The following is a 57503-nucleotide window of genomic DNA, read 5'->3' on the forward strand; positions in this document are numbered from 1 at the left end:
CGACCAGGATCACTGATCCAAGCAGGCGGCTAAGCGATTCGCTTCATGGCGCAAGCGCGGGAAGCATCAAAGTGATTAAACCGCCAAGCAGTACCGATTCCTTCGGGTACGATAACGCAGACCAACCCATAGTCGTTAAGCTAAAGCCTGATGTGTACGTATTTGGGTATGAGTTCTGCCACGTTCTGCAAACGCTGATCAAACACGGCTGCGTGCCCGCCGAGCTCATCTATGAGGACGGAGGGGCGCTCATCCTTATTTTTGATCCCAACGAGAAGAAAGCGGAACTATGGTCAGGATGGTGGAGGTGCGACAAACCCGACATTTACTCCATCATTGAACCAGAGCATCGCGGGCTCGTGAATCAAATATTCGAAACCTCAGACGCCTTCATGGAGTTTTCCAATGCTCGATCTCCTCAGATTGAGCTGATCCCAGGCCAGATCCAAAAGATTCAAAGATCGGGGGCTGCGGTTTTCCGCGGAGACGCTCCCCTTCGTCCTCGACCTCTATAAAGAGCTGCTTCCGCACAGCGCGCATTGGAGGCGTTTTTCTGAGTGTTGGGAATGGCGGCAGCGCTCCCCCGCTACAACGGGCTACGAATTTCGCCACGCCAAGCGTCGATCCTCCACCATTGCACAATCCGGACAGCAGCGGCGGCTCAGAAATTTGAGGTTGAAGCAAGCCGAGGCGGAGCACCGCTGTCGGTCAATTTCGAACAGCCTGTTGTGACCCTCGCTACGGCTCAGCCGGATAAGCCGGCTTTGCGCAAGCCGTCGAGGAAGTGCTCGCGTTCGGCAGAAATTCTGTACCTTTTTGCCCGTGCTCGAACGAGATCGAGGGTGTTCGCTGGCGGCGTTGCGCCGTTCGCGCTCATTTCTCGACAACGTTCCGTGACGAACGCTTCGGCTTCGGATCGCGCTTCGCTGTGCCGACCCATCTGCGCATAACAGGCGGCAAGCAGACTGTGCGACCAGCGGTCGGGGGATCGCGCCTCCATCAGCGTCTTGACTGCTTCATCGTACTGGCGCCCCGAATAGAGGGCGAGCGCGTGGTACCAGTGGTACAGATTGGGCGCGAAGGGATTCAGTCGTTTGGCCGCACCGATCCATGTGAGGGCCTCTCGCCACCGTCCCCAGTAGACCAGAATGTTCGCGAAAACGGCGGCGACGTCGGCGTCGTTTGGATTGAGCGCGAGAGCCCGGCTGAAATGGATTTCGGCCTTGGCGTCCTCGCGACGCAGGAACAGCAATTGCGCGAAGACGCCATGGGCCCAGGCGTCGCCGCCGTCGATGTCGAGCGCGGTCTCGATCTCGCTCAGCGCGTCGTCGAGCTTCGCCATGCCGGGCGATTCGAGAAACACGTCGCAGACGATAGTCCAGGCAATGTTGATGTGAGCGCGGGCATATTGCGGATCGAGCGCGACGGCGTCCCGGAAAAACTGCCTGGCTTCCGCCATGCCCTTCACCGTCAATTGACGCCACCGCTCGTTGCCCAGCAGAACCAGGTCATAGGCGGTGATGCTCGGGGTCGGCTTGCGTCTGGCGATCTCGCGGCCGGCGTCCTCGAGCCGGCCCGGAAGGGCTGCGACGATTGCGCGGACGATCTCGTCCTGCAGGGCGAAGATGTCCTCGAGTTCGCGGTCGTAGCGCTCGGTCCAGAGATTGTAACCGCTGGCGCCATCGAGAAGCTGGACGGTCACCCGCATCCGGCTGCCGATCTTGCGCACGCTTCCTTCGGCCACGTACCTGACGCCGAGTTCGCGGCCGACTCGCTTGATCTCGGGCGTCTTGCCCTTGTAGGCGAAGCTGGAGTGGCGGGCGACAACGAACAGCGAGCGGAAGCGCGACAGTTCGGCGATGATGTCTGCCGTGATTCCGTCGGAAAAATATTCCTGCGCGGCATCGCCGCTGAGATTCGAGAACGGTAGCACCGCAAGCGACGGCCCATCCGGCACCGTCGGTGCCGGCGAGGTGGGCAGGCCGGCGCCGGATTCGGCAGCGACCAGTGGCCCGACGTAACGGTAGCCGCGGCGCGGCAGGGTCTCGATCCAGGTCGCGCCGCCCTCTACGTCGGCAAATACCCGCCGCAGAGCGGCGATCTGCACAGTCAGGTTGCTCTCCTCGATCGCAAGCCCCGGCCACGCCGCCTGCATCAATGCGTCCTTGGAAACCGGCGTTCCGGCCTGCTCGACAAGCAGGCGCAGCAGCGTCACCGCGCGCCGCCCGAGCGCGACCGGTTCGGACTCTCGAAACAGCATCACGGCTTCCGCGTCGAGGCGGTAGGGGCCGAATTCGTGGATCGTCGCCATGGTTCGGGAGACTACATTTTTTGCATCTTTTTCGGAACAGATTCAGGGCCTCCGGGAATTCGGCGACCCGCCCCGCTGCCGCTGACGCGCAGCTTTGCGCGGCCGATTTCCGCTTCGCCTTGATCCACCTCGCGCGGCACCTCCGCCAGCCCTTCGCGCAGCCGCGGCGAGGCGACGGCTGCTTGACAATGTAAGTAAGAATATTATTACAAGCTGCTGCTTTCGGAGAACGCGTTGATGCTGCAGACCAAGCGAAGCTATAGCGGAATGGTGACCGCGCCGCATCACCTTGCGGCGCAGGCCGGGCTCGCTGTCCTCTCCGAAGGCGGCAATGCGGTCGAGGCGATGATTGCGTCCGCCGCCACGATCGCGGTGGTCTATCCCCATATGAACGGCCTCGGCGGCGACAGCTTCTGGCTGGTCGGCCGGGCGGGCTCCGCACCGGTCGGAATCCAGGCGTGCGGACGGTCGGCGAAGGCCGCCAGCCGCGCCTGGTATCGCGAGCATGGCTGCAGCACCATCCCAAGCCGCGGACCGCTCGCGGCACTCACCGCCGCCGGGACCGTCGATGGCTGGCAGAAGGCCTATGAGCTCAGCCGCGATCGCCATGGGGGGCGCATGCCGCTGTCGCGGCTGCTCGAACCTGCGATCGGCTACGCCGCCGATGGCGTCGCCGTGACCCAGACCCTGCACGACAACACCTCGAAGAAGCGCGCTGAGCTGCAGGATGTGCCGGGCTTTGCCGATGTCTATCTGCCGCAGGGCGTTCCGCTTGCAGTCGGCGCGCGGTTGCGGCAGCCGCGCGTGGCAGACACGTTGCGGCAGCTGGCGCAAGCCGGCCTTTCCGATTTCTATCGCGGCGACCTGGCGCGTTCGATGGCCGCTGATCTCGAACGGCTCGGCAGCCCGCTCCGCCTATTCGATCTGGAGCAGCATCAAGCCACGCTGGTGACACCGCTGTCGGTCGATGTGGCCGGGCACAAGGTGTTCAACATGCCGCCGCCGACGCAGGGCCTGGCCTCGCTGTTGATTCTTGCGCTCTATGCCCGGCGCATGGCGAAGGAGGCGGACGGGGTCGATCATCTGCACCGGCTGGTCGAGAGCACGAAGGCGTCGTTCCGCATCCGCAATCGCTACGTGACCGATCCCGACTACATGGCACGGTCGGCGGCCGAGTTTCTCACCGACGAGTCCATTGCGACGCTCGAAAAGACGGTCGCCGTCGATCATGCAGCGCGCTGGCCTGACCCGCCGGCCCAGGGCGATACGGTCTGGCTCGCTGCGACCGACCGGAACGGCCTTAGCGTCAGCTTCATTCAGAGCATCTATTGGGAGTTCGGCTCGGGCGTCATCCTGCCCCAAAGCGGGGTCACCTGGCAGAACCGTGGGACGAGCTTCGGTCTCGCCGAGACCGATATCAACCGCCTGGAACCTGGGCGGCTGCCGTTCCACACCATTCAGCCCGCAATGGCTGAACTCAGCGACGGCCGGCTGTTGTCCTACGGCACGATGGGCGGCGAAGGGCAGCCGCAAACCCAGGCGGCGATCTTCACCCGCTACGCGTTGCACGGTCAGGACCTTCAGTCGACAGTGACCGCGCCGCGCTGGCTGCTCGGTCGCACATGGGGCGAGGAGAACAACAATCTCAAGATCGAATCGCGTTTCGATCCTGCCGTCGTCGACGCGCTGCGGGCGCTCGGCCACGACATCCAGGTGGTCGGTGCGTTCGAGGAATTCATGGGCCACGCCGGCGCAATCGTCTGGCACCCGGATGGACTGCTCGAGGGCGCCAGCGATCCCCGCAGCGACGGCGTCGTCGCTGCCCGGTGAAGCGAGCACCCTTAGCGCTCACCCGCCGACTGTTCGGAATTTGCCGCGCGCGAGCTAGCGTGCGGCGCCGGCCGGTGTTCTGGCTGCGGACGGTTTCCGTTTTCCCTCGCTTGCGGCCGCCGTCGCCGTCAACCAGGTCATGATCACGTCCAGCGCGTGGTGGCGACGTTTCTCCAGCCAGTCCGGCTCTCCCAGATCCTTGTCGAACATCGCCGACAGCGTGTAGCGGTTGGAGACATGAAAATAGCTCATGGCCGTGATCGTGACGTAGAGCTGAACCGGATCGACGTCGCTGCGGAACGGCCCGACCGCAAGGCCCCGGCGAAGGATATTTTCGATGCTCGCGACCAAGGGTAGCGTGAGGTCGGCGATCTTGCGCGATTTGCGCAGGTTACGCCCACGCTGCAGGTTCTCATTGTTGATCAGGGCGATATAGTTCTGGTGCGCTCCGAAAAAGGTGAACGTGAAGTTGATCAGCTCGCGCATGGCGGCGACCGGATCGAGGTCGTCGAGCTTGAGTTGCTGTTCGGCCGCGCGGATCTCGGTGTAGACGTGCTCGAGCACGGCGAGATAAAGGCCGTTCTTGTCGCCGAAATAGGCGTACAGCAACCGCATGTTGGCTTTGGCGCGTTTCGCGATGGCTTCAACCCGAGCTCCGCCAATGCCGTTGCGGCAGAATTCGAACGTCGCCGCGTGCAGGATCGCTTCCTTGGTCAACGCGGAATCGCGTGCCCGTCTGCCGCGTGTGGCGCTGCGGGCCGGGCTGGTCGATGCTGTCGTTTCAGTCACGGGACAAGCTTTTCTCAGGTTGTACGAGCCCAGCGCGGACAATATGCCCCCGCCCATCATGTTCAACGGGATGCGGGGCCCTGCCGTGCAGGCTCGCGGGATTGAGATCGCTATTGCGGTGGCTCGTCAAGGGGTAACCTTCCCGATGTTCCGGTCTCCACATCCACATCAACGCGCCAACGTCACGACCGTGCCGCCATGCGCGACGAGGCGCCCATTCTTGTAGACGTCGCGCGGCCTGGGCCGGGCCACCACGGCCTCTTGCACGTGCTGCGCGTCGATCACGACGAAGTCCGCCGCCGCGCCCTCGGCCACCCCATAGTCCGGGAGGCCGAGTGCCTGCGCGGCGTTGGTGGTCACCATGTCGAAGGCCGCCGCCAGGTCGGCATCGGTGCTGAAGCCGGAGCGGTAGCCGACGATCATGGCGCGCTCCAGGAGGTCGCCGTCGCCGTAGGGCCACCAGGAATCGCGGATGTTGTCATTGCCGGCGAATATATTGACGCCGGCATCGCGCAGCAGCAACACCGGCGGAAACGCATGCGCTCCGGGCGCGTTGGTCAAAATCGCGACCCCGGCCTCGGCGAGCAGCTGCGCGGTGCGCTGAACCACGTCTCGCGGCACCTCGCCGAGAGCATAGGCATGGCTCATCGTGACCTTGCCGCCGAGCCCGAGGGCCTTGGTCCGACGTGCAATGTTCTCGATCTCGAAAATACCGAGCAAGCCGCCGTCATGCAGGTGAATGTCGATGCCGACCCCGCGCCGATCGGCAATGCCGAAGATGACGTCGAGATGCCCGTCGATGTCGGCATCGTAACCCGCCGGATCGAGGCCGCCGACCAGGTCCGCGCCGGCGCGAACCGCCTCGTCGAGCAATCCGGCCACGCCCGGCGACGTCACGATGCCGCTTTGCGGAAAGGCGACGATCTGGACCGACACCTTGTCGCGGTGCGCGTCACGCGCCGCCATGACCTGCTCGAGATTGCGCAACCCGACCTGAAGGTCGATATCGACGTGGCTGCGCATCCAGGTCGTGCCCTGCGCGACGCAGAGGTCGATCAGCGCGGCCGCCCGCACCGCAATCGGCCTCGCGCCGGCAAGCGCCTCCTTCTCGAACTTGACGCGCTCGCGCACGCTGAAACCGGCGGTGCAGGGGCGGTGGGACTTCCAATCGTCGCCGACGAAGCCCTTGTCGAGGTGGATATGACCATCGACCAGCCCCGGCAACACCAGGCGTCCGGCCAGATCAAGGGTTTCGCCGGCCGCGACCGGCGATTGCGACGCGATCGAGGTGATGCGGCCATCGCGCACGGCGATATCGACGGTGCGCCCATCGACCAATCGGGCGTTTCGAAACAGCGTGTCGGCAGTGCTCACTGGTCGTCTCCGGTTCGTCGCAATGGCGAGGCGATCGGGGCCCGATTCGTTTTCATCATGTTGGGACGATGCCATCGGGCAGCGCGCGCGAGAATGCGGCTATACCTCCGGCGGTGGTGATCCAGATCTCGTCACGCCGCGCCAGGATTGTCTGCAGGGCGCGCCGCAGCGGACGCAGGCGGTGCGGCTGGCCGACCAGATAGGGGTGCAACGCAATTCCCATGACGAGCGATTGCCTTTTCGACTGTGCCAGCATCTCCTCGAACGTCTCGGTGATCATGGCGGCGAACTGCTCGCCGGAGTCCTTGCGACCGACGATCGAAGGGATATCGTTCAACTCCTGCGGATAAGGCACTGAAAGGATGCGGCCGCCGTTCCGCGTCGAGAACCACACCGGCTGATCGTCCATGCACCAGTCGAGCAGGTACTCGTAGCCTGCTTCGGCCAGCAGATCGGGCGTGACCTGTGATTGCGAAATCCAGGGCCCCAGCCAGCCGCGCGGCGGCCGCCCTTCGGCTCGCGCGATGACATCGGTCGCTTCCGCGATCAATTGCCGCTCCTCGTCGGGCGCAAGCACACCCTGGCGCTCGGAATTGGTGCGGCCGTGACCGACAATTTCGTCGCCGCGGGCGCGAAATGCCTCCATGACTTCAGGGCAGTAGTGATAGATGCTGCTGTTTGCGAGCACCGACAGCGGCAGCTTCAGCTCGTCGAACAGCTCGATCAGGCGCCACACGCCGACACGGTTGCCATAGTCGCGCCAGGCATAGTTGAGGACGTCCGGATGCGGACCGCCGGGGCAGAGCTCGGCACCGAGCCCGTCGCCGAATGCGAAATGCTCGAGGTTGAGACCGACGTAGACGGCAAGCCGCCGCCCTTGCGGCCAATTGAAATCCGGGCGTTGCCCGATCGCGCTGTAGCGATAGCGTCCGTGAGCGGCGAGGACCGGTCCGACAGAATCCGAGCGCAGCACGGCTTCCCTGCGCGACAGGCGGTCGCCATCTTCCGCGATCGAGATCAACACGTCGCCGGCCTCGACATTCCTTGGGTCCATCGGAATTTTCCCCGCGCGGTTGATCGCTCGCTTGACATCGGAATATTTTTGAAGAAAGTTTTTACTTCCGTCAAGTCCGCGCATAAGCGGCAGCGGAGGAACTGGCGGCTTCGATGCCGAGGCCGCCATCAGCGGAGGAACACCGAACATGAACTTCAGGAGCATAGTTTCGTCCGGACCTGCGCGTCGTTGGCCGGCTTGGCACGCCGCTGCGACGATCCTGCTGGCCGCGTTGCCGTTCGCGTTCGGCGCGCGCGCGGCCGAACCGATCAAGATCGGCCTGGTGACCGCCCTGTCGGGACAGTCGGCGCGCGCCGGCGAGGCGCTCACCCGCGGAGCGACGATCGCCATCGAGGAAATCAATGCGAAGGGCGGCGTGCTCGGACGTCCGCTCGACCTCGTCCGCCGCGACGACGAGAGTAATCCGGCCAAAGGGCTGATCGCGGCGCGCGAGTTGATTCAGCGCGAGAAGGTCGCGGTCCTGGTCGGCGGCCTCGACACGCCGGTCGAGCTCGCCATCGTGCCGTTCGTCAACAACGTCAAGGTGCCGTTCGTGGTGCCATGGGCCGCCGGGACCAACATCACGCGGAACGGCGCCCCGTCCAACTACGTGTTCCGCGTCTCGGCCATGGACGATGAGGTCGATAAGGCGATCGTCCAGTTCTCGCGCAAGACGTACAATGCGAAGAAGCCCGGGCTCATCCTGGTCAACAATCCTTGGGGCGAGTCGAACGAGCATGGCCTGAAGGCGGCATTGAAGGCCGCAGGAATCGAGCCTGCCGGCGTCGAGAAGTTTGAAGGCAACGACGTCGATGTCGTTTCCCAGCTGTCGCGGCTGAAGCAGGCGGGCGCCGATACGCTCTACCTGGTCGGCAACGTCGGACCGTCCTCCCAGGTGGTGAAATCGCTCGACCGTATGGGCTGGGCGCCGCCGATCGTCTCGCATTGGGGGCCGGCCGGCGGCCGCTTCACCGAGCTCGCCGGGCCGAGCGCGGAGAACGTGATCTTCGTCCAGACCTACAGCTTCTTCGGGAACTTGTCGCCGGTCGGCAAGCGGGTGATGTCGGCCCTTCAGGCGAAGTATTCGGACATCAAGGGGCCTGCGGACGTGACGCCGGCGGTTGGCGTGGCCAACGCCTACGACTCCATCCTGGTCATTGCGCGAGCGATCGAAAAGGCCGGTGGCACCGAACCGACCGCCGTCCGTGACGGCTTCTACGCCATCGATCGCGTGGATGGCTTGATCAAGACCTACGAGAAGCCGTTCGCGCAGGACAAGCACGATGCGCTGACGGCGGGCGACTACATCTGGGCGCGGTTCGAGGACAACCACATCATGCCATTCGCACGGAACTGACCGCGCGAGATCGTCCGACAAACAAGCAGGGTGGTCATCGATGTCATTTCTTCCCGCGGTGATAACAGGACTGGCGCTTGGGAGCATGTACGGGCTGCTTGCGCTTGGCTTCCACGTTACCTACGCCGTCTCCGGCACGGTCAATTTCTCCCAGGGCAGCTCGATGACCCTGGGAGCCGTTGCCGGCTACTTCTTCCTCGTGCTGTGGGGCTGGCCGGCGGCGGCCGGCATTCCCGCCGTTCTGCTCGTCTGCGCGGTCTATGGCCTGCTGATTGAGCGCTTTGCGGTTCGGCCATTCGTGCAGCGCGGCTCCGACAACTGGCTGATGGCGACCGTTGCGGTCGGCATCATCGTCGACAATGTGATGATGTTCGTCTTCGGCAAGGAGCCGCGCAGCTTTCCGTCCGTCCTGGCGGCCAAGCCGATCCAGATCGTCGAGGGCGCGGGCGTCTATCCGTTGCAACTCCTGATTCCCGTGGTCGGATTGCTGCTGGCGCTGGCACTTCATCTGCTCAGTCGCAGGACGCGTCACGGAGTCGCCATGCTCGCGGTGGTCCAGAACCCGAACGCCGCGCGTCTGATGGGCATCAACGTCAGCGGCGCCATCGCGGCAAGCTACGCGGTCTCGGCGATGCTGGCCGGGGTTGCGGCGCTGCTGATCGCGCCCCTGTTCAACGTGTCCTCGGAAATGGGCACGCTGTTCGGCATCAAGGCCTTCGCGGCGGCGATCATCGGCGGTCTCGGCAGCGCCTGGGGCGTGATGCTGGCCGGGCTCTGCCTCGGCCTGATCGAGGTGTTCGCGACCAACTATCTGGGGTCGGTCTACACCCAGATCATCACATTCGCCTCGGTGATCGCGATTCTTGTCGTCCTCCCCCACGGGCTGCTCGGCCGAGCCGGAGTGAAAAAGGTATGACCTCTCGCGTCTCCGTTCTCGCCGCCGTCGCGGCACTCGCGGCCGCCATCCTCTATGCCGCCGTTGCCGACAGCTACGGCGTATTCCTGGTCGCGACCATCTCGCTGACGGCGATCGCCTGCATCGGCCTTAACGTGCTGCTCGGTCTCGCAGGGCAGATCTCGCTCGGCCACATCGGTTTCATGGCGATCGGGGCCTATACGACCGTGCTCCTGATGGAGAAGGCAGGGTTGCCCTATCTTGCGGCGACGGCTGCAGCGATTGCTCTTGTCAGCGTCGTCGGTGGCCTGCTCGCCATGCCGGCCTTGCGTGTGCGAGGTCCATATCTCGCGATGGTGACAATCGCCTTCGGCTTCATCGTCGAGCACGGCACGATCGAGTGGCGCGACCTCACGGGCGGCGGCAACGGCCTGATCCTGACCGCGCCGCCGCAGGTGTTCGGCTTTCCGCTGTCGGAGCGGCATTTGGCGATCGCGGGCGTCGTGCTGGTGTTCGCCGGCCTCATCCTGTTCGAGCGCTTGAAGCGCAGCGGCTGGGGCTACGCCATGCGTGCCGCCCGCGACACCGAGGTTGCGACGCGCTCGATCGGCATTGATCTCGTGCGGGTCCGCACCGTGGCGTTCATCATCTCGGCGGCAGCGATGGCGTTGGCGGGGGCGCTATTTGCGCCCCTCCAGGGCTATATCAGTCCAAGTTCGTTCCCCTTTCTGCAATCGATCCTGCTGCTGTTCGGCGTCATGGTCGGCGGCGCCGGCTCGGCGCTGGGGCCGGTGATCGGGGCGGCGCTCGTCGTGCTGCTGCCGGAAATGCTGTCCGATCTCGCGGAGTATCGTCTGCTTGCCTTTGGCGTGTTGCTCTTCGCCGTGCTGCGGGTCGCGCCCTCGGGCATCATGGGGCTGATCGAGCAATTCGCTGCAAGGTTCCTGCCGGCGGGGTCGAAGGCCGATACGGGCGCGGGGGCCGTCGAGCCGGTCGCCGACCTCAGCATCGGAACCAGCAGCGCGTCGCGTCTTGACGTCGCAAACCTCTCGATCTCGTTCGGCGGTGTCCGCGCCGTGCAGGACGTCTCGTTTACCGCCGAACCCGGCACGGTAATCAGCGTCATCGGCCCCAATGGTGCGGGGAAAACCAGCGCGCTGAATCTGCTTTGCGGCTTCTACCGCCCGAAATCCGGCACCGTGAAGCTTGGCGACCGCGACGTCACCGGCTTGCCGTCGCACCAGCTTGCGCGTGTCGGAGTGGCGCGAACGTTCCAGACGACGCAGCTCTTCGGCTCGCTCTCGATCATCGAGAATGTCCTGCTGGCGGCGACGGCCGGCAAGCTCGGTAACATCGTGTCGGCGCTGCACAATGACGCGCAGGAGCGCCTTGCACGGTCGCTGTTGCGCTTTGCGGGTGTCGACGGCGATTTGAGCAGACGCGCGGACGCGCTGCCCCATGGTGAGAAGCGACTGGTCGAGATCGCGAGGGCGCTCGCCTTGCGTCCGAAGGTCCTGTTGCTCGACGAGCCGGCCGCGGGTCTTTCGAAGGGCGACAAGCAGCGGCTGACGGTTCTGCTCCGTCGCATCGCGGAGACCGGGATCGCGGTCATCATCGTCGAGCACGACATGCCGATGATCATGTCGCTAAGCGACCTCATCGTCGTTCTCGATGGCGGCAAGCGCATCGCGATCGGCGATGCGGCGGCGATCCGCAACGATCCGCTGGTCCGCAAGGCCTATCTCGGCGATGCGCCGTCGGGTGAGCGGCGCCGCGCGACGCGCCCGGCAAAACAAGGCACGGCGCTCGAAGTCCGCACGCTTGATGCCTTCTATGGCCTGTCGCGGGCGCTCGGTGGGATCGACCTTGCCGTCGCGCCCGGCGAGGCCATCGCCGTACTCGGCGCCAATGGAGCGGGCAAAACCACCCTGATGCGCTCGATTGCCGGTCTCGAACTACCGCGGTCGGTCGGCGAGATCCGGCTGTCCGGCGCCCGCGTCGACAAGATGCCGGCGCATATCCGCGCCAGGGCCGGCATCGTGCTGGTACCCGAAGGACGGCAGGTGTTTCCCGAGCTGACGGTGCGGCAGAACTTGCAGCTCGGCGCTTTCGCACGCAAGGGTCTCGAACTCGACGCGGAGATCGACGCGATGTTTGCCCGCTTTCCGCGCCTGAAGGAGCGTATCAACCATCGCGCGGGCCTTTTGTCGGGCGGCGAGCAGCAGATGCTCGCAGTCGCGCGTGGGCTCCTGACCGCGCCCAAGGTCTTCATGCTTGACGAGCCGTCGCTTGGACTGGCGCCGCTTGTCGTCGACGAGTTGTTCGCCTCGTTCGAGCAGCTTCGCGTGGAGGGGATGACCCTGATCGTGGTCGACCAGATGGCCGGGCAAGCCCTTGCGCTTGCCGACAGGGCCTATCTGCTTGAGACCGGCACCATCCTGAAGAGCGGTGCGGCCGAAATCATCGCGGAGGATCCCTCGCTTGAAGCCGCCTATCTCGGCGGAGAGGCCCACGGGAGTAGCGTGCCGCGAACCGCCGTGCTCACGTCCTGACGCCATGGTTGCGCAGCAGGAGATCGGTGTGATGCGGCCAGGCAATACGTTTCGCGACCTGCCCGGCGCGCCCGTGTCTGAACGATTCGACGGCGGTGCCGTAATCGAGGTCGGCGTGCTTGCGCGCCGCGCGCTGCGCAGCGGACGGCGCGGCCGTATTGCGGCGGTGTTCGAGCGCAGCCTTTATGCGGTGCTCGACGATTGCTGGATCTGCATCGGTGTCAAAGACCTCGGCTCCGGCCCGCTGCATCTTCGGTGCACCGGGATCGAGCCGCGGCTGCTCGTTCCCGGACAAGAGGTTGCGATCGTCGACACGATGCTGCTCCTCGACGGTATGCGGTTTGCCGGTTTCGAGACGGCCTCCGTATGGGCGCCGCCGCCTTCGCCGGAATGGACGCTCGACAGTTTGCGGGCAGGGCTTGCGATGGTCGATCAGGTCTGGCGTCGCTTGCCGGTCGAGCAGGGGCTGGCCGCCTCGGGTGGCGCGGAGCCGCCCACAAGGCCGTCGCGGGTGCTCGCTGCCGCGGCGCCGGCGCTCGCCGCGCTCAAGCAATTGATCGAGGCCGGGCTTCGCGGAGAGCGATGCGTACCGCGTGACTACCCGGAGATCGTCGAATTGATCGGACTTGGTCCCGGGCTCACGCCATCCGGCGACGACTTGATCGGCGGCGCGCTGGTCGCGCTCGCCAACCTCGGCCGTCTCGCGACGCGCGACGCGCTGTGGAAGACCTGTCGCGCGCATCTCGGCCGGACCAATCAGATCAGTGCCGCCCACCTGCACAGTGCCGTGCTCGGCTTCGCGGCGGCGGCGCTCCATGAAGCCATCGACGCGACGATTGGCGGACGGGTCGATCGTATCAAGTCCGCGGTCGCGGCGCTGTCGCGGATCGGGCAAAGCTCTGGACTGGATGCGTTTGCAGGTGCGCTGATGGTGTTGCGCGCGATCGAGTGCCGGCTGCTCAACGACAGCGCGCTGCATCATGCCGGCCTCACCGGCAACGGCCCGCCGACGCGATCAATCGCAGGGGCCTAGACGATCATGCGCCGCGACGGGAATTGGACGACTGGTCGCGCGTGTTTGACAAAGTAAAAATTTTCTTACTAAGATCGATGCATCGGATCTCGGGAGGCCGCAAGTGGTGACCAAGCAGGAAGGGACGCCGAGCGGGCGTTTGTTGATGAGCAAGCCAAGCGTGGTGAACGTCGGGCTGGCAGGCTTTGTGAAGGACTTGCGGGACTGCGATGTCGAGGTCGTGCAGGTCGACTGGACGCCGCCCGCCGACGGCGATCCCGAAATGGCGGCACTGCTCGCCAAGCTCGGTACGTGAGAGCGCGGCCATGAAGCTGATCGAAGACGCCAACAAGCAGGCGCTGGCCCGCATCCTCGAGGGTGAGCCCAGGCTGATCGATATCGTTCCGGCACGCGACGTGCTGGAAGGGTTGAAGGAACGCATGATCCTTCATGCCGGGCCGCCGATCACCTGGGACCGAATGTGCGGTCCGATGCGTGGCGCGGTGGCAGGCGCCATCGTGTTCGAAGGCTGGGCTCCGGATCTTGAAGCCGCCTTCGAACTCGCGGCCGGCGGCGGCGTCTCCTTCCACCCCAACCATCATTTCGGCGCGGTCGGTCCGATGACCGGCATGACCACGGTCTCCATGCCGGTGTTCGTCGTCGAGAACATCAAATATGGCAACCGCGCCTACTGCGCCATCAACGAGGGCCTTGGCAAGGTTATGCGCTTCGGCGGCAATGACGATAGCGTGCTGGCCCGCCTCGGCTGGCTGCGTGATGTATTCGGGCCGGTGCTGGCCAGGGCGATCCGCGCGCATGGCGGGATCGACCTGAAGGCGATCATCGCGCGCGGACTCTCGATGGGCGATGAAATGCACCAGCGCAACCTGGCCTGCTCCAGCGTGTTCCTGCGCGAGATCGGGTCGGCGCTGGCGCGCACCTCGACGGACAACGAGGTTCTCGCAAGCTGCATTGGCTTCATCGCGCAGAACGATCAGTTCTTTCTCAACATCGCGATGGCGATGGGCAAAGCGCTGACCGATCCCGCCAGCGGGATTCGCGGTTCGACGGTGGTGACCGCGATGTGCCGCAACGGAACCGACTTCGGGGTCCGCGTCAGCGGATTGGGCGATCGCTGGTTCACGGCGCCGGTGGAAATGCCGGAAGGGCTCTATTTCCCGGGCTATTCGCGCAAGGATGCCAATCCCGACATGGGCGACTCCGCGATCGTCGAGACGGTCGGGCTTGGTGGCTTCGCGATGGCAGCAGCTCCGGCAGTTGCCGGATTCATCGGCGCCGGGGCGCCGTCGTCGGCGGGCAATTTCACGCGGGCAATGAGTGAAATCACCGTCGGGCAGAATCCGGAATGGACGATCCCCGCGCTCGACTTTGCCGGCGTGCCGACCGGCATCGACGTTCGCCTGGTGGTGGAGACCGGCCTTGCACCGGTCATCAACACCGGCATCGCGCATCGCGAGCCCGGCATCGGCCAGGTCGGCGCCGGCGTGGTGCGGGCGCCGATGGCCTGCTTCCGGCAGGCCGTTCTCGCCATTGCGGAAGATCTGGGGGTGTCATGAGCGCGTTTGTCCTGAACGAAATTCGCAAGGGCTTCTATCTCGACTCGGTGGCGTTGATGCGGTTGTCGCGCGAGATCGCGTCGGCGGCGGGCGTCATCGAAGCCGCGCTGATGATGGGCACGCCGTCCAACCAGGCGATCTTGCGCAACGCCGGATTGCTCGATGGCGAGGTGATCGCGCAGGGCAATGATCTGATCCTCGCGATCAAGGCCGAGAGCGAAGCGGCGGCACGCGTCGCGCTTGCCGAAGCGCAAAAGGCGCTCGATCGCCCCAAGACGAGCAGCACGGGCGAAGCGGCGTGGCGGCCGCGCAGCATTGCCGCGGCCGTCAAGGCCGCACCCGCCGCCAACCTCGCCCTGATCTCCGTTCCCGGCGAGTTCGCCGCGGCAGAAGCGCGCAAGGCGCTGAACCGCGGACTTCATGTCCTGATGTTCAGCGACAATGTCTCGATTGCGGATGAATTGTCGCTGAAGCAGCAGGCGCGCGAAGCGGGCCTCTTGATGATGGGACCGGACTGCGGCACGGCGATCATCGGCGGCGCGCCGCTCGCCTTCGCCAACCGGCTGAAGCGTGGGAGGATCGGGATCATCGGCGCATCGGGGACCGGTACGCAGGAGGTGTCGTGCCTGCTGTCCGAGGCGGGCGAAGGAATTTCCCACGCCATCGGCGTCGGCGGACGGGATTTGAAGAAGGAGATTGGCGGCATCACGACATTGATGGCGATCGACGCCCTCGATGCCGATCCCGAGACCGATCGCGTCGTGCTCATCTCCAAGCCGCCGCATCCGGACGTCGCCAGGGCCGTGCTTGGCCGGATCGGCCGGAGCTCGAAGCTCTACACAGTGTGCTTCATCGGCGCCGCCGCGGCGGACCTGCCGCCAAATGCACGCTTTGCGACTACATTGAGGGAAGCGGCCGAAAAAGTCCTGGGCAACGGCCGGAGCATTGGCGGCAAGTTCGACGCTGCCGCCGTGGCTGCGCGTTTGCCGCCGCGACGCAAGGCGGCGCAGCGGATCGAAGGGCTGTTCGCCGGCGGCACGCTCTGCGCCGAGGCGCAGGTGATCCTTGCCGCGGGCGGTCGCAAGGTGGCATCAAACGCCGCTATTCCCGGCGTCCCGCATTTCGGTGAGCCGGAGGCGCAGGGGAGGGACCGCATCGTCGACCTCGGGGCCGACGAATATACCCAGGGCCGGCCGCATCCGATGATCGATCCCTCGGTGCGCGACGATGCGTTGCGGGCGGCGCTGGCCGATCCCGCGGTCGCCGTCATCCTGCTCGATCTCGTGATCGGATACGGCGCACATGACAATCCGGCAGCGCATCTTGCGGCTGTCGCGGCGGGCCGCGCGGATGACGCGCCGGTCCTGGTTGCGTCAGTGACGGGGACCGAGCTCGATCGCCAAGTGCGTTCGGCGCAGATCAGGCTGCTCGAGGACGCCGGCATCGTGGTGGCGCCGTCGAATGCCCAGGCCTGCGACCTTGCTCTCGCTTTTTCCGTCAACGACGTCAGGATGCCGCGCTATGCGAACACTCAATGAGGTCCCGCGCCGTCTCGTGATCGCGATCGGCGGCAATGCCGTCCACCCCGAAGACATCAGGGGCACCTCGGACGAGCAGAAGGCGGTCGCCCAGCATACGGCCGAGGCGCTGCTGCCGCTCGCCGAACTCGACAACGAACTGGTGATCACCCACGGCAACGGGCCGGTGGTGGGCAAGATCATGATGCGCCAGATGCTGACGATGAGCCGGATCCCGCCGATGTCGATGGACATCTGCGTCGCACACAGCCAAGGTGGCATCGGCTATCTTCTGATGCAGGCGATTGAGAACGTCTTGCGTGCGCATGGCAACGGCCGGCACGTCGCCAGCCTGCTGACCCAGGTCGAGGTCGACGCCAACGATCCCGCCTTCGCCAATCCGACCAAGTTCGTCGGACCGTTTTTCACCGAGCAGGAAGCCCAGCGCATCAGCGCCGAGTTGAACTGGAAAATGCGCGAGGACTCCGGGCGTGGCTGGCGCCATGTCGTGCCGTCTCCGAAACCCAAACATGTCTGCGACATTTCGCTGGTCGACGCGCTGGTCAAGCGCGGCACGATCGTTATCGCAGGCGGCGGCGGCGGTATGCCCGTGATCCGCGACGAACGGGGCGTGCGCACCGGCGTGCCGGCAGTGATCGACAAGGATCTGACCTCGGCCCATATCGCCAACGTGCTTGGCATCGAGGAACTGCTGATCCTGACCGCGGTGCCCCGCGTCGCGATCAATTTTGGCAAGCCCGACAAGAGGGAGCTGGATCAGGTCAGCCTGGCGCAGATCAAGGCCTATCATCGCGAGGGCCATTTTCCGCCGGGAAGCATGGGGCCCAAGGTCGATGCCGCCATCCGCTTTCTCGAAGGTGGTGGAAAGCGCGCGATCATCAGCCATCTTAATTGCGTAATGGGCGCGCTGACCGGCGAGACCGGGACCCACATAGTTCCCTAGCGTTCGTCAAATGCGATGGCGGCACCATTGATGATGGCCGCCGGGATCTGCCCAGCGGGATACCGATGTCGGTCGGCCGCGAGCACGGGCCCGGAACCATGCCGTTCCGCTCGGGCTGCCTGCGCGCCTATTTCTGCATCGCCGCGACGTTGTCCTTTGTCACAACGTCGAGACCGGTGTGGATGATCGGCGGCGCCTTCTGGCCTTTCTTGATGGCAAGCAGCGTGTCCATCGCTTTCTCGCCCATTTCGACGGGCGCTGGCCGATCAGCGCATTTGCGTAACCCTCATTCAAAAACTCAAGCTGCATCTTGAGGGTGTCGGCCACGACGAGCGTGAACTTGCCGGCGTCCATGTCCTTCTTGCTCTTGCTGGCGAACGCCTTGAAGCCTTCGGGCGCGAACATCGGCCAGCCACCGACCGGGATGATGGCTGCAAGGTCGGGAGCAGCGGTGCGCAGATCGTTCATCTGCTGAACGCCGAGCGCGGGATCGTCGTTGCAGAAGGTCGGCGAGCCCCCGACCTCGGTCCACTTCGAGCCCTTGAGTGCCTCACGCACGCCGTCGACCCGCTCGGCCAGGTTCTCCGCACCCGGCCCGCCGGAGATCATCGCGTATCTGCCGCCGTCGGGCCGCAGCTTCAGCAATTGATTGCCGAGCGCGAGGCCGAACTCCTTGTTGTCGGTGCCGATATAGGCAATCCGCTTCGAGCCCGGCGCGTCCGAGTCGAAGGTGATGACGGGAATGCCGGCTGCACTTGCCGCCTCGATCGACTTGGTCATTGCGGCAACGTCGGCAACCGAGATGGCCAGGCCATCCACCTTTTGAGTGACGAAATCCTGGATGATCTGCGCTTGCGTCGCCGGCTCGTGCTCGACAGGACCCTTGTAGATGCATTCGATGTTGCCGAGCTCCTTGGCGCGCGCGAAATCGAAGAACGGGTTGTTCATGGCCTTGGGCACGATCACGAATCTGTAGCTCTGGGCCAGGCCAGGCGTCGCCATCATGGCGAGGACCGCAGCGGCCAGAAGTGCCTCTCTCATTGTTTCCCTCCACATTTCTTATCGTGCCTATCCGTTCAAATCTGCGGCTCCGGGAGGCGGATAGGCGGACATCCATGATCCTCCAGGACGAACTCTTCAGGCCATGCGCGAGCGGAGACGATCGACCAGCACCGCGGCGATGATGATCACGCCCACCAGGGTCTGCTGCCAGTACGAGTTGACCTGCGCGAGCACGAGGCCGTTGCGGATCACCTCGAGCAGCACGCAGCCGACAATGGCTCCGAGCGGGCCGCCGGCGCCGCCCGCGAGATTGGCGCCGCCGATGACAGCTGCCGCAATCACGTTGAGCTCATAGGATGTCGCCATGTTCGCCGGCGCCGATCCCAGCCAGCCCGAGACGATGATGCCCTGCAGACCCGCCGCGAGCGCACAGATCACGTAGATCTCGATCTTCACCCGGACGACCGAGATGCCGGTCAGCGCGGCCGCCTTCTCGTTGCCGCCGACGGCAAAGACGTGGCGGCCGAAACCAGTGTGATGCAGCACGACCGCCATCGCCAGCGCGAGAACCACGAGATAGATGAACGGCGCCGGCATGCCGAACACAACGCCGGATGTCAGCGTGTAGAAATATTCGGCGTCGGGGCCGCCGGGAAAACTGCCGCGGCCGTTGGAGACGACGTAGCCGAGGCCGCGCACGATCGAGAGCATGCCGAGCGTCGTGACGAACGGCGACAGTCCAAGCACCGCGATGCAGAAGCCATTGACGAGGCCGACAATCAGCGCGACGCCGAGCCCCGCCAGAACCGAGACGAGCAGAATCAAACCGGGCATATTGGCAATCACGGTCTTGCCGTCATGGGCTAAATGCACGAACCACTCCGCGCCGGGCATGCCCGGTGTCGAGACGTGCGTCATCACCATTGAGGTGGTCATCGCTGAAAAGCACATCACGGAGCCGACCGAGAGATCGATGCCGCCCGTGATGATGACGAAGGTCATGCCGAGCGTGGCGATGGCGATGAAGGAAAAGTTCTTCGCCACATTCTGTATGTTGCCTGCGGTCAGGAAATAGGGGCTGGCGAAGTTCATCAGCACGAACAGCGCCGCCAGCGCCAGCAGGACGTAGCCGGTCTGCGAGGCGAACGGGCCGCTGCGCCACCATCATCTGGCCTTGCCGACATTGGTGAAGGTGAGGGGAGATTCCAGGGGCGTGGCCATCACGCAGCCTCCTTCGCTCCCGTGATGAGGGAGGTGACTTCCTCGGGGCTGGTGTCGCCGATCGCCTTGTCGGCGCGTTTCTCGCCGCGCCGCATGACGACGACGCGGTCGCAGACAGCGAACACGTCGGGCATGCGGTGCGAGATCAGCATGACCGCGACGCCCTGTTCCTTCAGGCGATGGATCAGGCCGAGGACCTGCTCGACCTGGCGAACCGAAATCGCGGCAGTCGGCTCGTCCATCATCACCAGCCTGGCGTTGGAGAGCCGCGTCCGCGCGATCGCGACCGCCTGGCGCTGGCCGCCCGACATCTGCTTGACGAGATCGTGCGGGCGGGTCTCCGAGCGCAGCTCGCCGAACAGCTGCAGCGCGCGCGCTGCCATCGCCTTGTGGTCGAGCAAGGCGAATGGACCAAGCTTGCGCTTGAGCTCGCGGCCGAGGAAGACATTGGCCGCCGCAGTGAGATTGTCGGCGAGTGCGAGGTCCTGGTAGACCACTTCTATGCCGACCGCACGGGCATCGATCGGACGGGCGAAATGAACCGCCTTGCCGTCAAAGCGGATCTCGCCGTGACTTGGCGGAAAGTTGCCGGCGATGATCTTGACGAGCGTCGACTTGCCGGCGCCGTTGTCGCCCATCAGGCCGACCACCTCGCCGGGCGACACGCGGAGGTCGACGCCATGCAACGCGCGAATGGCGCCGAACTCCTTGCCGATGCCCTTCAACTCCAGGACCGCTAGCCCGGCGTCGTGAGGGGTTACCATGGCTGGCTTTGCTCAAGCATGCTGGCCACCTCCGCTCAGAAGTGCACCAGCGTGCGCAGACCGAGAATCCAGGCGTTGTCGGTCTTCACGCCGGCGGCATTGTACCCGCGCCCGCCAGGATGCATCACATACTGGGCGTCGAACTTCAGGTTCATCCAGCCCGTCGCCTGCCACCCGTACCAGGCTTCGATCGGAACTTCGTTTCCTCCGGCGTGGGCGTGAGCGCAGCGGTATTCACATGGGTCGTACCGACCGCAAAGCCGACTTCGTCCTCCGGGCGCGAGGCGAACGTTCCGGTGTGCCTGAAGCCGAATGCAATCTGGTAATCCTGGTACGACGTGCGGTGGTCGGCGACGGTCGTATTGAGGAAGGTGTACCAGCCCTGTGCCTTGGGACCTTCAACCGTCAGCCGCTGCAGGATCGATTCATAGACGCCATAACGACCGCGCGAATCTCCGAGATTCTGGTCCGAGACGCCGCCGGTGCCCGGAGAGATCGCAATGATCCCCGGCAGGCCGCCATCAATTGTCGATGCGCTGTCATACCAGCCGCCAAATCTCCAGGTCCCGTTCAACGGACCGCTCGGCGCCCAGACCACCTCGACCGGCACCAGAACGCCCGAGGCGGGGCTAGAGCCGGGGACACCCGGCAGGAAGTAAGTCACGGAGTCCGACGTCGTCAGGTAGTTCGGGTTGGCGTCGTAGACGCCGACCGAGAGCTGCCATTCCTTGGCGAAGTTGTAGTGCACCACACCGGCCCATTGGCTCACCGGCCAATTGTAGATGTAGCCACCCTGGATGTTGCCGGGCTGGCCGCCGCAGAAGGTCAGGTTGATGAACTCGCAGAGACCAAAGAAGAAGTCGGAGCCGACCGGAAGACGGCCGCCCTTGAGCTCAAGGCGATCATCGAACAGCTTCTGCGAGTAGTAGAGTTCGGTCAGGCGAAGAATGCTGCCGCGGCCGAACACTTCGTTGGTCAGCTGCAGCGCCGGAATTCCCGCCTCGTCATTCAGGTTGCGGCCGAAGCGGTCGACCAGCGTGAGGCCAACCGTGCCGCCATGGATGCCGGCAAGTTTTGCCATGTCGAACTTGGCCTGAAAGAAAAGCTGTCCGGCTTGGGTCGCGGTGTTCCTGTTGCCGCCCGACAAATTGCCGACGGCTTCGTCGCCCAGTGTCAGGGCCAGCGAGATCCCTCGCTCCTTTAGTTGCGTCCTGCCGAGATCGCCGAACAGATATGGTCTTGTCCAGAAGTCATCGGTCTCGGTGTAAGGCACCGGCGGAGCCTTCGACATGAGATCGGCCGCATGCGCGCCGCCGCCGCTGAACAGAGATAACAACGCCAACGCCATCCCCACGCCGCACGCCCGCGCGGTGTTTACAGACCTAAGTGACATTTTCTGCACTCCCAGCGTCCCCGGCTTTGTCTATTTTTGTGCCACGTTCCCGCCCAAAGCCCTTCAGCGGGGAACGCGATAGTTTCAATTCATCGCTCTATCAATCAGAGATAGAATATGCGCACGCAAAGCCCTCCGAGACGGTCGCGAGGGTCTGCCTGCGGCTCACTGGGCCAGGCTTGCTGCGCCAAATTGGATACGAGCGCCGCGAGCTTGATCGATCTTGCGCCTCGAACTCCTTCCCCTCGTTCCTCTACTCAAGCCGCCGCGACCATATTCCCGGTCCGGGTTCTTCCTTTTCGAGTTGTCATGCCTGATCGCCCGTCGTCGTCGGCAACGCAGCCGCGCTATGCGAAGCTGCGCCTTGCAGAATTGTGCTTTCCTTCGATCTTGGTGCAGTGCGGGCGAGGCCTGCGAGCGCGGCCTTGCGCCGTCGACGGGCCTGCAATTGCTGATCCGCCAGCACACCGATTAGGATCACGGTCCCCATCACCGCGAAGTTCAGCGAATTGGGAATGCCGAGGATGTTCACGAGGTTCTGCAGCACCTGCAGCAACGCCGTCCCGAGCACGATGCCCAGAATGGAGCCCTCGCCGCCGCGCAGGCTGCAGCCGCCGAGGACGGCCGCCGCGATCGCATAGAGTTCGTAGAAGTTGCCGAAGGAACTCGGAGAAACCGAGTTGGTGTAGAACACAAACATCACGGTCGAGACGCCGGCGAGCCCGCCGCTGATGACATAGGCGGTGGCGATCACGAGATTGGTGTTGATGCCGGAGAAGCGCGCCGCTTCCTCGTTCTTGCCCACGGCATAAAGCCAGCGCCCGTAGACCGAGCGGTGCAGCAGCACGCCGAGGATCAGCGCAAGGATGATCAGGAAGATGAAGGTGTTCGGGATGCCCGCAATATTACCGGAGGCGATGTTGCTCAGCGTGCTCGCCTCGTCACCGTAGCCGAAGCCGCGTGTCGAATCGCTGGTGTAATAGCGCGCGGCGCCGCGATAGATCAGCAGGCCGCACAGCGTTACGATGAAGGGCTGCATTTTCAGCCGCGTGATCAGGAAGCCCTGGATGCCGCCCAGCGCAAGCCCGCCCATCAGGACCAGCAGCAGCGCAAACGGCCAGGGCACCTGATAGGTCGTCAGCAGGTCGATGAAGATGACGCCGAGCAGCGCGAACATCGAGCCGAGCGAAAGATCGATGCCGCCGGTGATGATGACGAGGCCTTCACCGAGCGCGAACACGCCGAACAGGCCGATCAGATTGGCCATGTTCAGCAGATTCACGAACGACAGGAAGGCCGGATTGATCGCGCCGGTGATGGCGGAAATCACCGCCAGCAGCAAGAACAGGCCGAGTTCCTTCTTCATCATGGCGCAGCGGCCTCCATGGTTTCGAGCGGTTGGCCGACCGCCAGCCTCAACACGTTGTATTCGCTGAACTGGTCGCGCTCGATCACGCCGCTGACACTGCCTTCATGCATCACCGCCACCCGGTCGGAGACGCCGATCACTTCCTCCATGTCCGAGGAGATCATCACGATCGCGACGCCCTGGTCGGCGAGGCTGCGCATCAGCGCGTAGATCTCGCTCTTGGCGCCGACATCGATGCCGCGGGTCGGCTCGTCGAAGAACATCACGCGCGGCTGCATGGAGAGCCACTTGCCCAGCACCACCTTCTGCTGGTTGCCGCCGGAGAGCGTCACGGCTTCGATGTCGATGCTCGGCGCCTTGATGGACAGCCGCCTGGCCTGGTCTTTGGCGATTCTGCACTCGGCCGCGCCGTTGACCAGCCACATCCGCGCATGATCCAGCAGGCTCGCGAGCGTCACGTTCTCCCGGATCGGCAGTTCCAGCACCAGGCCGGATTTCTTGCGATCCTCCGGCACCAGGTAGATCCCTTGCCTGATCGCGTCACGCGGCGAGGCGACGCCGACCGGGGCGTTGTCGATCCGGATCTCGCCGCCCAGCAGCGGATCGACGCCGAACACCGCGCGGGCAAGCGAGGTGCGGCCGGCGCCGACGAGCCCGGCGAGGCCGAGGATCTCGCCGCGCCGCACCGACAGATTGATCTGTCGGTCGGGAAAGGCAGTGGTCACGACGCCGGCGATATCGCAGCCGCCCGGCTGCGGCGTGCAGGACGGCGGTGTATATAGCGCCTTCAGGTCGCGGCCGATCATCAGCCTAATCATGGCGGCGTGGCTGAGTTCGTCGCGCGCCAATTCCCCCACCGTGCGCCCGTCGCGCAGCACCACGACGCGATCGGCGCAACTCATGATCTCGCCGAGCCGGTGAGAGATGTAGATCACCGAGATGCCGTGCGTCTTCAGGTCGGCAATCACCTCAAGCAGCCGCTCCGTCTCCGAAATCGTCAGGCTGGAGGTCGGTTCGTCCATGATGATGACGCGGGCGTCGATCGAGAGCGCCTTGGCGATCTCCACCATCTGGCGCTCCGCGATCGACAAATTCTCGACCAGCGTGCCCGGCGTGAAATCGGCGCCCAGCCGTTCCAGCAGCGGCATCACGCGGGCGTGCATCTGCACATTGTCCACCAGCTTCAGCGGGCCGCCGGCCAGCTTCTCGCGTCCGATGAAGACATTGGCCGCGACGTCGAGATTCTCGAACAGGTTCAGTTCCTGGTGCACGAAGGCGATGCCACATCGCGTCGCCTCGGTCACCGTCATCCGGGCGTGCTCGGTGCCGCCGATGCGGATCACGCCGGTGCTCGGCGCGATCACGCCGGCCAGCACGCGCATCAGCGTCGATTTGCCGGCGCCGTTCTCGCCGATCAGGCCCAGCACCTCGCCGCGATTGACGCGCAAATTGACGTCGTCGAGCGCCCTGACGCCGGGATAGGTCTTGCTGATTCCGCTGAGTTCCAGCAGCGTTTCCGCCATTCGCATGTCCTCCTGCACAACGCCCGGCGGCCTGTGGCGGCCGGGCGTTGAAGCCGACTGAAGTTACTTCTTGAGCAGTTCCTTCAGATGTGCGGCGAACTCCGCGACGTTGGTCTTGCTGATCACCTTGGTCGGCACGATTAGCTTGCTGTCCTTCGGAATCCAGGACTTGTCGCCGTTCAGCGCCTTGATGATGTTGGTGGCGGAGAGATAGCCGAACTCGTAGGGCTGCTGCACGACCGTGGATTCGATCGTGCCGTCGGAAATGCCGCGCAGCGTCCGCTGGTCCTCGTCGAAGCCGACGATCTTGACCTTGCCGGCCTTGCCTGCGGCCTTCACCGCGTCATAGATCAGCGGCGTCTCGTAGCTCCATAGGCCGGACAGCAGCGCGATGTCGGGATATTTGACGAGCACGTTCTCCATGTTCGCCTTGGCCTTGGCGAAGTCCACCTGGTCGGTGAACACGTCGACCAGTTCGACCTTGGTGCCGGCGATCGCTTCCTTGATGCCCTGCACCCGCTCGCGGGCGTTGTCGGCGTCCATCGTTCCGACGAACAGTGCGATCTTGCCGCCGTTCGGCAGCGCCTTCTTGATCTCCTCACCGGCCTGTCGCCCCGCCGCGACGTTGTCGGTGCCGATATAGGCGAGGCGATTGCTCTGCGGCGCGTCGCTGTCCGTGGTGATCAGCACGGTCTTGGCGGCAACCTTGTTAAGTGCTTCGGTTGCATGCGGTGCATCGTCGACCGAGATCGAGATGCCGGCGACGCCGCGCACCAGCAGATCGTCCAGTTCGCGCCGCTGGCCGGCCGCCGTCCCTTCATTGGTGACGATCAATTCGATATTGTAGTCCGGGTGCTCCTTCTGCGCCTTCTCAAGCCCACGGCCCGCGATGGTCCAGAAGTCGGCCGCGACATTGGTCACCAGCGCGATGGTCTTTTTCTGCTGTGCCTGTGCTACCCCCGTCGCCATGGCGAGTGCAGCAGCGCCCGCCATGAGCGGCACGATCAATTTTCTGGTTGAGACATTCATATGCACCTCCCTGTCGACACCCCCGGTGAGGGGATTTCACGCCCGGCGCTTTTCACGCCTTATTTTATTCACGTAACTAATAAATTAGCGCGACAAAATGTCCAGTCAAGGATGATCATGATCACGCCTTCGGCCAATACATGATCACGCCTTCGGCCAATAATAGTATGGGAGTGATGTTTTTCAGTCGCTGTCCGCGCTTTTTGACCAACAAACGAGTAGCCTGCGTTGAATAATTTCATCAAGCGAATTAAAAAGCGCAATATGAACGAACAGCCCGAGCCGTTGAGACGTGCTTCGAGCCTGGCCCGCGGATCGAACCCCGGCCGTCTCATCGAGGTCCTGCGACGCCAGGGGCCGTTGCCGCGGGTCGAACTCGCACGCAGCACGGGCCTGAGCTTCCCCGCCATTTCGGCCATCACGTCGAAGCTGATGGCGGAGGACCTGCTGTGCGAAGCCGAGACAGATGCGGCGACGCTGTGGCCCGACGACGCCGACGAAGAGGACGCGGATGGTGGCCGTCGCCGCGGCCGGCCGGCAGTCCTGCTGACCCTGAATCCCGAATTTGGCCGCATCATCGCGGTCTCGCTGCGCATGAATCTGGTCGAGACACTGATCGCCGATTTCAGCGGCTCCGCCCTGGCGCAATCGCGACTTGAACTCGCGACGCGCGCGCTCGATGCAAGCGCATTATGCGAGCTCGTGATCGCACAGATCGACGCCATGCTTGAGGCGACCGCCACGCCGCGACATCGCTTGCTCGGAATCGGAATAGCGCTGCAGGGCATCGTCGACGGCGATACCGGCCGGCATCTGTGGAGCCCGGCGCTGTCGATCACCGACGTCGATCTTGCCAACCCGATCCGCCAGGCGTTCGGTGTCGAGGTCGTGATGGCGAACGACGCGGTCGCGGTCGCGCTGTCCCTCGCTGCCGCCGAACCCGCACTGGCGCAGGGCCTCACGGCCACGATCATGGTGGGCCACGGCGTCGGCATGGGCATCATTGTCGACGGTGAAGCGCGCTGGGGTGCCGGCGCGGGCAGTGAGATCGGTCATGTCAAATTGGCGCTGAACGGCCCGCAATGCCGCTGCGGTCAGCGCGGCTGCATCGAGGCCCATCTTGCCGACTATGCGCTTTACCGCGATGCCCGCACCTTTCTCGACTTGCCGCCCGCGGCGTCGCAGCAACCGTCCGAGGCGCAGATGGCCCTGTTGCGCGATCGGGCACGGAGCGGCGATTCCCGTCTCGAGCACTTGTTCCAGCAAGCGGGTCACGCGCTTGCCGAAGCGGTCGCCACGACGATATCGGTGCTGCGCCCGCATCACGTCATCCTCGCAGGTCCTGGCCTGCAGGCATTCGACATGATGCGCGGTGCCTATGAGGAGAGGCTCGACCAGGCGGTGCTGCCGTGGCTGCTCAAGTCCACGGCGATATACGTGCGTCCAAGCGAGTCGGCGACCATCGTCGACGGCATGGTGCGGCGGACGCTGCGGGTCGTGGACCGCAGCCTCATGGAGACAACCGAGTGAACCTCGGAATCTGTGGCCCTTTTGCCTGAGCCGCAGCAACGCAACCGACGCCCTTCAGGCGCCAATATCGAGAGGATGCCAATGCAGGGCGCCATCTATCCAAGTCTCAAGGACCGGACCGTACTGGTCACCGGCGGCGGTTCCGGCATCGGCGAGGCGATCGTCCGCCGGTTCATCGGCCAGGGCGCGCAGGTCGGATTCATCGATATCGATCTGACGTCGTCGGAGCAGCTACTGTCCGATCTCGGGGCACAAGCCCGCGTGCACTTCGAACATGCCGATCTGCGCGACATCGGCGCGCTGCGGCGCGCGGTCGCCGGCATCCGCGAGGCGCTCGGGCCGGTCACCATCCTGGTCAACAATGCGGCCCGCGATGATCGTCACGCGATCGAGGACGTCACACCGGAATTCTGGGACGAGCGGATCGCCGTCAACCTGAAGCACCAGTTCTTCAGCGCTCAGGCGGTCGCGCCGGACATGAAGCAGGCAGGGGGCGGTTCGATCGTCAACATCGGCTCGGTGAGCTGGGTGATCGGCCAGGGCAACATGCCCTGCTACACAACGGCCAAATCAGCCGTTCAGGGCCTCACCCGGGCGCTAGCCCGCGATCTCGGGCCGCACAACATACGGGTCAATTCCATCCTGCCCGGATGGATCATGACCCAGCGGCAGCAGGATCTGTGGTTGACGTCTGAAGGCGTGGCCGAGCTGATGCAGCGCCAATGCCTCAAGCGCAAGCTCGTGCCTGATGATATCGCCCGCGTCGTGCTGTTCTTCGCCGCCGATGACAGCGGTGCTTGCACCAACCAGAGCCACATCGTCGATGGTGGCTGGGTCTAGCGCTTCAGGTAATCCGGCAAGGTAAACCCGTCATAGAAGCGGTCGGACAGGATCGTGGTCTTGAACGTCTGTGATTTGTAGCCGGCGACGATGTCCTGCGCCCACGGCGAGCCCGCATTGGCCTGCTTCACCGCGACCACATTGATATAGGGCGTCGTCATCTTCTCCAGGGCGAATGCATTGGTCAGCTTCAAGCCGCTGTAGATCGCGAAGTTGCCCTGGATGGCGGCGAAATCAACGTCATCGAGCGCGCGCGGCGCCTGTGCCGCTTCCAGCGGCACGATCTTGATGCCGCCGGGGTTCTTGATCACGTCGAGTTCGCTGACATCGACCGGCTTGGAGTCGCGAATCTCGACGAGGCCGAGATCGCGCAGGATCCAGAGCGCACGCTGCAGATTGACGGGATCGTTGGGTACGGCCACGGTCGAGCCGGGCTTGATCGGCGAGCCGACCGGGTGCTTCTTCGAGTAAAGCCCCATCGGGGGCGTCGGGACGTGGACGATGCCGACGAGGTCGGTTTGCTGCCGTTCGTTGTACGAGTTCAGGAAGATCGTGTGCTGCATGACGTTGGCGTCGATCTCGCCCTTGAACACCGCGTTATTGGCTTCCAGCCCGGTCGAAAACTCGACATAGCGGACACGGTAGCCCTTCTTCTCGAGTTCCGGCGCGACGCCAACCTTGAATTCGTCGATGTAGGGGCCCGGCACGAAGCCGACTTTCAGATCGGATTTGGCTGATGTCTCCGCGTGCAGGGCGGCGCCGGTAAGGGCACCGACAATGAGCAGGGTCGAAACGAGCAGGACGCGCGCAGTGGTCATTGAACTCTCAAATCCTTAGGCTGTGGGCAAATAGCGATCCGGCCGACGCGGGGTCGGCGGTTTCGATCACGTCAGGCGATCGCCTTGATCGATCCGGAAAACACGCTTTGCGGCCGCCTCAGTCCGAAATGGTCGCGCAGCGTCGTGCCGCTGTACTCGCCGCGGAACAGGCCGCGCTTGCGCAGGATCGGCACGACCTGCTCGGCGAAGATATCGAACCCGCCGGGTAGCCAGGGCGGCATCACGTTGAAGCCGTCGGCCGCGCCATTGTCGAACCAAGTCTGGATGTTGTCGGCGATCTTCTCCGGCGGGCCCGCGATCACCCAGTGGCCGCGCGCCCCGGCGAGACGCTGCACGAGCTGGCGGATGGTCGGCTGCTCGCGATCGACGATGTCGACCACGAGCTTGAAACGGCTGGCGACCCCGTGGGCGCTGCCGGTGTCGATCAGGTGGCGCGGAAAGGGACCGTCGAGGTCGAAGCCGGAGAGGTCGAGCCCGATCATCTGGCGAAGTTGGGTCAACGAGTATTCCGGCTGGATCAGCTCGTTGAACTCGTCCTGCAACAGGTCGGCTTCGGCCTGCGTGCTAGCGATGAACGGACTGATGCCCGGCAGGATCCTGACCTGATCGGGGCTGCGGTCGAACGCGCGTGCCTGCCGCTTGATGTCCGCATAAAACTCCTGGGCGCTCGCCAGCGTCTGATGCGCGGTGAAGATCGCTTCGGCATAGCGCGCGGCAAAGGCGCGTCCGTCATCAGACGAACCCGCCTGGACATAGACCGGCCGTCCCTGCGGCGTCCGCGAGATGTTGAGCGGGCCGCGTACCCGGAAGTGCTTTCCGACGTGATCGATCGGATGGATCTTTCCCGTATCGGCGAAAATGCCGGATGCGGGGTCGTTCACCACGGCGTCGTCTTCCCAGCTGTCCCACAGCCGCGTGATGACATCGATATATTCCCGCGCCCGCTCGTAGCGTTCGTGGTGAGGTGGATGCTCGGGCAAGCCAAAGTTCTGCGCCGCCTGTGCCGTGCTGGTCGTGACGATGTTCCAGCCGGCCCGGCCGCCGCTGAGGTGATCGAGTGAGGCGAACAGGCGCGCCAGATTGTAGGGCTCGGTATAGGTCGTCGACGCGGTCGCGATCAGGCCGATCCGTTTCGTGGCGACGGCGATCGCGGCCAGCCAGGTGATCGGCTCGAACCGGAAGCGTTGTGCGTAGCGAACATTGTCGGCGAGCGCGGGGCCGTCGGCGAAGAAGATCGCGTCGAATTTCTGCGCCTCGGCACGCTGCGCCAGTTCCTGGTAATAGCTGACGTCAAGGATGCGATCCGCCGCAGACCCCTGGTAGCGCCACGCCGCCTCGTGATGGCCGCCGGGATAAATAAAGAGGTTAAGGGAAAGCTGTCGTTTGCTCATCTCGGATCTCGTGAGTTTTGCTGATTATTATTGGTGGGACGGCGCCTTGTGCGCAAACGCGAAGCGCAGGTAGCGCTCCAGCTTCAAACCTTCGGGCGTGCGCTGTTCTTCGACAAGGCGCGCGAAGGTGCGGCGCACCAGTTCGCGCTCGTGAGGGGTGAACGCTTCGAGGAAATTTCCGAATGCGCTCGCTTCCGACCACTGCAGCAGCGATGCCGCATCGTCGTGGATATCGATCAGCGCGCGCAGCTCGCTGCGGTAGCCGGCGAAGCCGTGTGCCGCGAACAGCGATTTGAGCTCCTCGTCGGTCGATCCGAGCACCGGGTTCGAGTCCTGGCGATCGCCGGCAAGACCCGCCTCGATGATGGCGCGACGAAGCAGCAGGCGCGACTGGTGCGGCCTGGACGGATCCTGCACATTCAATCCGAGGCGGCCGCCGGGCTTGAGCACGCGCCGGACCTCCCGCAGCGCGCGATCCTTGTCGGAGATCCAATGGAAGACGCTATTGAGATAGACCGCGTCGAACTGCGCGTCGTCGAAGCGCGACAGTTCTTCGGCGCGCCCGGTGGCGAACTGGAGGTTATCCCCCTGCCGAAGGCGCGCAATTTCGATGCGGCCGGCAAGTGGATCGATACCGATCACGCGGCCGTCCGGACCGACCAGTCCGGCGACGAATTCCGCAAGCCGGCCGGTTCCCGTCCCGATGTCGAGCACGTGCTCGCCGGTCTTGATGGCGAGCGGCCCGATCAGGAACTTGCCGTGGCGAAATTGAACGAGTCCCGCTTCATCATAGGAGCGGGCGAGCTCCGGGGTATCGTGTTCAAGGCTGATGTTGCCGGCAGTTCGCGGCATTTCGAGAGATCCATCGTTGCTCGCCGCGCGTCGACGTCAGGCGCGTGCGCTGCGTCAGACTCTATGTCGGCGGCGGTGAAATGAATTTGCGTTGTTGCACGGCAAGCGAGCATGAACGTGACGAGTTCGTCGTTCACCGGAGATGACTGCGATCGCGCCGATCCCGGCGACGTATGATTTGGGAAGTTCTCCCGATCGATCGCGCCGATCCCGCACGTCGCAATGCACATGAGATGATCGGTCAGGCGGCGATCATCGCAAATATTTCAATGCCCGCGTTGTCCACGACGCGAACATTGCCTGCTATCAAAAACAAAGCTGGTTTCGTTTCATTGACTGAATGTCGATCGCTTTTACGATTTGTAACGTCAAAGCGAGGTGGTCATTCATGCCGCAATCCGATCCCGACAGCGTCGCCCGCGAGGCCCTCCGGCTGATCGGGGTCGACCCACAGAACTGGGTGCCTGATCGCGACGGAATCGATCACAACGTCGTCGTGGTCGGCGGTGGCCAGTCCGGCGCGGCCTTCGCGTTTGCGTTTCGGCGCGCCGGGATCGGCAAGGTCTCGGTGATCGACGCCGCCGCCGACGCCAGCAAGGCCGGCGTGTGGCTGACGAGCGCGCGAATGCACAAGCTTCGCACTCCGAAGACGCTTCCAGGTCCGGAGCTCGGTCTGCCCGGTCTCGGTTTCCAAGCATGGTATGAAACGCGCCATGGCGCGGCGGCCTTCGACGCGCTCGATCGGATTCCGCGGCTCGACTGGGCGGCCTATCTCGACTGGTATCGCCGCGTGACAGGCGCCGGCATTCGTTACGGTACGCGGCTGCTCCGCATCGAGCCCGCAGCCGATCATTTGCGGTTACATCTGGAGCGGAGCGGGGTCACGACCATCGAGACCACGCGCAAGCTGGTGCTCGCAACCGGCTTTGCGGGTAGCGGGGGCGCTTATGTCCCCGACGCGCTGCGTGTCCTGCCGAAACGATTCCGTGCGCATACATCGGAGAAGATCGATTTCAGGACGCTGCGAGGTCTTTCCGTTGCGGTGATCGGGAGTGCTGCGTCGGCCTTCGATGCGGCGGCTGCAGCCCTTGAGGCCGGAGCGCGTGATGTTCATCTGTTTGCACGCCGGGAAACCTTGGCCGCGTTGCCGGTCATTCGGATCCGCGGCTACCCGGGAGCCTATGACAATTATGGCAGCTTGCCCGACGCGGTGCGCTGGCATCAAGCGATTCGGTTCAGGCAGGCTGGGTCGACCCCGCCGCCGGATGCGATCTCGCGCGCGGTAGCCTTCCCCAATTTTCATCTGCACCTGGGCGCACCCTGGACCTCGGCGCAATTGAAGGGGGTGCGGCTGGTCGCCATCACTCCGCAGGGCGAGTTCGCGTTCGATTTCGCGATTGCGGGAACTGGCTATTCCGTCGATCTGGGCGCGCAGTCAGAGCTCGGCGATTTCGCCGACGAAATCCTGCTGTGGCGAGATCGCTTCGTGCCGCCTGACGACGAAAAGGACGATCGTCTGGCGGCCTATCCTTATCTCGGGTCCGGGCACGAGTATCTGGAGAAAGTTCCGGGCCGCGCGCCGTATCTGAAGGACATTCACGTCTTCAACCCGGCAGCATTTGTCAGCTTCGGCCTGCCGATCGGCGACGTTCCAAGCTTCAAGCGCGACATTCCGGGGATCACGGCCAGGGTCAGCCGCGATCTGTTCCTGGCCGACCTTGCATCTCACGAGGCGCGCATCAACGGAGAGATCGCGGAGGATTTCACCGCCGAGCTCTATGCACCGGCTGTCTGGCGACCGCCGCAGCCCGTCGCGGCGGAATAGCGCACGACCACATCATTGATCTCCGCCGTCGTTTCCGCGACCGGCGCATGGCGGAGCCTTGTCCAGGGGATCGCGGCGACGAGACCAACATCATGAGCAAGACGACCACCATCGACAACGTCATTCCGCGCGCCGACATCGTCAAGCGTGCCGCCCGGCTTGGTGCCGAGATCAAGAATGTGAAGCTGTCGGGTGACCTTCCCGACGCGGTCATCCGTGCTGTCAACCAGGTGCTGCTCGAGCACAAGGTGATCTTCTTCCGCGACCAGGAGCACCTCGACGACGCCGAGCAGGAGCGCTTCGCGGTCAGGCTCGGCAAACTGGTGCCGCATCCGACCATCGGCCCGAGCAAGGGTACGTCGTCGATCCTCGAGCTGGACTCGGGGCGTGGTGGCGGCCGCGCGGACCAATGGCATACCGACGTCACGTTCGTCGATGCCTATCCGAAGATCTCGGTGCTGCGCGGTGTGGTGATCCCGCCCTATGGCGGTGACACCGTCTGGTCCAACACGGCGGCCGCCTATCTCGATCTGCCTGTGCCGTTGCGGAAGCTCGCCGACGAGCTCTGGGCGGTTCACAGCAATGCCTATGATTACGCGGTGAAGTCTCGCGCCACCGACGCCGACAGAAAGCATTTCGACGAGGTATTCACCGGGACGATCTATGAGACCGAGCATCCGGTCGTGCGCGTCCATCCCGAAACGGGCGAGCACACGCTGGTGCTCGGCAATTTCGTCCAGCGCTTTGTCGGCCTGCCGAAATATGACGGCCAGAAGCTGTTCGATCTGTTCCAGTCCCACATCACGGCTCCGGAGAATACCGTGCGCTGGAGCTGGCGGGCCGGAGACGTCGCGATCTGGGACAATCGCGCGACCCAGCACTACGCCGTCAATGACTACGGCGATCAGCATCGTGTGGTGCGCCGCGCCACCATCGACGGCGAGGTTCCGGTCAGCGTCGACGGCCGCCACAGCGTGACGCGGATCAAATCGCCGAAGCCGCAAGCGGCGAAGGCAGCCTGAGCATGTCGCCTATTGGAGCAACACAATGAATGCCATCATTCGAATTCTGCGCGCGCGGCGAGCCGCTGCGCGCCGGGCGGCGCGATTGCTGCTGGCCGGCGTCTTTGCGTTGGGCCTGATCGCTTCGGCCTTCGCCGAGCCACCGCTCGATAAGACCGAGATCCGTTATCAAGGCTGGGCCGGGCAGGTGACGTTCACCGAGCTCGCCGAGGACCTCGGCTACCTCGCGCCGCTCAAGCTCAAATGGGTCGGCAACACCATCAGCGGGCCGCAGGACATTCAGACCGTCGTCACCGGCGACATCGACGTCGGCGGCGCTTTCTATGGTGCGATCATCAAGCTGATCGCGGCCAAGGCGCCGATCAAGGCGGTGGTCGGCTACTACGGTTCCGACTCCAATACCTACTACGGCTACTTTGTGAAGGACGACAGTCCGATCAAGACGGCCCGCGACCTGATCGGCAAGAAGGTCGCGGTCAATACGCTTGGCGCTCATCTGGAGTTCGTGCTGCGTGAGTATCTGGCGCGCAACGGCCTTAGCGCCGGCGAGGCCAAGCAGGTGACATTGGTGGCGGTCCCACCCGTCACCGGCGAGCAGGCGCTGCGGCAAGGGCAGGTCGAGGTGAGCGCGCTCAGCGGCGTGTTGCGCGACAAGGCGCTGGAGCGTGGCGGGATCCGCTCGCTCTTCAACGATACCGATCTGTTCGGACAGTTCACCGGCGGTGCCTATGTGCTGCGGGAGAAGTTCATCAAGGACAATCCGAACACCGCCCGCAAGCTGGTTGAGGGGATCTCGCGCGCCATCCAGTGGGCGCAGACGACGCCGCCCGATGAAGTGCGGGCCCGCTTCGACCGGATCATTGCGGAGCGCAAGCGCAACGAGGATGCCTCCTCGATCAAGTACTGGAAGAGCACCGGCGTCGCGTCCAAGGGCGGCGTGATCTCGGATGCCGAGCTGCAGGTCTGGATCGACTGGCTGGTCAAGGATGGCCTGCTCAAACCGGGCCAGATCAAGGCCTCGGACACCTACACCAACGAGTTCAACTATTTCCGTCCCGGAAAGACGGCGGAGGCGCGATGACGTCGGTCAAGATCAGCTTTGACAAGGTCCGCAAGGAGTTCGTCACGCGAGGCGAAGGGGGCCGGCCGGCGGGCTATTTCACCGCGCTCGAGGACATCACGTTCGACGTCCGCGCCGGCGAATTCCTCGCCCTGGTCGGTCCAAGCGGTTGCGGCAAGTCGACATTGCTCGATCTGCTCGGCGGGCTCGCGACGCCGACCAGCGGCCGCATTCTGCTCGACGGCCGGCCGATCGTCGGACCCGGACGCGACCGCGGCGTCGTGTTCCAGCAGTACGCGCTGTTTCCGTGGCGCACGGCCGCGCAGAATGTGGAGTTCGGGCTCGATATCGCCGGCCTCAAGCCGAAACAACGCGGTGAGATCGCGCGGCACTTCCTCGACTTGGTCGGGTTATCGGGTTTTGCTGACCGTTATCCGCATGAACTCTCCGGCGGCATGAAGCAGCGCGTCGCGATCGCGCGCAGCCTTGCCTATGATCCGGAGGTGCTGCTGATGGACGAGCCGTTCGCTGCGCTCGATGCCCAGACGCGCGAAACGTTGCAGGGCGAGTTGCTGCGGATCTGGCGGGCCACCGGCAAGACCATCATCTTCATCACCCACGGCATCGACGAGGCGGTCGTGCTCGGTCAGCGCGTGGCGGTCATGACGTCCCGTCCGGGGCGGATCAAGGAGATTGTCGACATCCCCGCGGCCTTGCGCAGCGAAGCCGAGGATGTGCGCTCGCTGCCGGAATTCGGCCGCGTGCGCCATGAGATCTGGAGCCTGCTCCGCGAGGAAGTGCAGAAAGCGCAGCTGGGGCAATCGGCGAGCAGGGTCAGCGCAGGCCGTGTCGAGCGTGAAGTAAAGGAAGTCGCTCATGTCTAGCCTGGAGATGCTGACATTGCTGGAGCTCGCGCATGGACGGCGAGACGAGCAAGCGGTGGCGGCGCGGTCACCGCTAGTGAGCGCGGTCCGCGCCGCGACCCGCGGTCTGGTAGCTTTCGGACGCCGCTCCCTGCTGCTGATCGCCCTTCTGGCGATCTGGGAGGCCGCGCCGAGGCTCGGCTTGATCGACGCGGTGTTTCTGCCGCCATTCTTTGATGTCATCGCCGCAGGCTGGCAGCTCGCGCAAACCGGCGAGCTCTATGACGACGCCTCCGCGAGCCTGCTCCGCGCCCTGACCGGGTTTCTGGTGTCGGTCGTGTTGTTCGTCCCGCTCGGGCTGGCCGTCGGCTGGTACACAAGGCTCGGCGATCTGCTGAACCAGTTCATCGAGATTTGCCGCAATACCGCGCCGCTCGCGCTGTTGCCGGCGTTCATCCTGCTGCTTGGCATCGGCGAGCTCTCGAAGGTAACGATGGTGGTCTATAGCTGCGCATGGCCGCTCCTGCTCAACACCATCGCCGCGGTGAAGCAGGTCGATCCGCTCTTGATCAAGTCGGCGCGGACCATGGGCGCGACCCCACAGCAGCTGTTCCGCAAGGTGATCCTTCCGGCGGCGCTTCCGACGATCTTTGTCGGCATTCGCCTCGCCAGTGCGTCAGCCATGCTGGTGCTGGTCGCATCCGAGATGGTCGGCGCCAAGGCCGGTCTCGGCTATCTCATCATCAACAGCCAGTACAGCTTCCTGATCCCGCAGATGTATTTCGGCATAATCGGGATCACCGTGATCGGGTTGGCATTCAATGCGGTCCTGGAGGCGTTGGAACGGCGCTTGATGCGATGGAAGGCACAGGTTGCGGCGTGATGAGATCGTGGTTCAGGCGCCGCTCGGGCTGTTTCGTGCGGTGGCCTGCGTCACAATGCTGTTCGGCGGCACGTCCTTGGTCAGCCAGACGTTGCCGCCGATGGTCGACCCGCGGCCGATCGTGATCCGGCCGAGTATGGTTGCGCCGGCGTAGATCACGACGTCATCCTCGACGATCGGATGGCGGGCGTCGCCCTTGATCACATGGCCCTCGTCGTCGGTCGGGAAATGCCGCGCGCCGAGCGTGACCGCCTGATAGATCCGGACGTTGTTGCCGATGATGGCGGTTTCGCCGATCACGACGCCGGTTCCGTGATCGATGAAGAATCCGGAGCCGATCCGGGCGCCGGGATGGATATCGATGCCGGTCCTTGTGTGGGCGATCTCCGACATCAGGCGAGCCACCAGCCGCGCGCCGATCTGGTAGAGCAGATGCGCAAGGCGATGGTGGATGATGGCGGTCATCCCCGGATAGCCGATCAGGATCTCGGGAAAATTCTGCGCCGCCGGATCTCCAACGAATGCCGCCCGCAGATCGTTGATCAGAAGTCCGCGGACCGACGGCAGTTGGGTCGCGAATGCGCGTGTCAGCTCGATCGCCTCTTCGTGCCCAAAGCCCGGCTCCAGCTCGTCGCCAACGAACAGCGCGCTGCGATGGATCTGCGCGCTGAGCGAATCCAATGCTGTGCTCAGCGTATTGCCGACGAAATAGTCGATGTTCTCGCCGTCGAGGTCCGATTGGCCGTAGTGGCGCGGAAACAGCGCCTCGGTGAGGCCGTCGAGGATCGCCTCCAGCGCGTCCCGCGAGGGCGCGCGGCGTGCCTCGCCGTCGCGCCGGATGCTATGGGTCTCCTCGCGGGAGGTGCGCAGCTCGGCCACGATCCGGTCGAGCTGCCAGCGGCCCGGTGGTCTGCTGACCGCGCCGGCCGTTGACGGAGGCGATGCTGGCGGCAATTCGCGTTTCATGCTGCACCCTTTCTCTGTTCTAACGGACATGCGCCAGAGGAATGCTGACTTCGGCCAATAGGTCGAGATCGGCCTCGTGATCGATCTGGACATACTGTCCATTCCAGTAAGTGAGGCCGGACAGCCGATGCGACAATTCCATGCTGGCGAGGCGGCCCACGATGATGCCATGGGAATGCCGCTCGATGATCTCCTCGACCTGGCATTCGATCATCGCAAGCGACCGCTGCAGCAACGGCACGCCCGAGGCTCCATGGGTCCAATCGGTGCCCTCGAAGCGTTCCCTGCCTTTCAGCCGGCCATTGCTGAAGCGCTCGGCCAGGGCCTGCTGGTCGGAGCCGAGGATGTTGACGCCGAACAGCCGATGGCGGGCGATCGGTGCGAAGGACGATGCCTGCCGGTTGATGCTGACCAGCAGCCGGGGTGGGCTGGCGCTGAGCGACGTCAGCGAGGTCACCGTCATGCCGGTGATGTCCTCACCCTGTCCTGCGGTGATGATGCAAACGCCGCCCGGGAGGCGGCGCATGACAAGGCGAAATTGACGCTCGATCTCGTGGTCGGCGTCCACAAGATGAATATCCGGCTTGCTCATCGGGATTCTCCCTTGCTTTGCCTCGCCGGATTGGACCTCGCCAGAGCGTTTTCGAGCGAAGTGGATACCGGTTCGCGTGAAGAAAACGCATCAAAACAACAATCCAGAGCTCCGTTCCGATTCGATCGGAGTGGGGCTCTAGAAGAAGCCCTTGGCGGGTAGCGGCGTGCCGCTGATCTCGTATTGTCCGATCGAGCGCGCCTTGAAGGTGTTTGGATTGTGCGACGCCAGGGTGCGCGCGTTGCGCCAGTGGCGGTCGAAATTGGTCGCCTTCTTGGTGGCCGATGCACCGCCGACGTCGAACAGCAGGCTGCCGCTCCGGATCGCGAAATCGTCCGCAACGATCTTGGCCTTGGCCGACAGCAGCGCGGCCTTGTGCGCGGCCTCGACGGCGTTTTCGTCGCCTGCATCGAAAGCGTCGGTGGCGGCATGGAGCGCCTCCGCGGCCGCAAGCACCACGGTCTCGGCGGCGAATGCGCCGCTGGCGATCTGGCCGACGGTCTGTTGCAGCAGCGGGTCGTCCACTGGCACCTCACTCGGCGCGTAATAGAACGTCCGCTTGCGGGTCCGCACCAGGGCGCTGGCGTCGCGCAGCACGGCGCGCGCGATGCCGGCATTGATCGCAGTCAGGAACAGCTGGGCAAATGTGTTGGAGTAGGGAATGCCGTAGCCGGTATCCGGTGCATCGAACACGACCTCCTGGCGCTTGACGCGCACGTTGCGGAAGTGGGTGGTGCCGGTCGCCGTCAGCCGCTGCCCGAGACCGTCCCAGTCGTCGATCAGCTCAATGCCCTCGCGGTTCACCGGAATCAGCACGGCAGCATTGGTGGCGGATGTGTCGGCGGTGCGAACGAGGACGTAGTCCGAATACAGTGTGCCGGTGCTATAGTATTTCGTGCCGTTGAGCAGGTAGTCGTCGCCGTCGGCAGTGAGTGTCGTGTTCGGCGTGACATTGCCGACCTTCGGCGTGTCGAGCTCGGTCGCCGCGAGCCCGATGATCGCGCCGTCGGCAACTGCCTTCTGCCACTGCCTGTGCTGATCGTCCTTCGGCCGGCGCACCAGGCGTTCGACGACGCTGAAATGGTTGCGCAGGATATGCGCGACATTGGCGTCGGCCTCGCCGAGACCGATGACGATCTCGAACAATGCGCGAATCGACAGGCCGGCGCCGCCGGCTTCGATCGGAAGCCGCAACGCGCCGAGGCGGGCCTTGCGAATGAGATCGACTTGCGCGAACGGCAGGACGCGCTCGCGTTCGCGGTCGGCGGCGCCTTCCGCGATGCGGCCGAGCAGCGCGTCGATATCGGGTGCGCGGCTGTGAAGGCGGTCGGAAGGCTCCAGCGAGGTGGCGGACAGAGGCTTGTTCATTGGTATCACCCAAATGGCGTTGATTGATATGACTGCTACTGATCAGAGCTGGGCCAGGTGGTCGGTGACTTTGATCGGCTCCGGGAGCACCTTGCGCGCGACCAGCCAGTCGGCGGCCCTTTGCAGCTCGGCGAGGAAGTTTTCGTCGTTGGCGGCGAAGTAGCGATACTGCCGGTTCAGCGCGATGAACTGGTCGCGGACCTGGTCGCTGTACTTGCCGGCCTTCTGCGCGATGTATTCGGCATCCTTGCTGTTCGCGGAGATCCACTTGCCTTCGGCGCGGAAGGCGTCGTTGACGGCCCGGACCAGCGCAGGATTGTCGGTCGCAAATTTTCGGGTGGTCAGGTAGGACGTGTAGTCGATCTGGAACTCGAGATCGCGACCTTCCAGGAAGATGTCGTGCGCCTTGTATTCGAGCCGCGCGATATCGACGCCCGGGCTCCACATCGACCAGGCGTCGACCTTCCCGGAGGCCAGCGCCGGCGCTGCGTCCGGCGGATTGAGATAGACGAACGTCACCTTGGAGCGGTCGACCTTGTGCTTCTCGAGCGCGGCAACCAGCAGGAATTCGCCGAGACCCGAACGGTTCACCGCCACCGACTTGCCGACGAGATCCTCGACCTTGTTTATGCCAGAGTCATCCCGCGCGATGATCGCCGTGGTGCGCGGCTCGTAGACCACGAATTGGGTGAATACCAGCGGCGAGCCGGCGATGATCGCGGCGAGTGCCGGCGTCGTGCTGCCGCCGAAGCTGAAATCGGCGCTACCGCCGGTCACAGCCTGCAGCGTCGGCGCATGATTGGGGAACGGCCCGAGCCACTCGACCTTGATGCCGTCCCTGGCCAGCAGCTTCTCGAACTCGCCGCGCTCCTTGGCGATCAGATTGAGGCCGCTCAAACCCCAGGTCAGACGCACCGTGTCGGTGACGCGGCCGGTCGCCGCATGCGCCGGCTCGGACAGGTCAAAGCCGGCAAGCGCGCCGATGCCGAAGGCGGCGCCGCCAAGGAAGCTGCGACGGGTGGGGTTGGTGAACCGGGGGATAGACATTGAGTGGTCCTCAGGCAGGAATGGGGTGAGAGGTGTCGACGCCGAGCTCCGCCAGCAGGTCGGTGCGGGCGATCGGCGCTGCGCCGCTACGTTTCATGGGATGCTCGAACGCGATCCGGCCCTCGCGCATCACCAGGATGCGGTCGGCGAGCGCGATCGCCTCGTCGACGTCGTGGGTGACCAGGAGCACGCCGGGTCGATGGACGGCGACCAGCTCGCGCACCAGATCGTGCATGCGAATGCGAGTCAGCGCATCGAGCGCTGCGAACGGCTCGTCGAGCAAGAGCAACTCGGGTTCCTGCACCAGCGCGCGCGCCAGCGCCACGCGCTGCGCCTGTCCGCCCGAGAGGTTGCGCGGCCAGTCATCGAGACGGCCGCCGAGTCCGACCTCGGTGAGCGCGGTGGCGGCGCGCTGACGGGCGTCGCTCGCATTGAGGCCGAGCGAGACGTTGCGCCACAGACTGTCCCACGGCAGCAGCCGGTGCTCCTGGAAAACGACGGCCGGCCGCCGTGGTGCCGTGATGCGCCCGCCGTCGATCGCATCGAGGCCGGCCAGCGCCCGCAGCAGCGTGGTCTTGCCGCAGCCGCTTTCGCCGAGCAGGACGACGAACTCGCCGCGCTCGATGCGCAGGTTGAGGTTCTCGATCACCACGCGACTGCCATAGGCGCGATGCAGTCCGGTCACCACGACGGCCGGCGCAATCGCGGCCGGTGAGGGCACGGCGTGCAGCGTCATCGCGCGCTTCCATAGTTCGGATGCCAGGCCAATAGCCGCCGCTCCAGGGCGCGCGCGATGCCGTCGGCGGCGACGCCGATCAGCGCATAGATCACGATCGTCAGCACGATCACGTCGGTGCGCAGGAACTCGCGCGCATCCATGGCGAGAAAGCCGATGCCGGACTGGGCGCCGATGGTCTCCGCGACCACCAGTGCCAGCCACGCGGTCGCCAGCGCATAGCGCACACCGGTCAGGATCGAGGGCAGGGCGCCGGGCAGGATGACGCGCCGGATCAGCTCGAGTGTCCCGAGGCCCTGGACGCGGCCGAGCTCGAGCAGCTTCGGGTCGACCTGCCGGATACCCAGCGTGGTGTTGATGTAGATCGGGAAGGCGACGCCGAGCGCGACCAGGAAGACCTTCTGGGCTTCGCCGACGCCGAGCCAGACGATCACCAGCGGCAGCGCGGCGAGAAACGGGATCGCGCGGATCATCTGGATGCTGCGGTCGATCGCGGCCTCCGCGATCCGCGAGAAGCCCACGAGGATACCGAGCGCGAATCCGACGCTGCCGCCGATCGCAAAACCGGCCGTTGCGCGCAGCAGGCTGACGCCGAGATCGTTCAGCAGGCTTCCGGACGTCGCCAGCTTGAATGCCGTCCGGACGACCTTGCTCGGTGCCGGCAGCACCTGCGGCGAGAGCCAGCCGGCCTGCGCCGGCAATTCCCAGACGATCAGAAGCACGACCGGGGCGAGCCACGACAGCAGCAGCATGCCGCGCCGGCCGATCTCTACTCGTGGCTTCCGGGACGGCGATGCCGTTTGAACGCTGCGCGGCGTTGAATCAAACGCGATCGATGACGCAGCCTGTTCGAGGTTGCTCAAGTCTGTTCTGTCCTCGTCCAACATTGCGCGCGAGCATCATCGATCGCGCGCGGCATGGTCCGCCATTCTCTCGATGAACGGCGCGTCGCCGCACGAAAGAAGGCGTTGTTCATGTCGCGCAAACTGTCCCACGAATTTTCTCGAACAGAAATAGAGCCGTATTCCAATTGTCGCTGCGTCCGGAGTTTTCTGGTTTATCGGCGCGCGCGGCGCGGCAAGGAAAATCTTTTGATGCGCCGCTGCTTGATCTGTCGCCGTGCTTCTTTGAAAACACGCCGACGTAACGTCAGGGAAATCGGAGAGACGGCATGTCGACACGACCGCTTCGCTTTGGCATCTGGGCGCTGGTCCATGGTTCGCGCGCGGCCTATCAGGATCCGGAGGAGCCGTATGACGCATCGTGGGAGCGCAATCGCGACCTCGTGCTTGCCGCCGAGGCACTGGGCTACGATTCCACGCTGATCGCGCAGCACACCATCAATCCGCATCGGGAGGATTTCGATCAGCTCGAGGCCTGGAGCGCGGCGGCGGCCGTTGCGGCATTGACCAGCCGGATCGAGATCATCGCGGCCATCAAGCCCTATCTCTATCATCCGGTGGTTCTCGCCAAGCTCGCGCTCGGGATCGAGAACATCAGCCGCGGACGCTTCGCGATCAACCTGGTCAATGCCTGGAACCGGCCCGAACTCGACAAGGCCGGCATCGGCTTTGCCGAGCACGATGCCCGTTACGCCTATGGCCGCGAGTGGATCACGATTGTCTCGCGCCTGATGCAGGGCGAGCGGTTGACCTACAAGGGCGAGCATTTCGACGTCCGCGATTATCTGTTGCGGCCGACGAGCCTCTACCGACCGCGACCATTGATCTATGTCGGCGGCGAATCCGAGCCGGCGCGCGCTTTGGTCGCCGACCACGGCGACGTCTGGTTCATCAATGGTCAGCCGCTCGAGGATGTCGCGGGCCTCATTGCCGACGTGGCGGCGCGGCCGCGGACGTCGGTGCCGCTTCGCTTCGGGCTGTCCGCCTTCGTCATCGCGCGCCAGACGCAGGCCGAGGCCCAGGCCGCCTATGAGCGGCTGCTTGAGCTGTCGCGGAAGGACGCCTCGATAAAGGTGATCCAGCGACAGAACACCGACCCGAAGGTCGTGATGATGCAGACCATGCAGAAGTCGGAGCGGATCGGCAGCAACGGCGGCACCGCTGCCGGGCTGGTCGGCAGCTATGATGACGTGGCCGCCCGAGTCGGGGCGTTCCATGCCGCAGGCATCGAGTTGTTCATGCTGCAGTTCCAGCCTTTCGAGGCCGAGATGGAGCGCTTTGCGAGGGAGATCATCCCGCGCGTCCGCGCAGCGTCATCTGCTGCGAATGACACCCCACCACTGCTGGCGAGCTCGCGGTAACTGCGTCACGCGGTTGCGGCGGCTTCCGTCTGACGCGCAAAGCGGCTGATCGGCCGAGGCAGGCCAAAATGCTCACGCAAGGTGGTGCCGGCGTAATCGGTTCGGAACAGACCGCGGCGCTGCAGGATCGGCACCACGTTGTCGACGAAGACCTCGAGCCCGGTCGGCAGCACGTCCGGCATCAGATTGAATCCGTCGGCCGCGCCGGCCTTGAACCAGGCCTCGATGTCGTTGGCGATCTGCTCGGGCGTGCCGACGATGATGCGGTGTCCGACCCCGCCGCCGAGCGCGCGCAACAACTGCCGGACGGTGAGGTCACCGCGGCGCGCAAGGTTCACCGTGCCCTGGAACATGGTGTGGTTGGCGTTGGCCGGCAGCGGCAGCGGATCGGGTAGTGGCTTGTCGAGCTCAAGGATCGCAGGATCGACCTGCAATGTGCCCGCGAGACGCGCCAGGCTGTACTCGATCGGAACCAGCTCCCACAGCTCATCCTGCCGCCGTCTCGCCTCGGCTTCGGTGCTGCCGATCACTGTGGCAAGGCCCGGCAGGATGACGATGGAGTCGCCGGCGCGGCCGTAGGTCGCGGCGCGGGCGCGCAGATCGCGCGCATAGGCGACACCTTCCTCGATCGTCTGCGCCAGCGTGAACACAGCTTCGGCCTGCGCGGCAGCGAGATCACGGCCGTCGTGCGAGCCACCGGCCTGCACGGTGACCGGGCGGCCCTGCGGCGAACGCGGCACGTTAAGCGGACCGGCCACGGCGTAATGGGCGCCGCGATGCGCGATCGGATGAACCTTCGACGTATCGACAAATCGCGCCGAGGACTTGTCGCCGACAAAGGCGTCGTCCTCCCAACTGTCCCACAGCGCATGGACGACCTCGGCGAACTCCTTGGCGCGCTCGTAGCGGGCCTTGTGCTCCAGCACGTTGCTGAGGCCAAAATTGCGGCTGGCCGACGCGTCGGCAGTGGTCACCGCATTCCAGCCGGCGCGGCCGCCGCTCGCGAGATCCAGGGTCGCGAAGCGGCGCGCGATGTTGTACGGCTCGTTGTAGGTGGTCGAGGCGGTCGCGATCAGCCCGATATGGCTGGTCGCCGCGGCCACCGATGCCAGCACGATCGTCGGTTCCATCGACATGAAGGAGCGGTAGTCGATGCGGTCGGTGATCGCCGGTGTGTCGGCAAGGAAGATCGCATCGAGCTTGCCGCGCTCGGCGATGTCAGCCACGCGCACATAATGGCCGACGTCGAAGCAGGCGCGAGGATCGCTTTCGGGCAGCCGCCACGCCGACGCATAGACGCCGGAGTGCAGCAGATTGACATTGAGATGAAGCTGACGATCGGACATGGCTGCCCCGCATTGAGGTGAGACGACTCACGAAGTATCGCCTGTCAGGCCACATGAAAACGAACGGCCGGCGCGTGCATGCAAAAAGAAATTTCCGTCTCCGCTGCGCGATCTGCGAACAAATCCGGTGTCGATCTTCTGCGATGAGCGGAACATCCCCTCCGCCGCCGCATGAATATTCTGCCACGTGCCGCGGCAGGGGAAGCTTCGTCCAAGTCTGCGCAAATATCTGAAATTGCCAGGGCAGCCTGCGCGCGTAACGATGCTGTTGCGGCGCGTTGCAAGCAATCGGTGCCTCCCGGAGAACTGAACCATGACAGTCCACGAGCGACGCGCCGAACAGCGAACCGCGCCAGGCGGTTCGGTCGAATTCGACGCCGACGTGCTGGTGATCGGCGGCGGACCGGCGGGCACGTGGGCCGCGGTGAGCGCCGCGGAGCGCGGCGCGCGCGTCGTGCTCGCCGACAAGGGATTTTGCGGCACGTCGGGTGCCACCGCGGCTGCCGGCACCGGCGTTTGGTATGTTGATCCCAAGCCGGCGCTGCGCGAGGCCGCGATGGCCAATCGCGAAAAGATGGGCGGGCATCTGCAGGATCGCCGCTGGATGGCGCGCGTGCTCGACCAGACCTACGAGGACAGCAATCGTCTGGCCGCCTGGGGTTACCCTTACCCGGTCGACGACAGCGGCACGTCGCAGCGCAACTCGCTGCAGGGGCCGGAATACATGCGCCTGATGCGCAAGCGCACCAAGCAGGCCGGCGTCACCATTCTCGATCACAGTCCGGCGCTCGAACTGCTGGTGGATGACGACGGCTCGGTTGCGGGAGCCAGCGGCGTGCGCCGCCAGAAGCACGATCGCTGGATCGTGCGCGCCAAGGCTGTCGTCATGGCGACCGGCGGCTGCGCGTTCCTGAGCAAGACGCTGGGATCGAATGTGCTGACCGGAGACGGCTATCTGATGGCCGCGGAGGTCGGGGCCGAATTCAGCAGCATGGAATTCTCGAATCCCTATGCGATCTCGCCGGCGTTCGGCTCCGTGACCAAGACGCTGTTTTATGGCTGGGCGACCTTCAGCTACGAGGACGGCAGCGTCGTTCCCGGTGCGGCATCCAAGGGCGGGCGATCGGCGATTGCGCGCGCGCTGCTTCAGGGACCGGTCTATGCCCGCCTCGACAAGGCCGACGACGACGTGCAGCGTCACATGCGCGCATCGCAGCCGAATTTCTTCCTGCCGTTCGATCGCACCGGCATCGATCCCTTCAGGGAGCGTTTCCCCGTCACCTTGCGGCTCGAAGGCACCGTGCGCGGCACCGGCGGCCTTCGCATTGTCGACGACAGCTGCGCCACCAGCGTGCCGGGACTCTATGCCGCCGGTGATGCAGCGACGCGCGAATTGATCTGCGGCGGCTTCACCGGCGGCGGCAGCCACAATGCCGCCTGGGCGATGTCATCGGGGACCTGGGCCGGATGGGGCGCTGCCGGCTATGCAAGGCAGCTGGGCCCGGCACGTCAACGACGACTGGCGTCCGCCGGTACCGTCGCGTTCCGAAGCAAGGCGGGTCGCGCGTTTGAGCCCGCCACGCTGACAAAGGCGGTCCAGGACGAGGTCTATCCGTTTGAGCTGAACTACTTCCGGCATGCCTCGCGTCTCGAAGGCGCCCTCGAGCGGCTGGATGCGGCGTGGGTCAATGCATCATCGGCCGATGCGGCGAGCAAGGACGATCTGCTGCGCGCCCGCGAGAGCGCGGCCATGCTGGCGACGTCGCGCTGGATGTACCGCAGCGCGCTGGCGCGGAACGAAAGCCGCGGCATGCATCGCCGCGACGACTATCCCGATCAAGACGACCGCCAACGCCATTACGTGACGAGCGGCGGTTTGGACGAGGTCTGGACCACGGTGCGGCCGCATGCCGAGGCCAGCTATGCAGAGGCCGCGGAATGATCGAGGTGATCGACGCCGAGCGCTGCACGTCCTGCGACATCTGCGTGAATGTCTGCCCCACCAATGTCTTCGACAAGACGGAGGGGATTCCGGTGATCGCCCGTCAGGGCGATTGCCAGACCTGTTTCCTCTGCGAACTGTATTGTCCCGAGGACGCGCTTTACGTGTCGCCTTATGCGGAGGAGCCTCGCCCGACCGACGTGGTCGCGTTGCGGCAGACTGCCGCGTTGGGCAGCTACCGCCGCGCGGTCGGCTGGACCGACGAGACGCGCGATCTCCGCGGCATCGACCGCAGCTATCTGCTCTTTGGTCATTGAGCCCGGGCTGCGCCCGGCGACCGAAGCCATTTCCCAATTGGACCGACTGAATGAATGTACATCAATCCCTGACGACGGCGCAGCCTGTTGCACCGCTGCCGCCCATTCCGCTCGCTTCCAACGCGAGCGATGCCATGATCCGCTTCGAGGCCGTCTCGAAGGTCTATCCGGCCTATCGCGACAAGCCGAGCGTCCATGCCTTGCAGGCGATCGACTTCGCGATCCCGCGCGGCTCGATCACCGGCGTGATCGGCCGCTCCGGCGCCGGCAAATCGAGCCTCGTCCGCCTCATCAACGGGCTTGAGAAGCCGTCGAGCGGCCGCGTCGTCGTCGATAACAGCGAGATCTCGGCGCTTGCCGGTCGCGAGCTGCGCCTGGCGCAGCGCTCGATCGGCATGATCTTCCAGCATTTCAACTTGCTGTCGTCGCGGACGGCGGCGGACAATATCGCCTTGCCGCTCGAGATCGCCGGCTGGTCCACGGCCGACATCGCCGTCCGTGTAGCCGAGCTGCTCGAGCTCGTCGGCATTGCCGACAAATACGATCGTTATCCCTCGGAATTGTCCGGCGGCCAGAAGCAGCGCATCGGCATCGCCCGCGCGCTGGCGACTCGGCCGAATGTGCTGCTGTCCGACGAGGCGACGTCGGCGCTCGATCCGCAGACCACGCGCGCGATTCTGGACCTGCTGGCCAACATCAATCGTGAACTCGGGGTGACGATCGTGTTGATCACCCACGAGATGTCGGTGGTCCGCCAACTCGCCAAGGAAGTCGCGGTGATCGACGGCGGCCAGGTCGTCGAACGCGGCCATGTCGCGGAAATCTTCACGCATCCCCAGCATCCGGTCACGCAGGCGTTCCTTTCCGAGGTGATCGGGGACAGTGTTCCGGTCTCGCTGGCGAGCCGCCTTTCGCCACAGCCGGTTGCCGGCGGGCAGACGGTCCTTCGCGTGCAGGTGCGCGGTACTGAAGCCGGCGACACCGTCGTGGCGCGGCTTTCGCGCGAACTGTCCCATGACGTGGCGCTGCTATCGGCCCGCATCGATGAGATCGGCGGCCAGCACGTGGGCTCGCTAATCCTTGGCATTCCCGGCGGTGAAGCCACGGCCAGGCAGGCCCTGGCTTATCTTTCTCAGCATGACATTCTGGTGGAGCGTCTCGGCTATGTCGCGTGAACTCATCAACCTGATCGTTCAGGCCACGGGCGAGAGCCTTTTCATGGTCTCGGTGGCTGCGCTGGTTGCGACCGCGCTGGGCCTTCCGCTTGGCGTCTTCCTGGCGACCAGCCGGAAAGGGGAGCTGTTCGCCGCGCCGCCAGCCAATGGCGTGCTCGGCGTCATCGTCAATGCGGCCCGCTCGACGCCGTTCATCATCCTGGTGGTTGCGATCATTCCTTTCACGCGGCTGATTGCCGGCACCTCGATCGGATCGGGCGCGGCAATCGTGCCGCTCACCATCGCGGCAACGCCGTTCATTGCCCGTCTGGTCGAGGCGGCGATCCGCGAGGTCGATGCCGGTCTGATCGAGACGGCGTCCTCGTTCGGTGCAAGCCCGTTGCAGATCGTGTTCAAGGTCTTGATCCCGGAGGCGTTGCCGGGCCTGGTGCTGGCCTTGACACTCGCGGTGGTCAGCCTGCTCGGCTACTCCGCAATGGTCGGGGCCGTCGGAGGCGGCGGCCTCGGCGACCTCGGCATTCGCTATGGCTATCAGCGCTTCATGCCCGAAATGATGCTGGCGGTCGTCGTCGTTTTGATCGCGCTGGTTCAGACCGTGCAGACCGCCGGCGACTATCTGGCGCGCCGCGTCAACCGCCGCCTACGTCATCGCTAAAGGCGCGGTGGCGTCACGATCCCTTCGGTGCCCAGATCTTGACGTCGCCGGTATCGACCTTGCGTGGCAGCAGACCTTCCGCCGTGAAGGTATCGGCGATCTTCTGCTGCTCGGAAAGGCCGGCCGCGGTGACCACGCCGACCTTGTAGGAGCGATGGCTGTTGGCCTCCTCCACCGTGGCGGCGTCGATGCCCCACAGGCCGGCGAGCAGCGCCGCGGCCTCGTTCGGATTGGCTTTGATCCAGGTGCCGGTTTCCACCAACCTGGCAAAGATGACATTCAGTGCATCGGCCCGCTTTTCGGCGATCGCGGCAGAGGCAAGATAGTAACGCTTGTAGTTGGCGAGCCCGCCGCTGCCGTCGGTCAGGATGCGCGCGCTGGACTGGCGTTGCGCGCTGCTGAGGAACGGATCCCAGGCGACCCAGGCGTCGACATTGCCGCTGACGAATGCCGCGCGGCCATCGGCCGGCGTCAGATAGGCCGGCGTGATGTCCTTGAAGGACAGTCCGGCCTTGGCAAGTACCGCTAGCAGCAGGAAGTGGCTGCCCGCGCCCTTGGTGACCGCGACCTTCTTGCCCTTGAGATCGGCCGGCGCTTTGATTGCGGAATCCTTGGGCACCAGGATCGCCTGCGCCGATGGAGAAGCGGCTTCCTCGGCGACGTAAGCGAGTTTGGCGCCGGCGGCCTGGGCGAAGATCGGCACGGTGTCGGCGACGTCGGCTCCGAAATCGATGCTGCCGACATTGATGGCCTCGAGCAGCGGCAGGCCGCTGGTGAACTCGTGCCACGACACGGTGATGCCGAGCGGCGCCAACGCCTTCTCCAGCGCGCCGTTGGTCTTCAGGATAGCGGTCAGCGTCGACGATTTCTGGTAGCCGATCCGGATTTCCTCGGCGGCCGCAGGCCGAACGAGCGAGGTCATCGCAAGCAGCCCGATGGCGGCGACAGCAAGACGGCGCGACATCGCAGCCGCCGATGATGCGGCCTGCGCTTGCGGGATGGGGCGGGCAAAGATGGGCATGGCAAGTTGTCCTTAGCCGGTTCGATCTGTTGCCATTTGTGTGCAATCGGTGCGCCGGAGGCAATCGCGGAGAAGCCGTCCGAACGAGTGCAATTTTCTCTGCAAGCGAAGTCAGCGAGAAAAGTATTTTTGGCCTACGCGTTGCCGCCGGCATCGGCAGATAAGTCGCTCGCTGCGCCAAGATGCCCGGCCGGCTCCATTCTCTTTTCATCGCGGCCACAGCAGCGGCGACTCGTCATCGGGAAAAATTTGGATTCTCATTTCATTGATTTCGTCCCCGGCGCGAGCGATGAGCTTGATAGCGAGTTCAGTTCCATGGAGACCAAGATGTTGCTTCGATCCATTTTCGCTCTTGCAGGCGCTGTTGCGATCTGGTCGACCGCCGCCGCGGCAGAAACGATCAAGATCGGCGTGACGCCCGGGCCGCATGCACAAATCCTTGAGGCCGTGAAACCGATCGCGGCGAAGAGCGGGCTCGAGCTTCAGCTTATCGAGTTCTCCGACTATGTCGTTCCGAACGCGGCGCTCGACGCCGGCGACATCCAGGCCAACTCGTTTCAGAACCAGCCTTATCTGGACAACCAGAAAGCCGATCGCGGCTACAAGATCGAGCAGGTGGGGCTGACGGTCAATTTTCCGATCGGCGTCTATTCGCGCAAGCACAAGAACTGGGCCGACGTTCCTGACGGAGCCAAGGTCTCAATTCCCAATGATCCGACCAATGGCGGCCGGGCGCTGCTTCTGCTGCGCGACAAGGGCGCAATCAAGCTGAAGAGCGACGTCGGCTTCAAGCCGACCGTTATCGACATCGCCGACAATCCCAAAAACCTGAAATTCGTCGAGGTCGACGCAGCCCAGGCGCCCCGGGCGCTCGACGATGTCGATGCGGCGGTCATCAACACCAACTATGCGACACAGGCCGGTCTCGATCCGGTCAAGGATCCGATCCTGCGCGAGGATCCGAAAGGGCCATACGTCAATCTGATTGCGGTTCGCTCCGCCGACAAGGACAAGCCGTGGGTCAAGATCCTGGTCGACAGCTACCACACGCCCGAGATCAAGGAATTCGTCCAGACCAAGTTCAAGGGCGCGGTGCTGCCCGGCTGGTAGTTGCCGCTCCAATTGCTGAGGGATGATGATGCGTATTCTGATGACGGCGGTTGCCGCGGTAACGCTCCTGGTCGGCACCGCGAGGGCCGAGACGGTCCGCGTTGGCGTCACGGCCGGACCACACGCCGAGATCCTCGAAGTCGTCAAGAAGGTGGCTGCGGGCCATGGGTTCGACATCAGGGTGGTCGAATTCACGGACTACGTGATCCCGAACCAGGCGCTCGCGCTCGGGGATCTCGCGGCCAATTCGTTCCAGCACGAGCCTTATTTGAAGAACCAGATATCGAAGACCGGCTGGAAGATCGTCAAGGTCGCCAACACGATTGCGTCGCCGCAGGGTGTCTACTCGTTGAAATACAAGAAGCTGGCCGATCTTCCGGATGGCGGGCGGGTGGCGATCGCCAACGATCCTTCCAATGGCGCGCGCGGCCTGATGATCCTTGCGCTGCACGGCGTGATCAAGCTCAGGGACCCCAACAACGTCGCGTCGACCATTGCCGACATCACTGACAATCCGAAGCATCTGCGCTTCGTCGAGCTTGATGCCGCGCAGTTGCCGCGTTCCCTGCAAGATGTCGATCTGGTCTCGATCAACAACAATTATGCGGTTCAGGCCGGGCTCAATCCCGCCGCCGATGCAATTGCCCGCGAGGCGGCCGATGGCCCGTGGGTCAACATCGTTGCCGTGCGCGAGGCGGACAAGGACAAGCCCTGGGTCAAGCAGCTGATCGATGCCTACCATTCCGAGGAGGTCAAGGCATTCCTCGAGAAACGCTTCAAGGGCACCTACATCGCAACCTGGTGACGGGAGTTGATCGCCCATCGCCAGGAGGTTTCCAGGCCGATCTATTCGGCGGCTTCGGTGCGCGCTGCCGTCGAGGCGCGGCGGAAGCCGACGCCGGGATGCGTGGCGTCAAGATAGGGTCCGCGTCCGGGGAACAGCTTCTCGCGGAGCGTGCCTTCGCGATAGGCTGTCTTGTAGACTCCGCGTGACTGCAATTCCGGCACGACGAGGTCGACGAATGACGTCAGTGATTCCGGCGCGACGAGGCGGAACAGGTTGAAGCCGTCGACGTCGGTTTCGTCGGCCCAGGCGATCAGCTCATCGGCCACGTCCTGGGGTGAGCCGACCACGAATGGCGAGCGTGCGCCGATCCGGCTCAGCGTCGCGAGATCACCGACCTTGACCGGCCGCTCGCTCCGCAACGTGAAATTCTCGACCATCGACTGGATCGCGTTGCTCTCGACATATTGTACCGCCTGATCGGGACGATAGTTCGAGAAGTCGATGCCGGTCCAGCCCGAGAGCAGAGCCAGCTGGCCGGCTTGGTCGACATACCCTGCGTACTCCTCGAGCAGATCGTTGGCCTCCGCGCGCGTCGGGGCAACGATCACGGTCGCGCCGGCGAACAGGCGGATATCATAGAGATCTCGTCCGAACGCCTTGGCCGCTTCCCTGATCTCGCGTACGGCACGGGCCAGAATGGGCCTGGTCTGGCCGTTGAGGAAGATCGCCTCCGCGTGCCTCGCCGCGAAGGCGCGGCCGCGCTTCGAGGTTCCCGCCTGATACAGCAACGGTGTGCGTTGTGGCGAGGGTTCGGCGAGGTGGATGCCGTCGACCTGGTAATGAAGTCCCTGGTGCCGCACATTGTGGATCCTTGCCGGATCCGTGAACACGCGCGCTGTCCGGTCACGGCGAACCGCGCCGTCCTCCCAGCTGCCTTCCCATAGCTTATAGCTCGCAATGAGAAACTCCTCGGCCGCCTCGTAGCGTTCATCATGCGCGCGGTTGGCCTCAAGGCCCATTCCGCGGGCGCCGCTGTCGAGATAGCCGGTGACGATGTTCCAGCCGATCCGCCCGCGAGTGAGATGATCGAGCGTCGAGAAGCGGCGGGCGAACTGGTAGGGATGCTCGTAGGTGAGGTTGGATGTGATGCCGAAGCCGAGATGCTTCGTTGCGTAAGCCATGGCGGAGACGAGCAGGGTCGGCTCGGCGTTCGGCAATTGAACGGCGTGACGCAGCGCAGTGTCAGGACTGCTGCCGTAGACGTCATAGATACCAAAGACGTCGGCGAGGAAGATGCCGTCGAGCAGGCCGCGTTCGGCGGTTCTGGCGTAGTCGACCCAATAGTCGAGCGAGTTGTAGTTAAGTGAAGTGTCGCGCGGATGCGACCAGAGACCGGCCCAGTTGTGGCTCGGCGCCATCATGTTGAACGCGTTGAAGCGAAGTTCCTTTGGTCTGGTCATTGCGCAATTCCGCTAATTGAGGACTGAGAGGTGATTTATCACGTCAGTTGCGCGGCTTTATTTTCTATATGGAAAGACAGGATCAAAATCGTGCTTTGTCTTCGATCCGGCGCAGCAGAGATTCGTTTGTTCGACGTCGTCGTGCTGTTCGAAATGACGGTATGCACGACATTGCGTACTGATTTGCAGGCGCGATCGGCAGATGACTCATCAGCTCCACTGAGTCGTTCAAACCGGCGGAGCAGTGAAACAAATGTTACGCGACAGGCGCCGCGGCTGAAAAATTAGCGACGCCATCAGACGCGCCGCCAGCACGCTCATCGCTATTTTCTCCGATGTCTCGACAGTCGCGGACGCTGCTGCGCATCATTCTTTGCCTTTTGATGCTGGGTCCACGGATTTCAGGAGAATTTCGAGATGCCGATCGAAACCAAGAATGTCGAGACGCTCGCCTTGCATGGCGGATCGTACCGGTCCGACCCGGCGACCGGCGCCGTCGCCGTTCCGATCTACCAAACGACGTCCTTTCAATTCGAGAATACCGATCACGCATCGCGGCTGTTCGCCCTGGAGGCGATCGGACAGATCTACACCAGGATCAAGAATCCGACGGCTGACGCGTTCGAGGAGCGCCTGGCCGCGCTGGAAGGCGGCGTTGGCGCGCTGGCCGTGGCGTCGGGCCAGTCGGCGACGGCCTACGCGATCTTCAACATCGCGCAAGCCGGCGACAATATCGTCTCATCGACCGATCTGTACGGCGGCACCTGGACGCTGCTGTCGCAGACGCTGAAGCAGTTCGGCATCGAGGTTCGCTTCGTCGATCCGGCCGATCCGGAAAACTTCCGCCGGGCGACCGATGCGAAGACCCGGGCCTATTTCGCCGAGACGCTGCCGAACCCCAAGCTCAACGTCTTCCCGATCAGGGAAGTCGCGGATATCGGCCGTTCGCTCGGCGTGCCGCTGATTCTCGACAACACCGCCGTCCCGCTCATTGCGCGCCCGTTCGAGCACGGCGCAGCGATCGTCGTCTATTCCGCGACAAAGTATATCGGCGGCCACGGCACGTCGATTGGCGGAGCGATCATCGATGGCGGCAATTTCGACTGGGCGGCGCACGCCGAGCGCTTCCCGCTGCTGACGCAGCCGGACGATGCCTATCACGGCGCGATCTGGACCGAGGCAGCCAAGCCGCTGGGTCCGATCGCCTACATCCTGCGCGCACGCGTGAAGCTGCTGCGCGATCTCGGTGCCGCGGTCGCTCCCCAGAACGCATTTCAGTTCATCCAGGGACTCGAGACCTTGCCCCTGCGGCTGCGTCAGCACAACGAGAACGCGATCAAGGTCGCGAATTTCCTGGCACGACATCCCGCCGTTTCGCACGTGATCTTCCCCGGACTGCAGAGCGGGGAGGACCGGCGCCGCGCCGATCTCTATCTGAAGGGCGGCTATGGCGGGCTGGTCGGCTTCGAGCTGAAGGGGGGCGTCGAGACCGGCCGTCGTTTCATCGATGCGCTGAAACTGTTCTATCACGTCGCCAATATCGGCGATGCGCGCTCGCTGGCGATCCACCCGGCGTCGACCACCCATCAGCAGCTGAGCGCCGCGGAACAGCTCGCGGCAGGCGTGACGCCCGGCTACATCAGGCTTTCGGTCGGCATCGAACATCCCGACGACATCCTCGCCGACCTCACCCAGGCATTGGCCGAGGCTGAGGCGGGAAGCAGCGGCCGCAAGGCGGCCTGATCGATCCCTGAAGACGGAGTTGAAACCGAGACCATGAAGACATTGTTGCGCCTGGCGCAGGCGGCTGGCGTGCTGCTTGCCATGACTGCGGCCGCCGTTGCGGACGAACCTCTCAAGATCGCGACCAGCGCCGGCCCGGTCGGTCAGCTGGCTGGCTTTGCCGCCAAGCTCGCCAGGGACAAGGGGCAGGACGTCAAGATCGTCGAGCTGTCGGACTGGGTCGCGTTGAACGAGGTGGTGAACAGCGGCGACGTCGACGCCAACCTGTTCCAGCACGCCACCTATCTCGCGATCCAGAACAAGCAGCGCGGCTTCGACCTGGTCCAGGTCGACAAGGTCGGCGTGATCGCGCCCGTCGGGCTGTTCTCGAAGAAGATCAAGTCGCTCGAGGAGATCAAGCCCGGCGACAGCGTTGCGATCCCGAACGAGCCGCTCAACGGCGCGCGCGGCTTGATCCTGCTCGAACGCGCCGGACTGATCAAGCTGGCGCCGGGCAAGGGTTTTTCGGTCAATCGGTTTGATATCATCGAAAATCCCAAGAACCTGAAGATCGTCGAGCTTGATCCGGCGCAGACCTACCGGTCGCTCGATGACGTCACGCTTGCGCTCGTCAACATCACCTATCTGATACCGGCCGGCGGTGATCCAAAATCGGCGCTGGTGATCGACCGCACGGTCGATGACGGTCTCGTGCTGCGCTTTACCGCGCGGCCGGACAAGAAGGACGATCCGCGCCTGAAGGCCTTCATCCAGGTCTTCAATTCACCCGAGGTCAAGCACTTCATCGAGGAGAAGCTGCCGGCGTTCATTCCGGCCGGCTTCGGCAGCTAGAGCTTTCCCGAGCGAAGTGGACGCCGGTTCGCGGCAGGAAAGCGCGTCAAAACTGGAATCTGGAGCTCCGTTCCGATTCCATCGGAACGGGGTTCTAGACGCGCGCGAGGGATGCGAGTCGCCGCCCCTCGTCGGAGTGAACCAGCAGAGCGGCAAGCTCGGCGCATTGGTTGCGGATGTCGGGAATTGCGCTGATTTCCCAGAACGCGGCGCGCGTGAGCGGGCCGACGGCATACAGGCGGCGCGATGGGACGCCGTCGTGACCGATGATCGCGCAATTGCGATCGGTTTCGATGCCGATGCGGAGCGGATCGACGCGCGCCAGGCCAAGCTCGAGCAGGCTGCGCACCGCGGGATTGGCGGTTGCGCGCGGATCCTTGACAATGCCGGTGCAGTCGACGATGGCGCCGACATGCATGCGACGGAGCCTGCTCTCGCCGCGCCGCCGGTAACTGACGATCGCGCCTGTCCGGTCGGGCTCGGCCGAGATCAGCTTTGCGGCCATCGGGGTGAGCCGGCCTCCATAGATCGCTTCAGTGATCCGGACCTCCACTTGCGGCGCCATCCGATGCCGATGCACGTCCCACCAGGCGCGTGCGTGCTCGAGGAACCGGCGCTTGGACGAAAGCGGGAGCTCACGCCACAGTCGCTGGGTATGGGGGCGAAGCCCATCGATCACGCTGCGCCAATCGCCGCCCGCTGCGATGTGCCGGTCGATGCGGCCGCGAAGCCAGCGAAGCAGGCTGCCGATTCCGGAGCCGAAGGGGACCTCCGCCTCCTCGATGTGCACGGCGTCGACCCGGCGGTGCGGTTTCGCGAGAAGGCCTCGGCGCGACATCGCAACGATCGGCCCGCGATGTCCGTCGCGCAGCAACGACAGCACGTAATCGACCATCGTCAGGCCCGTGCCGAGGATCAGGACGGTCGCGTCGTCGGCGATCGCAGCGGCAGACGGTGCTGCCCAGGGATCGGCATGTCCCGGACTGTTCGCGCGTGGATCGTGTCCGGTTGCGAGAACGACGATGTCGCCGATCAGCTGCCGGCCGTCGTCGAGGCTGGCGGTGACGTCGCCTCGCCGTTCGCGGATCGCGGTGCATCTGCCGTGCACGATCGACAGGCGTTGGATGTTGGCCTGATCGGACGCCTGTTGCTCGAGCAGACTGGCAATGTAGTCACCAAAGATGCGCCGCGGCACGAAGCAATAGGGATCAGGGCAGAGCGGCGCGTCCGCCCCGCGCGAGATCAGCCAGTGCCAGAAATGGTCCGGCTTGTCGGGCAGCGCACTCATATTCGCGACCCGTACATTGAGCAGATGATCCGGATTGCCGGTATGATAGGCGATGCCGCGCCCGATGTCGGGACGCTGCTCGATCAGGCTGACACGGACATCGTCCGTCGGTTGACGCAGTAGCTGGTGCGCCAGCAGGACGCCGCTTGCGCCGCCGCCGACGATGATGACGTGACGCGCTCGAGGAGCTGTCATGCTATCGCTCTGTGCGTGATCCT

The 57503-nt window shown here is 64.4% G+C and carries 46 protein-coding genes and 3 pseudogenes; 25 read left to right on the plus strand and 24 right to left on the minus strand.

Features of this window, described 5'->3' with window-relative positions:
* Positions 1–745: 745 nt before the first annotated feature.
* On the minus strand, positions 746–2311 hold the full coding sequence (locus J2R76_RS34710) for a tetratricopeptide repeat protein (protein WP_253625499.1): 1566 nt from the start codon (positions 2309–2311) through the stop codon (positions 746–748).
* Between the two features lie 237 nt (positions 2312–2548).
* On the opposite strand from J2R76_RS34710, the gene J2R76_RS34715 reads away from it, so the two are divergent.
* Positions 2549–4141 (plus strand): gamma-glutamyltransferase family protein, encoded by a 1593-nt coding sequence (locus tag J2R76_RS34715; protein ID WP_057017410.1) that lies wholly within the window; start codon positions 2549–2551, stop codon positions 4139–4141.
* 54 nt (positions 4142–4195) lie between these two features.
* On the opposite strand, the gene J2R76_RS34720 is transcribed toward J2R76_RS34715, so the two are convergent.
* The 3 genes from J2R76_RS34720 to J2R76_RS34730 form a co-directional block, all read right to left on the minus strand.
* A complete protein-coding gene (locus J2R76_RS34720; RefSeq protein ID WP_233475250.1) occupies positions 4196–4972 on the minus strand; it encodes a TetR family transcriptional regulator in 777 nt (258 codons plus the stop codon).
* A 126-nt stretch (positions 4973–5098) separates the two neighbouring features.
* The gene (locus tag J2R76_RS34725; RefSeq protein ID WP_253589190.1) at positions 5099–6304 is read right to left on the minus strand and encodes an amidohydrolase family protein; all 1206 of its coding nucleotides are present in this window, start codon (positions 6302–6304) and stop codon (positions 5099–5101) included.
* A gap of 55 nt (positions 6305–6359) precedes the next feature.
* On the minus strand, positions 6360–7487 hold the full coding sequence (locus J2R76_RS34730; protein WP_168855413.1) for a polysaccharide deacetylase family protein: 1128 nt from the start codon (positions 7485–7487) through the stop codon (positions 6360–6362).
* A 19-nt stretch (positions 7488–7506) separates the two neighbouring features.
* Between J2R76_RS34730 and J2R76_RS34735 the strand changes: the two genes are divergently transcribed.
* From J2R76_RS34735 to arcC, 8 genes are all read left to right on the plus strand, one after another.
* Positions 7507–8715, plus strand: coding sequence for an ABC transporter substrate-binding protein (locus tag J2R76_RS34735; protein WP_375166549.1), 1209 nt, complete (start codon positions 7507–7509; stop codon positions 8713–8715).
* Positions 8716–8755: 40 nt separating this feature from the next.
* Positions 8756–9631 (plus strand): branched-chain amino acid ABC transporter permease, encoded by an 876-nt coding sequence (locus tag J2R76_RS34740; protein ID WP_076826929.1) that lies wholly within the window; start codon positions 8756–8758, stop codon positions 9629–9631.
* Positions 9628–12162: a branched-chain amino acid ABC transporter ATP-binding protein/permease gene (locus J2R76_RS34745; protein WP_253589191.1), complete on the plus strand. Its 2535-nt coding sequence runs from the start codon at positions 9628–9630 to the stop codon at positions 12160–12162. Before J2R76_RS34740 ends, J2R76_RS34745 begins: the two co-directional genes overlap by 4 nt.
* Positions 12163–12193: 31 nt before the next feature.
* Positions 12194–13195, plus strand: coding sequence for a DUF2877 domain-containing protein (locus J2R76_RS34750; protein ID WP_253589192.1), 1002 nt, complete (start codon positions 12194–12196; stop codon positions 13193–13195).
* Positions 13196–13298: 103 nt separating this feature from the next.
* On the plus strand, positions 13299–13490 hold the full coding sequence (locus J2R76_RS34755; protein ID WP_076826933.1) for a hypothetical protein: 192 nt from the start codon (positions 13299–13301) through the stop codon (positions 13488–13490).
* A 10-nt stretch (positions 13491–13500) separates the two neighbouring features.
* On the plus strand, positions 13501–14751 hold the full coding sequence (locus J2R76_RS34760; protein WP_253589193.1) for a DUF1116 domain-containing protein: 1251 nt from the start codon (positions 13501–13503) through the stop codon (positions 14749–14751).
* Positions 14748–16289, plus strand: a complete 1542-nt coding sequence (gene fdrA, locus J2R76_RS34765) for an acyl-CoA synthetase FdrA (protein ID WP_253589194.1) — start codon at positions 14748–14750, stop codon at positions 16287–16289. Before J2R76_RS34760 ends, fdrA begins: the two co-directional genes overlap by 4 nt.
* Positions 16273–17232, plus strand: a complete 960-nt coding sequence (arcC, locus tag J2R76_RS34770) for a carbamate kinase (protein WP_253589195.1) — start codon at positions 16273–16275, stop codon at positions 17230–17232. The genes fdrA and arcC overlap by 17 nt, the downstream gene beginning before the upstream one ends.
* A gap of 127 nt (positions 17233–17359) precedes the next feature.
* Here the strand turns inward: arcC and J2R76_RS34775 are convergent.
* From J2R76_RS34775 to J2R76_RS34805, 7 genes and pseudogenes are all read right to left on the minus strand, one after another.
* Positions 17360–18273: pseudogene (locus J2R76_RS34775) on the minus strand (sugar-binding protein).
* Between the two features lie 96 nt (positions 18274–18369).
* A pseudogene (locus J2R76_RS34780) lies at positions 18370–19455 on the minus strand (ABC transporter permease).
* Complete coding sequence (locus tag J2R76_RS34785; RefSeq protein WP_092081449.1) at positions 19455–20219, minus strand: ATP-binding cassette domain-containing protein; 765 nt, start codon at positions 20217–20219, stop codon at positions 19455–19457. The pseudogene J2R76_RS34780 and the gene J2R76_RS34785 overlap by 1 nt, the downstream one beginning before the upstream one ends.
* Positions 20220–20254: 35 nt before the next feature.
* Positions 20255–21612: pseudogene (locus J2R76_RS34790) on the minus strand (carbohydrate porin).
* A gap of 307 nt (positions 21613–21919) precedes the next feature.
* Positions 21920–22981 carry an ABC transporter permease gene (locus J2R76_RS34795; RefSeq protein WP_253589198.1) on the minus strand — a complete coding sequence of 354 codons (1062 nt, stop codon included), beginning with the start codon at positions 22979–22981 and terminating at the stop codon, positions 21920–21922.
* Complete coding sequence (locus J2R76_RS34800; protein WP_253589199.1) at positions 22978–24504, minus strand: sugar ABC transporter ATP-binding protein; 1527 nt, start codon at positions 24502–24504, stop codon at positions 22978–22980. Before J2R76_RS34800 ends, J2R76_RS34795 begins: the two co-directional genes overlap by 4 nt.
* A gap of 63 nt (positions 24505–24567) precedes the next feature.
* Positions 24568–25533 (minus strand): sugar-binding protein, encoded by a 966-nt coding sequence (locus J2R76_RS34805; RefSeq protein ID WP_253625500.1) that lies wholly within the window; start codon positions 25531–25533, stop codon positions 24568–24570.
* A 264-nt stretch (positions 25534–25797) separates the two neighbouring features.
* Between J2R76_RS34805 and J2R76_RS34810 the strand changes: the two genes are divergently transcribed.
* Positions 25798–27063 (plus strand): ROK family protein, encoded by a 1266-nt coding sequence (locus J2R76_RS34810; RefSeq protein WP_253589201.1) that lies wholly within the window; start codon positions 25798–25800, stop codon positions 27061–27063.
* A gap of 81 nt (positions 27064–27144) precedes the next feature.
* A complete protein-coding gene (locus tag J2R76_RS34815) occupies positions 27145–27903 on the plus strand; it encodes an SDR family NAD(P)-dependent oxidoreductase (RefSeq protein ID WP_253589202.1) in 759 nt (252 codons plus the stop codon).
* Here J2R76_RS34815 and J2R76_RS34820 read toward each other — a convergent pair.
* The 3 genes from J2R76_RS34820 to J2R76_RS34830 all read right to left on the minus strand — a co-directional run bounded on the left by J2R76_RS34820 (position 27900) and on the right by J2R76_RS34830 (position 30985).
* Positions 27900–28721: a MetQ/NlpA family ABC transporter substrate-binding protein gene (locus tag J2R76_RS34820; protein ID WP_057017429.1), complete on the minus strand. Its 822-nt coding sequence runs from the start codon at positions 28719–28721 to the stop codon at positions 27900–27902. The two genes, J2R76_RS34815 and J2R76_RS34820, sit on opposite strands and share 4 nt — an antisense overlap.
* Before the next feature lie 71 nt (positions 28722–28792).
* Positions 28793–30133 (minus strand): LLM class flavin-dependent oxidoreductase, encoded by a 1341-nt coding sequence (locus tag J2R76_RS34825; RefSeq protein WP_253589203.1) that lies wholly within the window; start codon positions 30131–30133, stop codon positions 28793–28795.
* Positions 30134–30160: 27 nt separating this feature from the next.
* Entirely contained in the window at positions 30161–30985 is an 825-nt protein-coding gene (locus J2R76_RS34830; RefSeq protein WP_057017431.1) for a class I SAM-dependent methyltransferase, read from the minus strand.
* Between the two features lie 388 nt (positions 30986–31373).
* On the opposite strand from J2R76_RS34830, the gene J2R76_RS34835 reads away from it, so the two are divergent.
* The 5 genes from J2R76_RS34835 (at position 31374) to J2R76_RS34855 (ending at position 36638) form a co-directional block, all read left to right on the plus strand.
* The gene (locus J2R76_RS34835; RefSeq protein ID WP_253589204.1) at positions 31374–32810 is read left to right on the plus strand and encodes an FAD-dependent oxidoreductase; all 1437 of its coding nucleotides are present in this window, start codon (positions 31374–31376) and stop codon (positions 32808–32810) included.
* 92 nt (positions 32811–32902) lie between these two features.
* Complete coding sequence (locus J2R76_RS34840; RefSeq protein WP_253589205.1) at positions 32903–33832, plus strand: TauD/TfdA family dioxygenase; 930 nt, start codon at positions 32903–32905, stop codon at positions 33830–33832.
* Positions 33833–33857: 25 nt separating this feature from the next.
* Positions 33858–34913 carry an ABC transporter substrate-binding protein gene (locus J2R76_RS34845; RefSeq protein WP_229189724.1) on the plus strand — a complete coding sequence of 352 codons (1056 nt, stop codon included), beginning with the start codon at positions 33858–33860 and terminating at the stop codon, positions 34911–34913.
* On the plus strand, positions 34910–35776 hold the full coding sequence (locus J2R76_RS34850) for an ABC transporter ATP-binding protein (RefSeq protein ID WP_253589206.1): 867 nt from the start codon (positions 34910–34912) through the stop codon (positions 35774–35776). The genes J2R76_RS34845 and J2R76_RS34850 overlap by 4 nt, the downstream gene beginning before the upstream one ends.
* Positions 35769–36638 carry an ABC transporter permease gene (locus tag J2R76_RS34855; protein WP_253589207.1) on the plus strand — a complete coding sequence of 290 codons (870 nt, stop codon included), beginning with the start codon at positions 35769–35771 and terminating at the stop codon, positions 36636–36638. Before J2R76_RS34850 ends, J2R76_RS34855 begins: the two co-directional genes overlap by 8 nt.
* Before the next feature lie 12 nt (positions 36639–36650).
* Here J2R76_RS34855 and epsC read toward each other — a convergent pair whose 3' ends face one another.
* From epsC to J2R76_RS34885, 6 genes are all read right to left on the minus strand, one after another.
* The gene (gene epsC / locus J2R76_RS34860; protein WP_057017436.1) at positions 36651–37604 is read right to left on the minus strand and encodes a serine O-acetyltransferase EpsC; all 954 of its coding nucleotides are present in this window, start codon (positions 37602–37604) and stop codon (positions 36651–36653) included.
* 19 nt (positions 37605–37623) lie between these two features.
* Entirely contained in the window at positions 37624–38196 is a 573-nt protein-coding gene (locus tag J2R76_RS34865; RefSeq protein ID WP_057017437.1) for a flavin reductase family protein, read from the minus strand.
* 138 nt (positions 38197–38334) lie between these two features.
* Positions 38335–39564, minus strand: a complete 1230-nt coding sequence (locus J2R76_RS34870; RefSeq protein WP_057017438.1) for an acyl-CoA dehydrogenase family protein — start codon at positions 39562–39564, stop codon at positions 38335–38337.
* A gap of 42 nt (positions 39565–39606) precedes the next feature.
* Positions 39607–40611, minus strand: coding sequence for an NrtA/SsuA/CpmA family ABC transporter substrate-binding protein (locus tag J2R76_RS34875; protein ID WP_050387474.1), 1005 nt, complete (start codon positions 40609–40611; stop codon positions 39607–39609).
* 10 nt (positions 40612–40621) lie between these two features.
* Positions 40622–41347, minus strand: a complete 726-nt coding sequence (locus J2R76_RS34880) for an ABC transporter ATP-binding protein (protein WP_253589208.1) — start codon at positions 41345–41347, stop codon at positions 40622–40624.
* Positions 41344–42099 (minus strand): ABC transporter permease subunit, encoded by a 756-nt coding sequence (locus J2R76_RS34885; protein ID WP_309143573.1) that lies wholly within the window; start codon positions 42097–42099, stop codon positions 41344–41346. The genes J2R76_RS34880 and J2R76_RS34885 overlap by 4 nt, the downstream gene beginning before the upstream one ends.
* A 419-nt stretch (positions 42100–42518) precedes the next feature.
* Between J2R76_RS34885 and J2R76_RS34890 the strand changes: the two genes are divergently transcribed.
* The gene (locus J2R76_RS34890) at positions 42519–43610 is read left to right on the plus strand and encodes an LLM class flavin-dependent oxidoreductase (protein ID WP_253589210.1); all 1092 of its coding nucleotides are present in this window, start codon (positions 42519–42521) and stop codon (positions 43608–43610) included.
* 5 nt (positions 43611–43615) lie between these two features.
* Here J2R76_RS34890 and J2R76_RS34895 read toward each other — a convergent pair whose 3' ends face one another.
* A complete protein-coding gene (locus J2R76_RS34895) occupies positions 43616–44956 on the minus strand; it encodes an LLM class flavin-dependent oxidoreductase (RefSeq protein ID WP_253625501.1) in 1341 nt (446 codons plus the stop codon).
* Positions 44957–45269: 313 nt separating this feature from the next.
* Between J2R76_RS34895 and J2R76_RS34900 the strand changes: the two genes are divergently transcribed.
* From J2R76_RS34900 to J2R76_RS34915, 4 genes are read left to right on the plus strand one after another with little or no spacing between them, the layout of a single operon-like run.
* Positions 45270–46898, plus strand: coding sequence for an FAD-dependent oxidoreductase (locus J2R76_RS34900; protein ID WP_253625502.1), 1629 nt, complete (start codon positions 45270–45272; stop codon positions 46896–46898).
* Positions 46895–47215: a ferredoxin family protein gene (locus J2R76_RS34905; RefSeq protein WP_016840109.1), complete on the plus strand. Its 321-nt coding sequence runs from the start codon at positions 46895–46897 to the stop codon at positions 47213–47215. Before J2R76_RS34900 ends, J2R76_RS34905 begins: the two co-directional genes overlap by 4 nt.
* Positions 47216–47265: 50 nt before the next feature.
* Complete coding sequence (locus J2R76_RS34910; RefSeq protein WP_253625503.1) at positions 47266–48390, plus strand: methionine ABC transporter ATP-binding protein; 1125 nt, start codon at positions 47266–47268, stop codon at positions 48388–48390.
* Entirely contained in the window at positions 48380–49045 is a 666-nt protein-coding gene (locus tag J2R76_RS34915; protein WP_141340380.1) for a methionine ABC transporter permease, read from the plus strand. Before J2R76_RS34910 ends, J2R76_RS34915 begins: the two co-directional genes overlap by 11 nt.
* A 13-nt stretch (positions 49046–49058) precedes the next feature.
* Here the strand turns inward: J2R76_RS34915 and J2R76_RS34920 are convergent, their stop codons facing one another.
* Positions 49059–50009 carry an aliphatic sulfonate ABC transporter substrate-binding protein gene (locus J2R76_RS34920; RefSeq protein WP_199805249.1) on the minus strand — a complete coding sequence of 317 codons (951 nt, stop codon included), beginning with the start codon at positions 50007–50009 and terminating at the stop codon, positions 49059–49061.
* Positions 50010–50381: 372 nt separating this feature from the next.
* Between J2R76_RS34920 and J2R76_RS34925 the strand changes: the two genes are divergently transcribed.
* Entirely contained in the window at positions 50382–51176 is a 795-nt protein-coding gene (locus tag J2R76_RS34925) for a MetQ/NlpA family ABC transporter substrate-binding protein (protein ID WP_057017483.1), read from the plus strand.
* A gap of 28 nt (positions 51177–51204) precedes the next feature.
* Positions 51205–51981: a MetQ/NlpA family ABC transporter substrate-binding protein gene (locus J2R76_RS34930; RefSeq protein ID WP_253590577.1), complete on the plus strand. Its 777-nt coding sequence runs from the start codon at positions 51205–51207 to the stop codon at positions 51979–51981.
* 41 nt (positions 51982–52022) lie between these two features.
* Here the strand turns inward: J2R76_RS34930 and J2R76_RS34935 are convergent, their stop codons facing one another.
* Positions 52023–53423, minus strand: coding sequence for an LLM class flavin-dependent oxidoreductase (locus tag J2R76_RS34935; protein ID WP_253589214.1), 1401 nt, complete (start codon positions 53421–53423; stop codon positions 52023–52025).
* A 417-nt stretch (positions 53424–53840) separates the two neighbouring features.
* Between J2R76_RS34935 and J2R76_RS34940 the strand changes: the two genes are divergently transcribed.
* Positions 53841–55166: an O-acetylhomoserine aminocarboxypropyltransferase/cysteine synthase family protein gene (locus J2R76_RS34940; RefSeq protein WP_141340384.1), complete on the plus strand. Its 1326-nt coding sequence runs from the start codon at positions 53841–53843 to the stop codon at positions 55164–55166.
* Between the two features lie 33 nt (positions 55167–55199).
* On the plus strand, positions 55200–55997 hold the full coding sequence (locus J2R76_RS34945; protein WP_253625505.1) for a MetQ/NlpA family ABC transporter substrate-binding protein: 798 nt from the start codon (positions 55200–55202) through the stop codon (positions 55995–55997).
* 94 nt (positions 55998–56091) lie between these two features.
* Here the strand turns inward: J2R76_RS34945 and J2R76_RS34950 are convergent, their stop codons facing one another.
* A complete protein-coding gene (locus J2R76_RS34950; RefSeq protein WP_253625506.1) occupies positions 56092–57480 on the minus strand; it encodes an FAD/NAD(P)-binding protein in 1389 nt (462 codons plus the stop codon).
* Positions 57481–57503: the final 23 nt, after the last annotated feature.

It is taken from the genome of Bradyrhizobium sp. USDA 4532, from assembly GCF_024171315.1.
GTDB classification, from domain to species: domain Bacteria; phylum Pseudomonadota; class Alphaproteobacteria; order Rhizobiales; family Xanthobacteraceae; genus Bradyrhizobium; species Bradyrhizobium australafricanum.

What these genes read in the sequence shown, in the direction of transcription:
- J2R76_RS34710 (WP_253625499.1), bottom strand. Translation starts at nt 2,311, where the DNA reads ATGGCGACGATCCACGAATTCGGCCCCTACCGCCTCGACGCGGAAGCC.
- J2R76_RS34715 (WP_057017410.1), top strand. Translation starts at nt 2,549, where the DNA reads ATGCTGCAGACCAAGCGAAGCTATAGCGGAATGGTGACCGCGCCGCAT.
- J2R76_RS34730 (WP_168855413.1), bottom strand. Translation starts at nt 7,487, where the DNA reads ATGGCGGCCTCGGCATCGAAGCCGCCAGTTCCTCCGCTGCCGCTTATG.
- J2R76_RS34735 (WP_375166549.1), top strand. Translation starts at nt 7,507, where the DNA reads ATGAACTTCAGGAGCATAGTTTCGTCCGGACCTGCGCGTCGTTGGCCG.
- J2R76_RS34740 (WP_076826929.1), top strand. Translation starts at nt 8,756, where the DNA reads ATGTCATTTCTTCCCGCGGTGATAACAGGACTGGCGCTTGGGAGCATG.
- J2R76_RS34745 (WP_253589191.1), top strand. Translation starts at nt 9,628, where the DNA reads ATGACCTCTCGCGTCTCCGTTCTCGCCGCCGTCGCGGCACTCGCGGCC.
- J2R76_RS34750 (WP_253589192.1), top strand. Translation starts at nt 12,194, where the DNA reads ATGCGGCCAGGCAATACGTTTCGCGACCTGCCCGGCGCGCCCGTGTCT.
- J2R76_RS34760 (WP_253589193.1), top strand. Translation starts at nt 13,501, where the DNA reads ATGAAGCTGATCGAAGACGCCAACAAGCAGGCGCTGGCCCGCATCCTC.
- fdrA (WP_253589194.1), top strand. Translation starts at nt 14,748, where the DNA reads ATGAGCGCGTTTGTCCTGAACGAAATTCGCAAGGGCTTCTATCTCGAC.
- arcC (WP_253589195.1), top strand. Translation starts at nt 16,273, where the DNA reads ATGCGAACACTCAATGAGGTCCCGCGCCGTCTCGTGATCGCGATCGGC.
- J2R76_RS34785 (WP_092081449.1), bottom strand. Translation starts at nt 20,219, where the DNA reads ATGGTAACCCCTCACGACGCCGGGCTAGCGGTCCTGGAGTTGAAGGGC.
- J2R76_RS34795 (WP_253589198.1), bottom strand. Translation starts at nt 22,981, where the DNA reads ATGATGAAGAAGGAACTCGGCCTGTTCTTGCTGCTGGCGGTGATTTCC.
- J2R76_RS34800 (WP_253589199.1), bottom strand. Translation starts at nt 24,504, where the DNA reads ATGGCGGAAACGCTGCTGGAACTCAGCGGAATCAGCAAGACCTATCCC.
- J2R76_RS34805 (WP_253625500.1), bottom strand. Translation starts at nt 25,533, where the DNA reads ATGAATGTCTCAACCAGAAAATTGATCGTGCCGCTCATGGCGGGCGCT.
- J2R76_RS34810 (WP_253589201.1), top strand. Translation starts at nt 25,798, where the DNA reads ATGAACGAACAGCCCGAGCCGTTGAGACGTGCTTCGAGCCTGGCCCGC.
- J2R76_RS34815 (WP_253589202.1), top strand. Translation starts at nt 27,145, where the DNA reads ATGCAGGGCGCCATCTATCCAAGTCTCAAGGACCGGACCGTACTGGTC.
- J2R76_RS34820 (WP_057017429.1), bottom strand. Translation starts at nt 28,721, where the DNA reads ATGACCACTGCGCGCGTCCTGCTCGTTTCGACCCTGCTCATTGTCGGT.
- J2R76_RS34825 (WP_253589203.1), bottom strand. Translation starts at nt 30,133, where the DNA reads ATGAGCAAACGACAGCTTTCCCTTAACCTCTTTATTTATCCCGGCGGC.
- J2R76_RS34830 (WP_057017431.1), bottom strand. Translation starts at nt 30,985, where the DNA reads ATGCCGCGAACTGCCGGCAACATCAGCCTTGAACACGATACCCCGGAG.
- J2R76_RS34835 (WP_253589204.1), top strand. Translation starts at nt 31,374, where the DNA reads ATGCCGCAATCCGATCCCGACAGCGTCGCCCGCGAGGCCCTCCGGCTG.
- J2R76_RS34840 (WP_253589205.1), top strand. Translation starts at nt 32,903, where the DNA reads ATGAGCAAGACGACCACCATCGACAACGTCATTCCGCGCGCCGACATC.
- J2R76_RS34845 (WP_229189724.1), top strand. Translation starts at nt 33,858, where the DNA reads ATGAATGCCATCATTCGAATTCTGCGCGCGCGGCGAGCCGCTGCGCGC.
- J2R76_RS34850 (WP_253589206.1), top strand. Translation starts at nt 34,910, where the DNA reads ATGACGTCGGTCAAGATCAGCTTTGACAAGGTCCGCAAGGAGTTCGTC.
- J2R76_RS34855 (WP_253589207.1), top strand. Translation starts at nt 35,769, where the DNA reads ATGTCTAGCCTGGAGATGCTGACATTGCTGGAGCTCGCGCATGGACGG.
- epsC (WP_057017436.1), bottom strand. Translation starts at nt 37,604, where the DNA reads ATGAAACGCGAATTGCCGCCAGCATCGCCTCCGTCAACGGCCGGCGCG.
- J2R76_RS34865 (WP_057017437.1), bottom strand. Translation starts at nt 38,196, where the DNA reads ATGAGCAAGCCGGATATTCATCTTGTGGACGCCGACCACGAGATCGAG.
- J2R76_RS34870 (WP_057017438.1), bottom strand. Translation starts at nt 39,564, where the DNA reads ATGAACAAGCCTCTGTCCGCCACCTCGCTGGAGCCTTCCGACCGCCTT.
- J2R76_RS34875 (WP_050387474.1), bottom strand. Translation starts at nt 40,611, where the DNA reads ATGTCTATCCCCCGGTTCACCAACCCCACCCGTCGCAGCTTCCTTGGC.
- J2R76_RS34880 (WP_253589208.1), bottom strand. Translation starts at nt 41,347, where the DNA reads ATGACGCTGCACGCCGTGCCCTCACCGGCCGCGATTGCGCCGGCCGTC.
- J2R76_RS34885 (WP_309143573.1), bottom strand. Translation starts at nt 42,099, where the DNA reads ATGCTGCTGCTGTCGTGGCTCGCCCCGGTCGTGCTTCTGATCGTCTGG.
- J2R76_RS34890 (WP_253589210.1), top strand. Translation starts at nt 42,519, where the DNA reads ATGTCGACACGACCGCTTCGCTTTGGCATCTGGGCGCTGGTCCATGGT.
- J2R76_RS34895 (WP_253625501.1), bottom strand. Translation starts at nt 44,956, where the DNA reads ATGTCCGATCGTCAGCTTCATCTCAATGTCAATCTGCTGCACTCCGGC.
- J2R76_RS34900 (WP_253625502.1), top strand. Translation starts at nt 45,270, where the DNA reads ATGACAGTCCACGAGCGACGCGCCGAACAGCGAACCGCGCCAGGCGGT.
- J2R76_RS34905 (WP_016840109.1), top strand. Translation starts at nt 46,895, where the DNA reads ATGATCGAGGTGATCGACGCCGAGCGCTGCACGTCCTGCGACATCTGC.
- J2R76_RS34910 (WP_253625503.1), top strand. Translation starts at nt 47,266, where the DNA reads ATGAATGTACATCAATCCCTGACGACGGCGCAGCCTGTTGCACCGCTG.
- J2R76_RS34915 (WP_141340380.1), top strand. Translation starts at nt 48,380, where the DNA reads ATGTCGCGTGAACTCATCAACCTGATCGTTCAGGCCACGGGCGAGAGC.
- J2R76_RS34920 (WP_199805249.1), bottom strand. Translation starts at nt 50,009, where the DNA reads ATGTCGCGCCGTCTTGCTGTCGCCGCCATCGGGCTGCTTGCGATGACC.
- J2R76_RS34925 (WP_057017483.1), top strand. Translation starts at nt 50,382, where the DNA reads ATGGAGACCAAGATGTTGCTTCGATCCATTTTCGCTCTTGCAGGCGCT.
- J2R76_RS34930 (WP_253590577.1), top strand. Translation starts at nt 51,205, where the DNA reads ATGCGTATTCTGATGACGGCGGTTGCCGCGGTAACGCTCCTGGTCGGC.
- J2R76_RS34935 (WP_253589214.1), bottom strand. Translation starts at nt 53,423, where the DNA reads ATGACCAGACCAAAGGAACTTCGCTTCAACGCGTTCAACATGATGGCG.
- J2R76_RS34940 (WP_141340384.1), top strand. Translation starts at nt 53,841, where the DNA reads ATGCCGATCGAAACCAAGAATGTCGAGACGCTCGCCTTGCATGGCGGA.
- J2R76_RS34945 (WP_253625505.1), top strand. Translation starts at nt 55,200, where the DNA reads ATGAAGACATTGTTGCGCCTGGCGCAGGCGGCTGGCGTGCTGCTTGCC.
- J2R76_RS34950 (WP_253625506.1), bottom strand. Translation starts at nt 57,480, where the DNA reads ATGACAGCTCCTCGAGCGCGTCACGTCATCATCGTCGGCGGCGGCGCA.